Below are 57,671 nucleotides of genomic sequence, written 5' to 3'. Positions count from 1 at the left end.
AATCGGATAAAGTCCAATAATAACTAAATAATAACCAGAGGTCATAAAAGAAGCAGATATGATTAAAATAATACTTTGCAATATAAAATAAACCCATGTTTTATTCTCAATAAAACGCGGAAGATGCCAATTCACAACGATAAAACATAAAATACCTATATGACTAATAACGATATGAAGAATACGATTATGGGCTAATACTTCCATTAGTGTAATTCCTATATATGCAATAATGACCCATATAATTACAGGCTTACGCAACTCCATAGCAATCTCGATTAAATGCTTTTTTTGCATAATGCCCTCCTTTCACAAGCTTCTTATAGTATACCAGTTGCTTGTGAAAGGATATTGTACTTTCGGGCATGTACGTTTCAAAATATATCTAATCTACAATAAACAAAGACTGCACTCCCATATCAATTCGACGATCGGATATGATCAACAAGAATCTGCTTCGCCGATGTCCACTGTATTCCAGAATAGCGATCATTATGAATCTGTTCTAACTTTCCTAACCCACTGAACATACCATGAACATATTGCATACCTTGCCATGCAGGGTACAAATCATTGGTTGATTTCGAGAACATACGTGCAATCTTAATTAATGTTGATAAAAAGTTACGACTTCCTGCTTGGAGCAGACGGAATCGCTGACCAGTCAATGAGCTCATCAGTACAGATAGTTGACGTGCACTAATCTGATCTCCTGCTATAGATAGAAAGCGAGGAGTATGATCATCAAGAGCTACTTTGGCTGTAAATGTAGCAACATTGTCTTTGGTCGTAAAATCCATCGGTTGATCTGCATCGTCCCAGTACAGGATGCGTTGATGGGAGAACAAAACAATCGGTGCCATCCCGGTCAACATATCTGCAAATGCTCCATTTAAAATCGATGTTGCTGTGATCGGAGCTTGATCTAGTATTTTCATAAAATCACGACGTAATTCTAAGTTGCGATTCGATCCTACAGGCAACTTGGTATAATCCATCGAATAATCAGAAGGAATAAAGCGAGGAACACCTGCTGATACAGCCGCTTGCAATAACAAAGTCTGTGTTTCTATAATCACTTCGTCCAATCCACTAAGAGCCGATACTACACAAGATACATCCAGACATGCTTCCTTCATTTCAGTGGCGTTATGATAATCGACTTCTACTATAGTTATCCCTAACTGTTCTAACGAGACGATTTTGTCTAATGGTGTACCGCGACGGATCAAAGCTCGTACATTTGCGCCTTCATCTACAAGTGCTCTAGCGATTCGTCCACCTAGATCACCTGTACTACCGGCAATAAGAACAGTTTTGTGTTGTGATATCAATGAAATAGCCCCCTTTTCATATCGTTGCATAGTCTAAGACTCTATTATCTATAACACCAAATCGCTTAAATGATACATGACAAAAAAAGCTTATGCAGATAGATCGCATAAGCTTTGACGAATTGACGATACTATTTAACTATTCCATTCATCTCCAGAAAAACGTTCTGTTGCTCTAACATGTTCTTGTTTGGCTTGTTCACTAAGGCGATAACGAATTTCTTGCAGCATAATCGACATGATTTCTCTACGTTCTCCCAGATCGATCAAAGCTTTGCGCAATCCATCTCGCACCATTCCTTGTTGTTCACCTTGCTGATAACTGGCTAACGCATTCGCGCCTTTTTCTATTTCTAGTTGTAAATCTTTCACATACGAAGTAATTAGCATAAGTGATTCTTCATATACGTCACTAGAAAATCCTTTCAGTGGAGAACGAATAAATCGCTCATGAACAGTATCTTGAACATTCACCAATACAAAAGCAGGATTGCTTAATAGCAAATGCATACTTTGCATTTGTAAATCTTCAGGCATCCGATCAATTAAAATAGCTTCGTTTTGTTCTAACAACTGTTTTAGGCAATAGTTCAGTTCGGCATCACCTTCTGGTAATTTCTCTACTTGGTTTTTTCTCACGAAATAGATCATTGTTGTCTCCTTTAGGTTACTGAATACGTTTACTAAAATAGCTAAACAAAGTATATCGTGAATAACATAATAATAAACAAGAGTCTTTAGGAAGATACACAGTATTTTAAGTATTTTTTATAATTTAACCAATTTAAGTACATTGTTAGCATATTCCACTCAAAAATAGACTCTTATTTACAATAATCGGCTTAAAACAAAGAAATTGTTATGTATAAATGCGAATATTAGACAAATTATGCGATAAAATCTAGAATTGAAAAAAGAACAAAGAAATTTTATTTTTCCTTGTTCTTACTATATCTAGAAAATCAGTCACACTTCAACTAATAATAATACACTTGCTATCACTTTGATGACCGATTCCTTTGGATGTTACGACAGGAATAGGATGCTGTGCAGTAAGTTGTAATAGATGTTGCTGAATCTGATTCCATTCCCCATGCTGTTCTATTTCTGTAAATGTTCCTAGCAGTATACCGGAACATGCATTAAATACACCGATTTGATGCAGTTGATCCAGCATAGATAGAATTCGCGGTGCACGTCCACTCCATGCTTCTAACAACAGCACTTTACCGGCTACATTAGGAAAATAGGGAGTACCGACTAATTTTAAAAAGCAACGAATATTGCCTCCAATCACATCACCATGCAGATTTTCTCCTTGCATAAAATCAAAATCAAAGTCATACAAATCCGAACCTCCTTCAAAAAAGGTACGATAAAATTGTTGTCGTTGCTCTGCTCCATGCTCTTTTATCATATTCATAATCTGGTAATGATACGTCTGAATCTGCGATTGTTGCACGATTGCATTTAACACTACTGTTAGATCACTCATACCGAAAAAAGCTGTTCCGGCTGTACGAATCTGCTCATAATTTAGATAAGGAAGTATCCCATTTGCCAGATCGCCACCTGAAATATCAAAAATAGCTTTTATTTGTGGATTAGCAAACAATCGATTCAATTCGTTTGCTTTTTCTTGTGAGGTATGTGAATCCATCAATGTACTCGCTTCTACTATTTGAAGCCCCCACTGTTGTAAATGCGCACTAAGCTCATTAATCTGTACTCGCCGCTCCTGTGGAATAGGGTCTGAGCAAGCAATTAGTGCTACTGTATCTCCTGATTTTAGTTGCAGTGTCATTTATGTATTACTCCTCTCTGATGAGTGTGACAACCTTATGAATCCAGTGTAACGGATAATTGGTAAAACTTTTTATCAACTTGCATCACTGGAAAAGAAGCAGGTAGCTGTGTTACTTCTATCTCCTGAAAACCATGCTTCTCATAAAAGCGATGAGCGGCGATAAATTGTAACGTTGTTCCTAAATATATTTGAGTCACTTGTTGCTGCTGTGCCCACGAAATTGACTTTTGTAATAAAAGTGTAGCTGTATTCCACACTTTCCCTCGATACTCAGCTTGTACAAACATCTTTCGTAAAGCGACCTGTTGATTCCCGATATCTAACAAAGCAATCGTGCCCACTACCTGATCGCCATCACAAGCTACCCAGAAATTACCGTTGCCTTGTTGATAAAAAGAATCAATCGTTAGCAAGTCAGGCTGATCTTCTTTTGTAATCGGTATATGGTATTCCTGTTGTTGAATATTCAAGATCAATTGAAGTACTTGCTCTTGATCACTGGGTTGATACTCGCGGATGTTTAGTAATGTATTCATCTATAGATGCTCCTTTATAAACGTATTCCATTTCTTTTTTGAAAAAGGCTTATAAAATAACTGTTCTAGCTTCTCATATTGTTCTTCATTAAGTTGTAAAAACATCGCTTTTTTTGCAATTTTGGCGCAAGGTTGCGAAGAGTATTGGGTGCTACCTGCTTTGCGCCTAACCGGAATATGGAATTGCAATAGATCAGATAGCTGATTCCAACCTTCCCAGCTTAATCGTGCTCTGCGCTTATGATCGATCGCATATAAAGCGTAAGATGAATGGTATGTAGTTTGTTTTTCTACAATAATCCATTGCGATAAAATGATTTTTTGGAGTTGTCGTCGATTCATATCTATGCCCCACTATATTAGATTCGTTACTATCTATTTTCATATGAATAGCTGTAAAATTCAACTACTATCAAGTAGATGACAAAATAAAAAGCCATTCGCCGGAAATCTTTCAGCGAACGACTTTGATTTAAAATTTATTTTAAAATTAAAATGTATGGTCTGCGGAAATACATTTTACAATAAAATCGAGATTAAGATCGGTAAAGATATCAAAGATAATACAGAGCTAATAACAAAAGATGAAGCAGTTTCGACTTCTAACGTTTCAAAGCGAGAAGCAATCATAGCGGCAACTGCTGATCCGGGGAAAGATACCAACAATACAGCCATTGTAATATCTGTAGACGATAGTCCAAATGCCAAAGCTAATACATACGTTAAAATAGGCAATCCTACTACTTTTAATACTGAGATACTAATTGCATTTGCACTGAATTGAATCCGATTCAAACCAATGGTTACCCCAATAGCAAATAGCGCTGCACCGGATGTAATACTACCGATTTGATCAAGTGAACTTTGCAGCAATTCAGGAGAATGGAATCCAAACATCGTCAGCACAACCCCTAATAAAGGAACACACGCTAACGGTTCTCTTAGACCATGTAAAATAGAATGAATCGTTAGTTTGAGTAAGTTTTCTGGATGTCCATCTTTTTGCCCTGCTTGTGTTTTTTTACCGACTGAACTGACGATAGTTGCAATTGGATCAAGTAAAGCATTGACAACTATACCTGTAATCGCAATCGGAATAGCGACTTCAGCAGCCCCAAACAAACTTCCAAGTACAGGAATACCCATAAAAGCAAAAGAAGGTTGAGTTGCATTTAAAGAGAAAATAGATGATCTATTTAAATCCTTTTTAAATACGAGTCTTAGGATTAACAGCAAAATCACATAAAACCCGATAATCCCCAAAAACATAGTAATAAAAAAAGGCCATTTATCGATTAACGTTTGTTTACTTGTGGTCGTGATTCCAATAAAAAGGTGAGCAGGTAATGCAAATTTGGTGACTAATGTATTTAAACCTTTGGACGATGCTGAATTAAATACTTTAAAATGACCGCCCAAAAAGCCAAGAATAATAACAAAGAAAATAGGAATTAAAATAATAAAAATATGACCGACTGACATGATGTAGGACCTCCATTATATTTTCAAATCTACCCTTTACAGGGCAGACTGCCTATCTTCTTATAGATAGACAATCTGAGAGTGATGCTATTAGTAACAAAGCAATATTTAGTTTGCTGGCGTCATCTCTGTAGATTTAACAGTTCTATATACGGGATGCCACATTGCGTCTTTGACAGCTTGTTCGATATCGGTTGGAGTATTTTGAGCAACACCGTCTTGAATAGCAGCTTTGGCTACAGCCACAGCAACATCGAACGATACAGATTGTAGATTTTTGACTCTAGGCAATAGCAGAGCACCTAGATCCGAAGAGTCTACAGCATGAGCCACAGCATCTGCTGCCGCTGTAAACATTCCTTTTGTAAATACATTAGCTTTGGCAACAATCGCGCCAAGACCAAGTCCAGGGAAAACAAAAGCGTTATTGGATTGACCAAATTCAAATGTTGTTCCTTTATATTCAATCGCTTCAAACGGACTACCTGTAGCAATAAGTGCTTTGCCATCTGTCCATTTGATCAAGTCAGCCGGTACAGCTTCAGCAAGTGATGTTGGATTAGACATTGGCATAATCATTGGACGTTCTACATGTTTAGCCATTTCTTTAATAATTTCTTCTGTAAATGCACCTGTTACACCAGAAGTACCGATTATAATCGTAGGTTTTACTTGTTTAACGACTTCAAGCAAGCTGACTTTGCCATTTTCATCGGTTGCCCAATCTGCAATTTCAGACATTTGACGAAGATATGGTTTTTGGAAAGCAAACACATTTTCTGTTTCTTCTGTTAATAGACCGCGATAATCGTATGCCCAGAAGCGATCTTCTGCTTCTTCTTGTGACATGCCTTCTTTCATCATCGCATCACGAATTTGATCGGCATTACCGATACCGGCTGCCCCCGGTCCAAATACCAATACACGTTGATCTTTCAGTGATGTACCACTTACTTGTAGACCGGACATTACTGCTGCTAAAGTCACTGCACCTGTACCTTGAATATCATCATTGAATGTCAAAATTTGATCACCGTATTTTTCAATGATATTACGTGCATTTACATTTCCAAGATCTTCCCAGTGTAATAATACATTTGGGAACAATTTCATCGCTGTTTGTACATAACGATCGACGAACTCATCGTATTTGTCTCCACGTACTCTTTCATGACGGTTACCGATATATAATGGATCATTCAATAATTTCTGATTGTTCGTTCCTGCATCCAATACAACAGCAAGTACACGACTAGGATCAATACCTACAGCAGCAGTATATACAGCTAATTTACCGATAGCGATATTAATACCACCTACACCCCAGTCACCAATCCCTAGAATACTTTCAGAATCGGTAGCAACGATCAGGTCAATATCTCCAGGTTGTACACCTGTATTACGGAAAGCTTCTTCAATACCGTCCATGTTATCGATCGAAAGATATACACCGCCTGGTTTGTGGTATTGCTGACTGTATTCTTGAATTGCTTGTCCTACGGTAGGTGTATATACAATAGGAAGTAATTCACTTAAATGCTCGCTCAGTAGACGGTAATAAAGCACAACATTGCGGTTATATAAATCGTTTAACATTGTATTTTTGCGAAGGTTATTCGGTTCACTGCTGATCTGGTCGTATACACGATTCACTTGTTCTTCAATTGTTAAGATCATAGGAGGCAAAATTCCGTTCAGTTCCAAATCTTTTCTTTCTTCTGCTGTAAAAGCGACTCCTTTATTCAAAATAGGATTTGCTAAAATTTCTTTTCCTTTAAGAATTGTTTTAATAGAGCCATCATTATCAAGGTAAAATGCGTTCATGTGTAATTCCTTCTCTCTTAAAATTGTCATATATGTGTTTTTTCTGTGTCTAAATAGTGATTACCTTATTAATAATAGTATCATATTGACATATTGTAAAGGTCAATTTCTATGATAATTAATTTAATCATTGGTAAAAACTATGATAAATCTATTTATTACATATTTTATGATCATTTTCATAAATATTTTATATCTATAAATACGTTTTCATTGTTGTCTGTTATGATAAATTTGATATGTTATGTACATAACCAATAATAATGGTAGAATGATTTATCATAGTTAAAAACAATGATAAAAAGAAAAATAAATTCAACAATCTACTATCAATCATAAGATTTATGAAAGGAATACTTATGGAAATTAGACAACTTGAATATTTTGTAGCCGTTTGTGAGGAATTACATTTTACCAAAGCCGCAGAACGATTGGGAATTACTCAACCTACACTCAGTATACAAATTCGCACGATGGAAGAAGAAGTAGGTACACTCCTTTTTGATCGGATCGGCAAAAAGATTACACTTACTGAAGCAGGATTTATTTTATTGCGTCAAGCACGAAGTATTTTGTTAAAGTTACAAGATGCTTTTGATGAGATTAATGGATTACGCGAATATACAGGTGGCAATCTGGTCGTAGGGGTAATGGCAGCAGAGTTGGATTATCGGATCACACCGATTTTAATCGATTTTCATCATCAATTTCCGAATATTCATCTTAAAATCTCTTCCGCGATTGAAGTAGCTGAGATGGTGATTAATAATGTAGTGGATATTGGGATTACATTAATTGAATTTACAGACCCTCGATTAGTGACGACTCCACTGTATACAGAAGAATTTGTTCTGGTCGTCTCAGAAAATCATGAGCTGGCAGATCAAGAGTCGATTTCACTTGCAACTTTACCTTCTATTCCGTTAGTGCTTTATCCCAAAGGGTTCAAAGGTAGAGAATTGATCGAACGTCATTGCAAAGAACATGGATTGAATTTGAATATTATTATCGAGACTTCTACAGCTTCTTCATTGTATGGCTTTGTCAAATCGAATGTAGCCGCATGTATCCAGCCGTATTCATTATCATCATCTCTTAATGATCCCACATTACGGTTAATTAAAATAGCAGACTTCCCGCCTACCCGTCAGATTGGTATTATGCATCGTACCGATAAGTATCTTGGTGTAGCGGCTTTAGAATTTATGAGAATGATTGAGAAGCATTTAAAAATGTAATGCCATAGACGATGTGATAAGTATACTTACTTCTATAGAAGAATATAATATGAAGCAACCACAACAAAAAAAGGAGAAGCATAAGGATATGCTCTCCTTTTTTGTTATTCCTGAGTTACTTTTATTCAAGTTATTTCAAGGATAGGTTAGCTTTACTTTGCCATGCTTCTTCTAATAGTTCACTATTAATGCTAACTCCAGCCATCGAGCCTAATGATGCAGCCGCTACTACCTGATATTTGCGTGAAGCCGAATCGCCTGCGCTGTATACACCAGGTATAATCGTTTTGCCAAATTCATCGACGATCATCATTCCTGTGTCAGCAGATTCGCATCCCAACATTCGTGGAACATCTGATCCAGCGATCAATTCAGGAGTGAAAAAAATACCTGTACATGCAATCAAAGTTCCATCTTCACATTCAATCTTTTGTACCATTCCTTCTACAGAATGAATATGCTGAATCGGTGAATAGATGATCGGAATCTGATGTTGTGCCAATTCTGCTTGTTCTTCTATCGTTAATTCCTCTGCTCCTTGCATAAAAATAGTAAACTGATCACTCCAACCGGAGATCGTTTTAGCTAAATGAAGTGCTGTTGTAGAGTTAACGATCAATGCTAACGTCTGATCTCGTAGTTCCCAACCATCACAGTATGGACAGACAAAAGCGCTTTTTCCATACACTTCTTGTAGACCGGATATAGTAAGAGGGCGATCTTTCATTCCAACAGCAAATAGTATTTTTTTGCCCGTATACGTCTGTCCTTGTGCGGTTACAATTTCAAAATTTCCATCACTACCGGAAGCACTAATTACAGTATCCTTTACAAACTGTACTGAAGGATAGACACTAATCTGTTCTCTAGCAATCTGGCGAAATTGTGCAGGTGTAACTCCATCTCTAGTCAAGAATCCATGCGACTCTTTAGTCACTCGATTACGGGGAAGTTCTTCATCAATCACCAGTACATTTTTTCGTGATCTTCCCAAAATAAGGGCTGCATTCAATCCCGCCGGTCCACCACCAATAATAATTACATCTACTAATTGTTCCATATTAATAAGCTCCTTTATGATTGGTTTTAAGATTAATTTCTGTATTGTTATATGTTCGCTTATATAGCTAGCATTTTAAGCGTAGAGATTTTATTTGAATAAGTGCGTATAGATTCTATATTATTGGACAAATTGAGCAATCCAAGCTGGCATCGATATGCCTTGTGGGTTCCAACCTAGTAGATGACGAGCATGTATAGCTCTAACCCGACTATTAAGCGAAAAAGAAACGTACCATTAATCCTAATTCTTGTGTTGCATCTTCTAGCTTCCAGCTTTGGATATGATTCGGATTCCCTATGCTTGTACTCATCGCTGTAGCTAATTCTATAAAAGTATTTTCTCCAACTTGTACAAGGAAGATCAAAAGCATCACCATAGATCAGTGAAGGCGCAATAACGATAGTACAAACTCTACGTATAATCCCTGCTTGCCGAACATGTTGATGAAGAAGTACTCGATCTTGTTGTGGAGCTGAGGGAGTATATATCGTTTCTTTATCATACATATAAGGACTTTAATGCTCTACCAAACCATGATCACTGACTACACCTGAACCCGATGTATGTATAAATGGTTCGCCACTTCCCTCTAAAAATCTTCATTTATTCTCCCTCATTTCTAATAAAACAATTATTTATAATAAAAGACTTTAAAGACTTATATTGTCTCTAATTCATATAAAAAAATAAATAGAAATACATGTAAAATCTTATCTTTAGCCTATATTGTCTTTTATTTTCCAATCAGAGACTTTATTTATCTATAATATACTTTATATATTTTATAAGTCAAGTTATAATCTTTTTTTGCACTTTTTATCAGATAAAGAAATGTAGATCTACAGCAGTTTACTAGATTATTTTATGCTATTATTTAAAAATACATATTCTTCTATAATTTTATATAAATTCCTATTTCTTTTTTGTAAGCGCTATCATATAATAAGTTGCGTAAACGTTTGCACAAATTATATGTACAGGAGGAATGGTTATATTGGTATCGGGTAAACCGCATTTCAAAAAGGTTATTTTGATTTTATTCGGGGTATTACTTTTATTTCCTTTGTTGTTCAGTGGTTCGTATACAACTACTCATGCAGCAGACAATTCAGTCACAGTGTATTACAAAAAAGGGTTTACTACTCCTTATATTCATTACCGTCAAGCAGATGGCAATTGGACTACTGCTCCAGGTACTAAAATGGCTGATTCTGAAGTCAGTGGTTATACCAAAATTACAGTGAATATCGGTTCTGCTGCTCAATTAGAAGCCGTATTCAACAACGGTAATGGAACTTGGGATAATAACAATTCCAAAAATTACTTATTTAATCCAGGTACATCAACGTTTACGCCTAATTCTACCAATACGGTAGGTACGATTACGACAGGTGCACCAGGTGGAACAACACCTACCACTCCTACACCGTCTCCAGATAATTTCGGCCCAGTGGATTGGAGTAAGCGCAGTATCTACTTTATTATGACCGATCGATTCAGTGATGGAGATACTACCAACAATAATTATGGTGGCTTCGCTTCTAACAAAAGCAATCCTTCGCAATGGCATGGTGGAGATTTTCAAGGGATTATCAACAACCTTGATTATATCAAAAACCTTGGATTTACAGCAATCTGGATTACGCCTGTAACGATGCAAAAAAGTGTAAATGCGTATCATGGTTATCATACGTATGACTTTTATTCTGTAGACGGTCATTTGGGAACGATGGCTAAATTTCAAGAATTGGTGAAAACAGCACATAGCAAAAACATCGCAGTGATGCTAGATGTTGTTGTCAACCATACCGGTGACTTCCGTCCGAACAATGGAACCGCCAAGGCTCCTTTTGATAATCCAGATTGGTATCATAATGTTGGTGATATTACGCAAAATGATTACAACACCAACAATCAGTCGCGTATTGAAAATGGCGACGTTGCTAGTCTAGATGATCTAAAACAAGAAAATACAGCAGTTGCTACAGAGTTAAAAAACTGGGGAAAATGGATTATCGCTCAATCTGGTGTAGATGGTCTACGTGTAGATACAGCGAAGCATGTCCCTAAATGGTTTTTGAAAGATTTCGATACTGCTGTGAATACATTTACTATCGGTGAAGTATTTAACGGTGATCCTGCTTATGTTGCAGATTATTCTAATTATTCAGATGCAGTGCTTGATTTCCCAATGTACTATACGATTCAAAATGTGTTTGGACATGACGGTTCGATGAACCAGATCAAAGATCGCTATAGTCAAGATTACCGTTACAAAAATGCGAACTTCAACGGAACTTTTTTAGACAATCATGATGTAAAACGTTTCTTGAATGATGCTTCTGGCAAGCCTGGAAATGCATCAGACAAATGGCCACAATTGAAAGCAGCACTTGGCTTTATGCTGACTTCTCGTGGTATTCCGATTGTGTATCAAGGAACAGAGCAAGGATTCAGTGGCGGCGATGATCCTGCCAATCGTGAAGATATGACTTTCAATACGAACAATGAACTGTACAAATATATCGCCAAATTGAACGCTATTCGTAACAGTCACCCGGCATTACAAAATGGAACTCAAAAAGAGAAATGGGTCGATAACAATTTCTATGGATTCCAACGTTCAAATAGTGGTGATGAAGCAGTAGTATTAATTAACAACTCGTGGGATAGCCAGACTCGCACGATTCCGAACTTAGATAATTTCTCAAATGGTACAGTGTTACGTAACCAGATGGGCACAGATTCGGTAACTGTTAATAGCGGATCAATTACGATCACACTAGCTCCAAAAGAAGTGAAAATTTTGACCAAATAAAGATAAACTTTATTTACCAACTTCTTCTAAGGAAATTCTTTACTAGATTAAATCTTTAATGGATTAAAATATTCGTGGTTTTTAAGTAAAATATGCTCACAGAATTTAACTGTTAGCTCTATAGTCATCTAGCACTCTAACGTTAGAAATTCTCTAGCTTTATAATCATAAAGCGATCTTCTACTTTTCTTTATGTAGTGAGATCGCTTGTGGTTATACATATTTGCCTATCGTTATATCTATATAATTATATATCTACAGAGCATATTTACTTCTGTTCTGTTAGTAGCTCGTTCTATATCATTGATTTAATTTTTCTCGTGATACTGAGCCATAAAAGGTTCAGCTAGACGTGAAGGTTGTAACTTTGCACCTAATCCAAAAAACTCACAGTAATTCATAATCAATGGATGCCATTTTTCAGGATCAATATAATCTTGATCAGGATGCAGTAAAATATGTTCTTCGACATGTACTCGTATCATACGTAACTCAATAGCTGCAATCGTACCTGTTTCACTAAAAGGAGTAATCTGTTCTACAGTAGCTTCCAATTGAATAGGACATTCTTGTACCAGCGGTGCTCTGACAAGATCTGCGGGAATAGCAGTTAGACCTGCCAATTGAAATTTATCAGGTTCATACGTATAACCTATATTCGCTTTATATACAGGTACATCTTTTTTTCCTGTATACAGAGCCAATCGATCAACATGATGTACTAACTCCGCAGAAGGAAGGTTTAATACACAGCTTTTTTCTCTGATTAGATTTTCAACCGTCTGTGATTGATAGCTCATGCCTAACATACACGATTGATTGACCCACCAGGCAGAAGACATAGGAGCTAGATTGTTAGAGCCATCTGGATTAATAGTACTGATTAATACAACAGGTGTGCCAAAGTAAAATACTTTGGGGTGTACGACTTTATGCATAAGTCACTTCCTTTGTTTGATTTTAAAATGGATAATTCAAAAAATAATATGGATGCTCAGCGATGTCTTTACTATAAAGTAAGACAGGATATAAAACTTTCAATTTATTGCGCTCTTATTCGAGTCGTGGTGATGTAGAAGTCAAAAAGAAATAGCCTGCATTTATCGCAGACTATTTCTTTTATATATTATTTTGTTATTTTACTGATAAATATTGTATCTGTTGAAGCTTGATCACATATGTTAAATTCATCAATCACTTATCTTCAAAGCAACATTTTATTGGTATACCACCTTATGAATGTAGACTTTGAGAGATTTCTGTGAAAATAACACCCAGTGCATGTGCACCGGCATCAGGATAACCGATACTTCGTTCACCTACGGCACCTGCGCGTCCCATTCGAGCCACAATATTTTTTGTAGTTTCTGCACCTTGTACTGCGGCTTCTGCTCCTTTAGTAAAAGCAGTTAACAAATCATTTCCTGATTGAGCACTTTCTGTCCAAGCATCTGCGCAAGGAACAAGCGCATCAATTAACGTCTTGTCTCCAACCACAGCGCCACGTCCGAATGATCGCTCGCCTGTTGCTTGAATCCCTTTGACTGCGGCTTGCATCATATCTGCAAATTCTGCTACAGTGATCTCTGTTTTATCTCCTACACTTTTTCCTGCCGCCCGAAAAGCTGAACCCCAGATCGGGCCGGATGCTCCACCACAAGATTCCATAATCACTAGAGACGAATGATCTAGAAAGCTACCAATCGTAAGATCTGGTTCTGCCAGAATCCTACTCCATTCATGTTTTAGTTCGCGGAACCCTTTGGCAATACTCATTCCGAAGTCACCATCACCTGCATGAGAATCAAGATCACAGAAAGGAACTTCATTATCGATAATAATTTCGCTCATTTTATCAATTATATAAATCAAATTATGCAGTGTTAAGGTATCGCCTTGAATCTGTGCATACTTAGAATCTGTTTCTACTTTAAAAGATACAGGCGTATCTGGAACTTCTTCTATTGCTGCTGCTTCATAATGCACAGGTGCTACTGCTCCAGAGACTTTAAAAGCAGGTGTATCACTTTCTTGAGACAATAATGTTTTGAGTTCTTCGTCTAATTTCATAATTGTTACTGAAATACCATCCATATCGATACTGGTCATATAATTACCAACAAACTCACGATTGAGCTGTATACGACGATTAGACAGTTCACGTGTAACCGCATGGTTAAATAAATATAACTCTTGTAATGGAGTTCCTCCAAATCCATTGATCAATAATGCAATCTCGTCGGTATGTCCATCTTCTATTTTCATATCTCGCAAAAGATCATCGACCATACGTTTGGCAAGGGTATCTGCTGATGCCATCTCCTCACGCTTAATACCAGGTTCGCCATGAATCCCTACTCCGTATTCAATCTCATTGTCACCTAATTCAAATGTAGGGCTTCCTTTGGCTGGAACTGTACAAGAAGTTAAAGCAAATCCGAGACTACGTACATTATCAGCCGCTTTTTGTGCAGCAGCTTTGACACCTGCTAGATCACGTCCTTCTTCTGCCGCGGCACCTGCAATTTTGTGTACCAAGACAGTACCTGCTACTCCGCGTCGCCCTACCGTATACAGACTATCTTCAACAGCAATATCATCTTCCACACGTACATAATCAACTTGAATTCCATCTTCTTCACAGAGATACGCCGCATTTTTGAAATTCATCATATCGCCACTATAATTTTTGATAATCATCAATGTGCCTTTTTCACTGGCAGTTGCTTTGATAGCTTGATAGACCTGTATTTGAGAAGGTGATGCAAAAATATCTCCACATACGGCCGCATCTAGCATACCTTTTCCTATGTATCCTGCATGAGCCGGTTCATGACCGCTACCCCCACCACTGATCAAAGATACCTTTTGTGGATTCAATTCTTTCTTTTTAATGACTTTATATTTAGAAATAAGTTCAAGCTCAGGATGTGCAAGCACCATTCCTTTTGCCATTTCCAGTACCATATCTTCTGCTTTGTTCATGACTTTTTTCATATTATGATCCTCCTCAACTTTTTACGGTTCAGTGTAACTTCTCATCTATTATTACCCGAAACCTTACATTTCAAAAAAAAGCCATACAGATGACTACCTCTGCATGGCTTTTGATCACTTGAATAATCGCTGAATTAATGATTTTTTGGCAAGGATAGGAGTACCTTTCAAAGTACCACTTAACCAGAAAGAACCTTTTACAACACTTCCCACTTCTATCGGCTGTAGGATAAGCTGTTCATCTGTTACCATATCAATCGTTCCACCTAACGTTTCGACCAATGACCAGTTAAAAAATTCACCTGTCGTTGCATTTTGCAATCGTTTCGTCTCTAATACGTTGCCTGTGAACATCGCTGTAGCTTGTGAAGCTCCACTTTCTCCAAAAAGACCTGTTGGAATAAATGATTGAGCAGCGAACTTCATTTCTCCTTCTTGCTGTGCAAAATACTCCTCTTCATTTTTGTAAACGTCCAGCTCATGTGTAAAAGCAGCCAATTGTATATGTAGCAGTTGCGGTAGAACGATATGAGGATACATATTACTATTGGGTAGATCAAATACAAAAGGGAATAAACCTGCCTGTTCTACTGTTCCTTCTGGCTCTGCCCACGCATGTAGCGCTCCATCCAAAATACTGTCTGGACGATCTACAGATTCATTTAGTAGAGTATACATATTTGATTTTCCGCTAAAATGGGGATTCATCCCGATACATTCATTATTCTTATTTACCTGTGCCCACAGTTGACTACCACTTACATCTTTTAATGCAAAATAATAACCATCTTGTACTTTAATCCGATTATCTTCTGTACAAGCGAGTTGCATCACTTCATCAAAGTCTTGCTCATTTGAAACGTTAAATCCAATCGACGTCATATGATTTACCATCGTATTGTCCCTCTACTTTCTCAAAAATTCTATCTTTATACTGACAGATCTAACGATAGAGTAACAGGGCAAAAGTATTACGAACTGCTTGTCTACTCGGTGTCTTCCTCTTGTAAAGCGATCTCTATAAATTCAAAAAGACTAAACGCTTCTACAGAACGATATTCCCAATCATGCCAGAAATATAAGACTTGTCCTACAGTGCCTTCTTCCGTCGGATCCGTATCTATACACAGATAATCACCTCCACCATTAGCAGCAATCGGAATCCATTTGGAACTCCACGCGAAAGGTTTGATTCCTTGCTGTGCATCTACTTCCCAATCGTCAGGATCAAACTCTTCTTGTAAAAAAGTCCACTGTTCGATGATTTCATGAATAGGTAATAAAGTTAGATTTCGCAAAAAGCATGTTGTCTCTGTCTGTTCTTCCTGACCATTATGTATACGATAAAAAGCTTTGAGTTGTTCAGGAATCTGTACACCAAGAGCATCTTCTACATGAGCAAAATCCTGATCTGTAGCACCAGACTGTACATGCAGTTTAGTTTCAAATTGAGGATCACTAGCCGATCCTTTCGCAATAATCTGATCCCATAATTTTTGTGCTTGAGTCTCCATCATATTCTCCTATCTGTAAGGTGATTTATCTTTGCCAATCTTCCGGTACATATAACCACAAAGCAGGTACAAGGCAGGGTTCATCATTTGCAGTTTGTCTGAGTTTATACAAAATATAATTTTTTATTTCTGTATTCAAATGTTGACTATATTCAGACAGATTTGTTGAAGAGAGCTTATCCAGTTCTGTCGTTCTAATTTCATGAAAGGGTAACATCGTTTCGCTAAACCATCCATTTCTATACTTACTTTGAGGGCCACCCATACCATAAGAACATTTGCTTTCTTGAAGGGTATCGACTGTGTCGCAATAATACCACCATGTTACACCATACACAACTATGGTATGTGTAGTCAGTTCTTCTATAAAGTCACTCACAGAGGACAATGGTGTAATACAGTCTATATACCCTGTACCAACAGGTTCCACTTGATATTTTTCTAATAATTTATTTAATAGAGGTTGTATCTTTGCTTGATTGCATTGTAATAGGCGCAGATATTCTAATGACATTTGAGTTCTCCGATTTCTGATCAAGTATGAATTAATATTCAATCTCTGCATTTAAGTTGAGGTAGCCAAATAAATACGATCTAATTCATTATAATAACTGTGCTTTTCAAATTTAAGTAGAGGTATATGTTCTAACCATTCTACTGAATGACCAAGATTATGATAACTGGATAAAATATCACTTGTGTCTATACCTATACGATTCCACCAAATTTCATTTTCTTGTATGATTACTTCTGCTACAACAACCGTACACCAGAGATCACAGTCATCTGGACACATCAATATTGGCAATATCACTATTTCTTGCTTTTTTAGATATCGTTGAAGGACTAATTGTTGTTCAGCTTCTGTACTGATCCAATCATAGATAAAAGGAATAAGTCCAAGATAATTTTGGTCAGGATAAAGTCGATCTAACCATATATCTAGTTCTAATCCATCAATTAAAATACATGGAGGAGGCGGGTTAATATATGGACTTTCTTGTATTTTGATTTGTAATCTATTTATATAGAACGATCTCCTTTCGTTTACAAAATAATACATTTTATAGTAGACTAGAAAACTGGTATTACTATTATACAAGAAAGGAGCAACACATGAAGAAATGGGAAAAGTATTTGTTTTTATCAATATTAACAGCGCTTGTTGTTATCCCTTTGATTGTATATTTAGCTAATCGTAATCATACATTTGCAGAATTAGTAACTGAACGGATTATAGCTAGCGAACCTGTTGTATCCCTCTCTCTTACAAAATCATCAAGTGAGAAGCAGATAAAAATCAAAGACCCTAGTCAGATTCATCAGCTTATGGATAACTTATCTACAACGCAATTAGTCAAAGTAAAGTTTCCCCATCTACAGGGTGCCTATTCTTATTATATTCGTATTAAAGTAGGAAATACCCAACATAGTCGCGCGCGGTACGGTCTTATTTTGTATAGTAACAATTATATCAGTATTTACGATTTTGAGCGCAATGATAAGTATAATGGACTAACCTATCAGATTACGTCTCCTTATTCTATACAACTGATTAATGATTTGTATGAAGCTTCAGCACATAATACATAGCAAAAAAGAAGCCAACACAGCAATAAATCCCCTGTATTGGCTTCTTTTTTTATAGAAACGATATCCTTTTTCACCTAAATACTAAATATTTCATACACAACACCATCACCGATACCAAGCATATTCAGATAATTTTCACCGATATAAGACCATATTTCTATCGTATGTCCATTATCTTTGGTGACAGTCTTTTTGTCAGGATTGCCCCATGATAATAATACTTGTCTGCTCGTCATTCCCTCTACCACTTCTGCATTAATAATTCGATTCCATGTTGCTTGTGACCAGTTATATTTACTGCGAATATCGTAATTGAAAAATTGCTCTGTATCAGATAATAAGCTAGTAATTTCTTCACCTGTTAATCGTTCAGATAAGTACTTTTTACCTTTACGATCGACAAATTGGATGACGAAGCGTGTTTTGTTATAAGCATCTTTCTCTGCATTAATATCTTTGATTGTAACTTTGCTAAATCGTTCACCGGCTTTAAGATAATAATTTACCCAATACGATTTACCAAGTAGTCTTGTTAAATTACCAATCTCTTCTTGCTTGATTAACTTTAATGTTTTGTCAGATTGAATAGTAATAGTTGAGCCGTTCACTTGTAAAAGAGCTTGTTGATATTTAGTATCCCAATTGACTTTAGAATCTTTGGAAATACTTGCCAACAAGGTAGCCGGGAATACAGTCTGACTTCCAGAAGTTTGAACTTTACCTTTCATCTGGACTGCTTGATTATTGATTTGAGCTACTGCACTATTTTTATTTAATACAATAGTATTGGTTCCCCAATTGACTTTAAATTGATTGCCATTGACTAGAATCGTACCACCTATCGCTTTGAATACAGTCTGTAAAGGGAGATAGACTGAACCATTAATCATGACTGCACCTGTTAAAGCTTCTTCTGTTGTTCCATTCAATGGAGATTGAGCTGTTAATGTGTCTGTTGTTAAAGTAATCGTAGCATTGCCAATAGCTTTCACCTTGATCGTACCATCACTTAGCACTTCCGCAATTGGAGACGGAGCTACACTTAATTCATTTGCACTCGCCGGACGAATATTGATAGAACCATTAGAATAGACTTCTTGAATCTGCGCATTTATTTTATCGCCTACCGAAGCATTGGTTTTGGATAACACCAACTTCAAATCGCTAATATATGGTGCTTGAAGTGGAGTTACTGTTTTGTTGGTATCTTCTACCCAATCTCCATTTTTAGTTTGCGCATAAATTCCTTTAGGCGAATAGACGACTTGTGCAATATTTGTAAGTTCACTTACCTGTTGCGGTGCAAATCCATTAGAACGACTATATGACCATACAGATCCATCTTTTTTCACTACCAACAATGAACGTGTAGATCCTTGCCATTCTATAGATACTGCATCATTCGCAATAACTTGAGGAGCATCACCAGACAACAAATCAAGCAAAGTCACGCTACCATCACTACGTAAAACAGCTATTGCAATTTCATCTTGTTTTATCGATACAGCATCAGGATAAGATCCGATTTTACGTCCCAGACCACTTTTATCATCTTTGTAATATAAAATATCTCCTGATTGCTTGAGTGTGGCATACGAATCATTAAAAGCATCAAGTAATTTTACACTGTTTGGTAAAGTATCTGGCTTGCCTGATCCAATCATGTTCACTTTACCATCTTTATGTAATACAATTCCGTTCCCTGAGATTTGAGCTACATTGTTCATTCCTGCAATCACTTCAATTTCTTGAGTGATATCGTCCCATTTCATTGCTTGTCCGCTCGTCGTCCAACCATAATATTCATTATTCATCCCTGCGGTAATCCCCTGAAATTGATATTCAGAATGCCAAGGGCCTTTCATAGACATCGACCACATTGAACCATCAGATAACAAATAATGATCTTTATCGATAACGCTTACGATCTGAAGATTAGAATGATTGGTGTCTGCTGCTGATACTGTTAATACAGGTGAAAAAAGCGATGCACTACTTCCTAAAGATAGTGCTACTACTAACGTGGATGATATTACTAATTTGCTCAGTGATATCTTTTGCTCAATCATGTGATAACCCCTTTTATATGTATTGTAGGTGCTGTATAAAGCTTATATCTAATGTAAGCCCTTCTTTATATCGGCATATGAGTTCATAATTTGTAATCGAATTTTAAATATACGTGCTATATTTTGTTTGACAAACGGTTTGATATTTTTATAATTTCTTTTTTCATGATTTTGATTTTATTATTATGAATTTTTCATATGTTGAAATTTTAATTTTAATAGTAGTAGGGTTATAAAAATATAAACTCATTACCGTTGCTTCCTCTTGTGCTTTATTATCGATTTTGGGTATAAAAAAAGGATCAATATGATGATCCTTTTCGTCGTTACTGCTTATTCTGTTACAAAAACACCTTGTTGATGGTACACAGAGGTATTTAATTGATCAATCATAAAATCAGCCAAGTTGGCACGAGATAGCTTTTTCTTACTAGAAATTCCCTTATTAATATGTGGTTCATGTATATACGTTCCTGTTTTGGCTCCTGAAGTCAAAATTGGTGGTTGAACCGATATCCAATCCAGTCCACTGCTTGCTAAAAAGGCTTCTTTTTCCCGGTGGTCTGCGATTAAGTTCTTCATCGCTAGTGGAACAATATATTTGTATAATGCTCCTAGTTGAGATGATTCTTTGCGAACACCTATAAATGAAACATGAATAAATTTATTAATCTGATGGGTTTGAGCTGCTTTGATAATATTTTTGGTCGCTTCAGTAAGTATAGGATCTCTTTGAAAAGGTGTCTTTGCCCCTAATGCTGAGAAAACAGCGTCGTATTGACGGGCTTTGATGATTCGATCAATATCATCATAATGGGATAAATCCCCTTTTTCTATGATCAAATTAGGATTGGTAATAGTTAGCTTTTCCGGGTTGCGTACCAGTGCAGTTACTTGATGCCCCTGCTCTAGTGACTGCTTCACCAATTCAAGACCTGTTTTGCCTGTTGCTCCGAAAATGATAATATTCATCGATCTCACTCCTTTAGGATTGTATTAGTCTTTTATGATTATATTAGTAGGGTACTTATTTTTTGGTTTTCCTTTTGTGAATTTTTCATATGTTGAAATTTTTAAATTTGTAATAGCGTTCGTCGATAATGAGTTCTACTTTTTTGTAATTTTCTAAAGAATCCTGCACATGATATTCACTAGGCAACGAACCAGCCAAGCAATCAATATAATCTGTTAAATATACATTATCATCTTTATTTAGATATTGACGTGCAAATGCATTACCCTCTTCTGATAAATCGTTTGAGCTTAATGAACCATCAAGATGTTTCTCAAAAAAACGTGCTCCACTCATTTTACCCTGCTTCACTAGATGTATGCTCTCCTGATACTCATCTGCAATTTTATAAAACAGTAGATTATTTATTATCAGCCAGGTGACAAACATTCCAGTATGTACATAAGCTTGGAAAGGCAATAATATTTTGGGATAATCATCATTATAGTGCCATTTTGCTTTGTCATATACATAAGCTTTTTCTCTTGTTCTCAAATTGGCATATTTTATATCTGCATCTTGTAGAATTTTCACATCTTGTGGCGTGAATCCTTCTTTCAATAGCTGTTTAATTAGTCCTGTCACACGAGCTTGAGCTTCTTCAAAATTAGTATACTGTTCAATACTGTCTCTATTTGTTCTTATTCGTTCAAGCATGCGTCCTTTTACAATATGGAGAATACTTTGATAAGACAATCTTTCTAATCTCAAATGTATATATTGTTTAGATTTTTCACCGCTTTTAGTAAGAAAATGTTCAAGTTCTATTTCGTATTCCATCACTTTAATCACTCCGTAATACGTTTTTTATAGCATACTCTTTTTTATTTATTTTTGATATCTCTGCTTTTCCATATTCCCTCTTTCTTTTTCTATCACTATTCGCAAATAAAAAAACCTAGACCAACTACCAGTGAAATATACACTCATAGCAACTCTAGGCTTTCCCATCGATTGGATAACAGACCTTTTTAGCAATAATAACATGTCAAATAAAAAATCATATCAATCCCAAGCTGTAGCGATTTCTTGTTTTCTTTCTTCTAACAGCTTCTCTTTATCATCACGATAAAACAGATTGTACGTATCAAAAGGAATAATGCGTCCATCTGGATGGACAATATGCACACAAGATTTTTTGACAGAACGCACATCAAAGTTATACGCATCTAAAAACTGCATAATAATCACGCGGAATACATTATCATAGTTAATTTCTTTCGGTACGGCGGCAAGAGGTAGACAGCATAACAAGCTTTTGAGCGATAATGCAGAAGAAATAGGAGAATGTCCAGTCGATAAAAGCTCAAATAATTTACCACGAATTACCGGATCTTGTTCAAAGACGATGGTATTGCTATCTCCTTCTAGTAAGATCGAAGGCTCAATCATACGTGTTAATGGTAATACTTCACGTCCTAACTTGAGAGCATAGCCCATTGCCAGACAATCAGGATGACACGGAACCGGTAAAATATCATCTTCTTGAAACACTTCCGATTGATCGATAATCATCTGTCTGACTTCACTTACGGTTAAACGATCTGTCGCTGGATCATATCCTTCCAATCGTCCTGCTGCTTGAATCGGTTGGATCGTAACACCACGCACCGCTTTTTGTTTGAGTCCATATTGAATAATTTTGCCGATTTCTGTATCATTTAATCCTTTTTTCAGTGTCACTACAAGGGTAGTCGATAAATTATATTTATTCAGATGGCGGATCGCATCTTCTCGTATACGTCTAAGATCAGCACCTCGCAATTCTTTTAGTACATCTGCTTCAAAGCTATCAAATTGCAAATAGATTTCAAAACCTGGCATATACGAAGCTAATCGTTTGGTAAACTCACGATCTTGCGCGATCCGAATCCCATTTGTATTAAGCATAATATGCTGAATGGGACGGCTTTTGCACATATCTAAAATTTCAAAAAATTGCGGATGGGTTGTAGGCTCTCCTCCACTAATCTGTACGATATCCGGTTCGCCTTCATTTTCTACGATTCGGTCTAACATAAATGCAATCTGTTCTAGTGAGCGATAAGAAGTACGATGAGGGGAAGATTCAGCAAAGCAGATAGGACATTGCAGATTACAATGATCGGTAATTTCTAATAACGTCAGACAACTGTGTTGCTCATGATCCGGGCATAATCCACAATCATATGGACAACCGTACTTAATCGGTGTGTTCCATACTAAAGGCATTTCTGAAGGCTTAATAAATTCTCGTGTGCGATGATAATATTCCACATCTGTAGAGATCAATACTTTTTCAGGACCATGTACAAGACAACGCTTGAGCATGTAGATACGTCCATCTTCTTCAATAATTTTGGCTTCCACTTTGCGATAACACGTGGTACAGATACTATTCGTTAATTCATGATATAGATACGGTCGATTTTTAGGCATAGTATATCACTCCTTTTATTGTATAGATCCTAACCTATATGCATGTAGCAGATATAAATGGCATAGTCTGATTAGTTGGGTATAACCATCATTTGAGGTGATCATAATTGATGTACTGATAATATGTAGAGCTTGGTTAGACTGTAAGTGTGGTGAGAATTACTTTCCGTTTCTCATATGCTGATAAAATAGTACATTATATTGCTTTTATAGAGCGTGAAGCTTTTTTACCTTTGCCCCAGATCAGCCAGCTATAATAAACGAGTCCCGCCAGACAAGCCAACTGAATATTATTATGCCCCCAGTACGGATGCAAAGTAGGCTTGATATATTCAATCAGAAAGCGAAATAGCAGATAACTTGCCATAAACCATTGGAACATTCGACCTGATACATAAGAAGTGTATGCTGTAGATGTCTGACCTTCAGGTGATAAGACAGACAATAGACGGCTTTGGCGATATAACGGAATCAAGCCAACTGCCAGTACAATCAGAAAAGCAATCTCATATAATTGAGTCGGATGACGCATAATCCCATCACCAAAATCTACACCGGTTATCCATGTTGTAGCGATCCCATACGTATGATCATCCAATCCAGTCAAAAAGCATCCTATTCGCCCTAATGCCAGACCGAGTATTAGCGGGTAGACAAAATCGTCTCCTGTAGAGCTTTTCCAACCGATCCAGCGCTTGGTCAATTCTACACCGATCAGTCCACCTAACAATCCACCAACAATCGTCTTCCCACCCCACAATAAGTGAAACTGACGTAATTGCTCCCATGTTGCTACTGGATTTTCAAACCAGAATAACAATTTAGCGCCTAAGGCTGCTCCTAGAATCGTCCCTGCTAATATTTGTAGACTCATAAGTTTGGACATTTCACTAGGTCGACGTGTCCACAAATAAAGACGAAATCCCAAAAAGTAACCTAAAGATTCAAACAATACATGCGGATGAATACGCCACGATCCTAAATAAAAATAGACAGGAAACTCCATTCAAGCACTCCTTTAGTAAGAATAAATCATCGCTCCACAGATTGCTGCTAACAATAAAGCCAATGCTCCTACAATCGCTAGTAAAGCAACAACAATTTGCCAGAATGTATTTTTAGGTTGAGGTGCTGTAGTCGTTGTGGTAGAAAGACTATTGCAATACATACGACAGGTCTGCATCTCAGGGTTATAACACTCATCACATAATGGCTTACCACACCGACTGCATTGATGAACTGCTGCACGATCTGGATGATTCATACAATGAAATTCTTCCATTAAAGAACCTCCTTTGTCATTTATTTCTATTGTAAGCGTTGATACTTAATTGAGCCACCAAAAACCTTATAGACTCGCTAGATTTCTAATTTTTATAAATTTGGTGTAGTATTAAATAGTATTAGTATGTATTTAGCTTCTATAATAAATGATTCATTCCTAACAAAATGATTGCCTATACGGTTGATAGGGTAAAATGGTAATGAGACTATTTCAAGGAGGAACCATCGTTATGTCTATTTCACTTAAAAAATTAAAAGATCAAGTTATCGTTATTACAGGTGCTTCAAGCAAAGTTGGTATTGCTACAGCTAAAATGGCAGCAGCTAAAGGTGCAAAAGTTCTACTTACTTCTAAAAATGAAGATGCGCTCCTCCAATTAGCTACAGAACTTCGTGCCAAAGGATATCCAGCAACATGGGTTCCCGCAGATATTGGAAGAGAAGAAGATGTTCATAAGATTGCCGATGCCGCTATTCGTACATTTGGACGGTTCGATACTTGGGTAAATAGCTCTGATGTATCGTTACTGGGTGAATCTACAGAAGCGACTCAAGATGATATCAAGCGTATGTTCAATATGAATTATCGCGGAATCATTTATAGCTCAAAAATTGCGATCAATCATTTCAAAGAACGCGGCGTTCCTGGCGCATTGATCAATATGAGTGCTGTATGGAGTGATCGTGGTACAGTGATTCCTGTTCCTTCTTCCGCTTCTAATTTTTCAGTGAAAGAATGGACAGATAATCTACGAGCAGAAATTGCTAAAGATAAAGCTCCTGTATCGATTACACTTCTTCATCCGGGTAAAGCCGTAACTCCATATAACGAAACAATGAAAAAACATAAAGTTATGGTCTACCCGGCAGGTTCTGTGGCTGAAAATATTATCTATGCAGCTCAACATCCTAAAGAAGATATTCCTGTGTATGTAAAAGAAAGCAAACACCCTATTTTATCTTCTCTTGCTGTTGCAGGTCTGGGTGTTATTGTCTATGCTTCTATCAAGCAAAAAGACCAGCCTTATAAATCTAAAGATCAAGTGTAATTGATAAATACTTACTGTTTTCTATAAAGTGTAATACAGGTACTTATATTATCCAAAAAGACGATCTTCTGCATATAGAAGATCGCTTTTTTTGGATTGAAGTCATCCTGTAGAATAGCTATAGTAGATGTAAGATACAGACCATTTTACCTAGAAAGGATCCTATGATGACTACGAATAATATCAAATTGTACAAACAAAAACTTAAAATTCTTCAAAAGTTATATCATTATCAAAATGGTGAGTATGATGCTACACGTCAGGTAACTATATATCATGAAGAAGCATTAACAACTGATGAACATGAACGATTACAACAAGATCATTGGAAGATCAACGATATTATATTGATCGATCATAATACGCTTATCCAATCGATTAGAGTCTGGGGACAAGATGAACAGTTATCGCTCGAACGGGCTAGCGCTGAATTTATAGCTGCTGTTGGTGGCAGTTATCCTCGCGGAATGACAACTTTACATAGTACACTTTTTGCAAAAACCGTACCTGAGCATGATTATCAACCAGCACGTCGCCTGATTGCATGTGGTGTGTGTGGATTTTCAACTTCAAATGCAACAGCGAATCATGGACATTGGAATAATATTGCTTCTATCCGTAACTCATTGTATACAGGTAGATTGTATCATTCGGTAATCGGTGTTTATACTGATCTACAAGAAAGGCTTACGTTACCTGCTATTTCTCCTACAGAAGAAGATATCAGTGTTTTTCGCAATCTACTGCATCATTTGGATCAAGCTCATAAAGATGACACTCCTGGTTCATATGAGAAGCGTCTTACTGCTGCCAAATTAATCAAAGGAAATGCAGGTTCCCGGCGCGATATTTTACAAACATTAGCGATTGCAGGGATTCTGCCTAATTTGCAGATATCCCTTGACCCATTAACATGGACTTCATTTGAAGATATTGTAGATCCTGAGGTCAATCTCAATAATACTAAAGGTCGTTCCGATATGGAGATGCCCTGGGCAGCATGGCAAGGCGAATTAGGAGTCAATTGGGATCGAGCACGCCAATTGTTTGGAGCTTATTTATAAAAGGCATATATACAAAGAATAGATACAGAAAAAACCTGCCACTATTAAAAGTGAGCAGGTTCTTTTGTTAACTATTAGAATATTGATAATGCATAAAGCCAATCCTATACTATTGACGTTTACCTTGTTCTTTTTCCATACGAATTTTATCGGGTGTAACATCATTTCCTAATTCATCCACAACAGTCAAACCTGAGAAAGTACTCAGTACCTGTCCACGGATTTCACTTAAATATTCTTTACGCAAGACTTGCTGTTCCGCTTTCTCTTCAGCAGTCAGACCTTCTTCACGTTGCTTTTTAGCCAATTCATTTATACGATTCAAACTTACTATCATTTGTACTCTCTCCTTTCACTTCCCTGTTCCTATTATACACAAACACACCTTATTAGCGAAATTGGATGTCTATTGGAAGTATCTAATTCTCTTAATAATAAACATAAAGTTAATTATCTTAATATTAAGATAGTTATAATATACTACAGATTTACCACTAATACAAGTTTTTGCTGCTCTTCTAACATATTATTACTCTCCTTTGTATTTCCAAAGCAAAAAAAGCACGAGCTACCCTGTTAAGGATGGCGCGTGCTTCGCGTTTGGTATATTGAATTTTTCTTATTTTACCATGTCTGCATCTATGGTACAAATATTATTAATATTTTGAATCTAAGGCTGTCTGCTCTACTTGGATAACTTTTTCCTGTTCTTGTAATTCAGACTTCTTGAATGCTAACGGATAAGCAATAAGTGCAATCAATAAGCTAATCAATCCGATAAGGCTAAGTGCTAGTAGATCGTGCACAATCGCAGATATCCCTTGCCCTTTTAACGTAATCGCCCGCACTGCATCCAGATAATACGTTAGTGGTAACGCTTTGGCAACCATTTGCAAAAATGCAGGCATTGCTTCTAATGGCCATGTATACCCCGACAACATAAAAGAAGGCACAGCAATCAGCATCAATGTCTGGGTAGCATCTACTTTGGTACGTGAGAACAGACTGAACAAAAATCCTAATCCACATAATGCCAGATTAAAAGCAATCGCAATCAGAAGAAACGGAAATAACTGTCCTTTGAAAGGAATATGAAATGCAAAAGCCGCTATGCTAAACACTGTAATCACATTAACCATTCCTGCTAGAAAATAAGGCGTCAGCTTCGCAATCGCCAGTCTCCATGGCGTATGTCGCCACTGATAAAACCGACTCCATGTTCCAAGTTCTTTATCCCTTGTACAAGACAAAGCAATGCCGAGCAATAAACATTGCTGAAGCGCTGTTGAGATCACACCAATCGGCATAAATAATTTGTAATTATACACCGGATTGTATAAGACGCGTGAGCGAAACGGAATCGTGCTAAAAACAGAATTCGCTTGATCGCTATTCATTCCTTTTTGCTCCAATGCTTTCATCGATGCACCTGCACTAACACTACTAATGACCTGATTTGCAATCCGGCTAGCACTGTTGGAGTACATAAGATTACTACCATCAATCACTGTCAGGATCGGAACATTTTCACCATGCTTGAGTGAAGCTGAAAAGTCATTAGGTATAATCAATCCTACTTTAAATTGCCCCTCTTCTACTTGTTGAACAATATCGTCTTGATTCCAGCTTTGCTTGGTAACAGCAAATGTATCGGTAGCATCGAATGCTTGAATAATTTGCCGGCTCAATTGCGAATTGTCGCCATCATAAACAACGATCGGAATTTCTGTGATTCGTTCATGTGAATACAAAAATCCAAATAAGACAGAATACAGAATCGGTGTAATCAACAAAATAATAATTAGCTTTTTGTCTTTTAGCATTAAGCCCAGTTCTTCGCGGAATACTTTCCCTATCGTAAGTCGTTCCATATTACTGAACCCCTTTACCATGGAAAATAACCGTTGAACCTGTCGGTACTGTAGCGGGTAGGTTCAGCAATGCTACTTTGACTCCGAAGGAACGGATATCTGTATCGCCAGAAGTTTGACTCGGCTTTTGAATAGCAAAGTCAGCGGCGGCATCAATTACACTTACTTTTCCTTTCACAACCGTATTGTCAGAAAGTAAAGTCACTTGAACAGGATCACCGACTCGGAGTCCATTCAGATCTGTTTCTGTTACATAAAATTTCGCCCAGCGCTGGCTCGTAGTCTCTAGTGCGTAGACAGGGAAGCCTGCACTCGCCATCTCACCTACATTTAAAGACTTAGACTGTATGATTCCATCAACAGAAGCACGTAGTACCGTATAGCTAAAATACGTTTGTGCTTCTTGTAAAGCAGCTTTCGCTTGACTCACTTGCGAACGGGCTGCTTTAACTTTGGATTTGGCTTGTGTGAGTGTAGCTGTTGCTTGTTCGATCGCTCCTTGAGCTTGAGCAACAGCACCTTGAGCTTGGGCTACAGCTCCCTGTGCTTGATCAATACCTGCTGTTGCCGCTTTAACTCCTTCTTGTTGCAAAGACACTTGCCCTTGTTCGGCTTCCGCTTCTTTAATACTTGCTAATGCTTGTTCATATTGGGCTTGTGCCGCAGCAATTTCTTGTGGACGACTTCCTTTTTGTACTAATTGTAGTTGTTGAACTGCTGCATCGTATTTCGCCTGTGCCTGTTTTTGTTCAATAGTAGCTTGATCGAGTGCGGCTTCGGTCGCTAACCCGTTGGTATGCAATTGCTGTACCCGTTTGAGACTTTTATTTACTGTTGCAAGTGCTTCTTTTGCTATTTGCATATTCACTTTGGCTTGTTGAATCTCTTCAGGTCTGGCTCCACTTTGAAGTGCTTCCCATTTGGATTTAGCCGCTTTGGCAGCAGCTTGAGCTTCTTGGATTTTGCTAGAAGCGGTATTCGCTGTAACATCGACTGTCATTTCGCTTTGACTTTTTTTCACCTGCGCAGCATTTACTGCCGCCTGGGCTTCTGTCACGCTTGCACTAGCTTGTACTTTGCCTGCTTGCGCTTGAGTTACTCCTGCTTGCGCTTGTTCAACACCCGCTTGGGCTTGTGCTACATTAGCGTTTGCAGTCTCGACCGCCGCTTGAGCTTGCGCTACTTTATTTTGTAATTCTTTGCTCTCCAGACGAGCAATAATCTGCCCTTTTTTCACTTGCTGTCCTTCTTTGACAAGCAATTGATCGACTCTACCGGCGACTTTGAAGCTAGCATTGATTATATCTGATTCAACGTAAGCAGTCGGTATAGAAGTTGATGCTTCTGCATTCAATAAATGACCTTGTTTTCCCCATGCCAATACCGCATAAAAGCAAAGCAAAATAGCTAATGCAATCACACTATAAACAACGTATTTTTTAAATTTCATGTAAAACTCCTCCTGTAGATTGTAGTCGTAAAATGGAATGAACTCGTAAATAAACCAACCTGTGTACGCATAGGTTGGTTAGAATAATTCGCTTGTATGCACATCTAGATTCAAGCGAATTATGAAAAGAATAGCTATGTAGTCTCAATATAACATATACTTGTAGTACACTATATGTACCAGAAGTAGACTTATGTAACCTTTTAGTTCACTAAGAGATAATGATTTTTACTATTACGTATTGATAATGATCCACTATATTGATTCAGATAGAAAGAGGACACCTATGAATATAGAGCAAATGGAATATATTATTGAAGTAGCCAAATGCGGATCATTAACTAAAGCCGCTGAAAATTGTCATATTACAGTAACCGGAGTCAGTCGAGCTATCTCTTTATTTGAACAAGAGATTGGAATACGAATATTTACCCGTTCTCGTGCAGGAACTATAGTCACTCCTGAAGGACAAAGCATTATAGCCAAAGCCAATCGGATTCTCCAACAAATCGAAGAACTCAAATCAGAAGCACAAAGTTATCGGGAAATGAATAATGCCAAATTACGCATTTCTACGATTCCAGGGCCGATTTCACTATTAATTGATGTCATTACCGAACTCAAAAAAGAATTTCCAAATAGCCGCATCGAAATTAAAGAAAACAGTACCGATGCTGTGATCGATGATGTAAAGAATGAACGTAGCGATATCGGCTTTTTTCTTTTAAAAGAAAATCATTTGCCTGCTACACCTGATCTCATATTTGAACCGTTGATGAAAGATAATATGGTTTTGGGTGTTAGTGTACATTGCCCTCTCGCCAATCAGACATCGGTCACTTTGCAAGATTTGCAAAACTATCCGTTTGTACTATATAACGATCCTTATATCATCGCTTTTGTTAACACATTAGATAAACCGGATATTTTATTTCAAAGTAATAATGTAGAAGCTATTCTCAAAGCAGTGAAAGAAGATATAGCAGTAACAATCGGTACGGACTACTCATTTCGCGGTTATACAATGTCTCAGAATCGGGGCATTGTAACAATCCCTTTTGAAATATCAGTAGAAGAACCTTCTTATCTATGGTCTGTCACTTCGCGTAATAACACTGTATCTGAAGCCGAGCACCTTTTTGTAAAAAGAGTCAAAAACCTATTATTAGTTTGAATAGCAATTCGACCGGATAGTGACCTGTCCAACAGATACTTTTCAACCAAAAAGAATGATCCCTCTACCCATGAAGGATCATTCTTGTTAAGGTGTTATTAAGCAGTTGTGCTTGCTGACACTTCCATTGTATACATACTTTGATCTTGCAGTCGTATTAATACTTTGCCAAATCGTCCACCTTCTTGAATAGATACCATACCCGAAGGATATTGCCGATCTAAATAATCAGAGATCACTTGCTTGGCATCTGTACGTATATTTGTCTGATGTAACTGAAGTATCATCATCACATGTTGTAATGCATTTTGTTTGGACATTTCGACTGTTTTCATTTCATGCGTAACAATCGACTCATATGCATACCCTTTGAGATACAATAAATGAAGTAAATAACCCATATCTGAACTCTGATGTTGGATAGGTTGGTTATCTGTACTTACAAGCGGTAGCACTTCATTCACTAGGCTATTTTCACGTGGGCCTGCTGTTGAACTAATATAACAGAACTGGCTAGCACAACTTAGTACCTTCTCCACACTTGCCCAATCATAGATTACCGGACACATCGAGACGAATACCAGATCAAAAGCTTGCTTCCACCCTTTGGCTTCAACATCAATATCTTGAAATTCTTCTGGCACAATAGTGACTTTACCTGAAGCCATATTATTTGCATTTTCTTGTAATAACTCTTGTAAAGGAACACAAGGTTCAACCGATGTTACGTTTCCACCGCGCTGTGCAAAAGGAATCGAAAATCCACCAGAAGCTGCTCCAATATCGAGAATAGAAGCATTTTCAAATGGAACCCCTTGTCCTTGAATCCAATTTAAAATTCGTTTAGTTCTTTGTTGACCTTCTGCTGAAAATACCTCTTTGTTGAATTTGACTGCTTTTGTATCAAAGGAATGAGCAGGATCTATACCTGCTGCTCTCATTTGCTTTACTGCCGTAAACGAATCATTTGCCCATGCTTCTTCCCATACTAACGGATGAAATAAATCATTTAAAATTTCGTTTGTCATTGTATCCCTCTTTTCATTTTATAAGTCTATTACAGATATATAATATCTATAATGTATGTAATCATTGCCTTTGTCAAATATTATTATGATTTCAATCTAAAATTATGAGTTTATTGGGGATGTTGCAAACCTTTTTTAGCCCGGAACCGTCTAACTTTCATCAAATTTCCACACGTTTTATCTTCACAGTAACGCTTGGTACGACTACGTGTATCATCATAAAATACCCAGCGACAATCTGGATTATCGCAGATACGAATACGATGAATATCTTGATCTAGCACTGTATAAACAAAATCAGAAACAATACTAGCCATTACGCTAGTCCAATCTTGAGTTAATGGTAAATATACTAATTGTCTGCTTCCCTCATGATGATTCCACTGCTTAATCACAGGGACTTGTGCCATAATTTTATTTAATTCATCCCAGTCAATCTGATCTGCTGACGAACCGTTCACAAATGTTATTGCATAATTATGCAGTAATTTTCGCAATGATTGTAATCGCTGTAGTTCGATTTCTGTGGCTGGAACAGATGCTGTTAATTTCCAATCTTTTAGAAAACGGTGTTGCCATGAAGTTAGTACCAAGCGGTCTTCGTGCTTGCCACTGTCCCGAAAATCATGCCAATCACTATTGATAAAGTCTGTCCATAATGTATCCATTCATCTGTACTCCTTTTGCAATCTTCTTGATGTTTTTATCACTTGTAACGATCTTTATTATAAAAAGATGGTTACAATATTTCGTTTTGTGGTATATGTATTGTAACGCTTTAGTATATCATTAGCCAGTTACATCTACTGGTACTCAGGAGGATCTTATGACAAATACGAACATGTTAGACATACTTCTTTTGCAGAAAAAAGATATTTGGGATCATGAAGATTGGATTGTACCTTTATCTGTAGCGTTAGAAGGTCTTACAAGTGAACAAGCCGCATGGATTCCACCGGGTGGCGGTAATAGCATCTGGCAATTAGTTCACCATATTAATTACTATAATCACGAATTGCTCTGTCATATGCAACATATTGACCCTGGCCCTCGTGCTGAAAATAACAATCAGACTTTTGAATATACTGATAATGCAGACAATGAAGAACAATGGCAACAAGCTCTTCAAGAGACCAGACGCCTTGCCAGAGCGATTGAGTTAGAACTTGCCAAATGGGATGAAGTAAAGCTACAAGAGATGCGTCCTACTGGTGACCAGACGTGGGGACAAGCTATTGCGCGTTGGCTTCCTCATGATGCTTATCATGCAGGTCAGATTGTATTGATTCGTAGACTGCAAGGAAGCTGGAGAATCTAAAATTAGGCAAAATAAAAATCCCTTATATCAACCAAGGGATTTGGAATATTCATAACGTATAAGATGAATAAATATGGAGTTAAAAAGGATTGCGATCATCATCGTGATCTTTTTTTATTTTTCTTCCATCATGCTTTGATATGCCCATTGACTCACTACATGTCTTGCAGTCACATAACGATTTTGGAAATAAGCTTCAGATAAACTGCTAATCGTTACACCATGACTGGTTGAAGCATGCGCAAAATTTCTGCTATCTACCATAACTCCTACATGAGATATTCCACGTCCACTTGTATTGAAAAAAACAAGATCACCAGCACTCAAATTACTTTTTGACACGTATGTACCCATTTTCGCTTGCACATTAGCTGTGCGCGGTAAGTCTATGTTGAATTTATTAAAAACGTAACGTGTAAAACCGGAACAATCGAACCCGTTGGTAGTTGTACCTCCCCAAACGTAAGGCGTTCCCATTACACCGCTAACGGCTTGATCAAGATTAGATGTGCTAGCAAAAGTATTTGTTGGCTGAGCTGAGAAAATGATTGCAGCTCCAAGTAGCGATAATACGACTTTCTTCACTAAAAAAATTCTCCCTTCGATGCCTGTAGAGTAAATCAATTTGGAATTCAAATTTGAAACTCGGCAAATATTAATATTTTGTAACTATTGACCACTTTAAGGCATAAGGATATGTCTTGTCAAACTTTACAACAAACTTTTTTGCTTGTTTTTCGCTCAAAATGTGTATATTTCGTGATTTTCGGCAGTTTTCAAGGCGACAGTCTGAACGTAAAAAAGATGACAATAGTAAATATATTGTCATCAATTATTTTACAAAAAACTGTTTCAAAATCAGAAACCCTTCATCTAACTTCGGAGGCTCTTCTTGTTTTTACTTACTTTTGAGTACTTTTAAACCCTTTTAAATAAGTAAAAATATCACTCTTCTATTACGCTATCAAATAACTTTTATGATGTAGAAAATCTATAATTAAAATCATAAATATTATGCTATTCGTAATCTCAACGATCTTTGGTATACTGTATGTAGATATTTTGTCGCACTACCGCATTTATTTGTGTAATGATGTAACTTCTATTAATTCGTGTTAGGAAGGTGAGCATATTGGAGTCGGATGCTATCATAGACGAGTGTAACCATAGCAGTGAAGCTTCACAACAGATGCTTGCACAGATAAAAAATGAGCTTATAGACGGTACAACTGCTACCGATATGGCTGAATTGTTCAAAGCATTAGGAGATCCAACACGCATTAGATTAATCTATGCTCTGTCGCAAAAAGAGCTATGTGTACATGATCTATGCAGTGTATTAGATATGACTCAATCTGCAATCTCGCATCAACTGCGTTATTTACGTAATATGCGTATTGTAAAGCGACGCAAAGTCGGCAAAACCGTTTTTTATTCGTTAGATGACTATCATGTCGAAGAAATCTTTTTACAGACTCATGAACATCTAACCCATAAATAAAAGAAATTCGATGTATGCACAAGCTAATGTAGTACGATTAAGATAGAAGTTTTGATATTTTGTCTTACTTTATAGCTTATGATCGTCACTATATAAAAAGGGATCTACACCATGACAGTGTAGATCCCTTTTTATTTTCATCTGCTATTGATGCGCAATATTACATGGAATACCCGGTGTATCCATTTGAATCGTAATATGCTTGATATCATAGTCCTCTTTAATTAATTTCTGTGCTTGCTCCATAACGGCACCATGATAAGCTTGATCTTCAGTAACGATATGACAGCTTAATAGTATAATATCTGAAGATAACGCCCATACATGCAGATCATGTACTTCTACAACATGATCTATACGAAGCAAAGACTGTTCTAACTCATCTGTATTGATACTCACAGGTGTACCTTCCATAAGGATATGGATCGAATCGCGGGTTACACGGTAAGCACTCAGAACAACCAGTACAGCTACAATCACACTTGCAATCGGATCGGCTAGATTCCAACCAAAAAACATAATCAATAGTGCAGCTACAATAGCACCGACTGAACCTAACAGATCACCTAATACATGTAGAAAAGCACTACGAATATTCAGATTCTCTGACGTATCGCCTTTCATTAATATAAATGCCGCCGCAATATTAACAAGCAATCCAATCACAGCAATCGTCAACATCCCTGCACTCATAACACCGGGAGGATTAGCAAACCGCTGAAAAGCTTCCCAGAAAATATAAATAGAGATCACTGACAAAGCTAGACCGTTAATAAAAGCAGCTAACACTTCAAATCGTTTGTAACCAAACGTTTTGGATTTACTGGCTTGTTTCTGTCCCCATGTCATCGCTAAATAACTGAGTCCAAGAGCCGCCGCATCACTTAGCATATGCCCTGCATCAGATAACAAAGCTAGACTGTTGGTCATTAATCCACCGATCACTTCGACAATCATATAACTGGCAATCAGGAAAAAAGATAATTTCAACGCATTTTTGTTAGCTCCATGTCCATGGGAGTGTGAATGTCCGTGTCCATGAGAATGTCCATGACTGTGTGAATGACTGTGCTTTTTCCCTTTAGAATGTTGATGATCTTCATGAGTATGATTGCATGCAGTATGTTCATCATGGGTATGACTTTTATTACTCATTGACCTGCACCTCTATTCTTTTCAATAAGTATAATAATAATTAAAAATAACATATGAGCACTTATTCATATATTATAGTTTAACCACACCTAATCTGCAAGTTCTTAAAATCAACAGAGTATCTTGTACCCAAATTATCTATTAATGTTCACTATTAATTAGCAGATTAATAAATGCAGACAATATTGTAGATGGTGGATTCTGCTTCGCAACCACAAATTGAATACGCGCTTGTTGTAACGGTATTGGCAATGTATGGCTATGAAGCTGTGAATAAGACCGAACGATACGTTCAGGTAATAAGGATATGCCTAGTCCTGTAGTGACTCCACGAATAATAGCTTCTACTGTATCTACTTCTATTACACGAGGTAATTGTTGAAGGGAATGACTTTTACTTTTGCTGTGATACCACTCTTCTAGATATCTTCGATACGGGCAATCAGGAAACGTATTAACGATTAATCGTTGTTGGAGTAGTTCTGATTCAGTATGAATATGATCAGCAGATAAAATCACTAATTGTTCAGTGTATTCAAATACAGACTGAATATCTTGATGATGGTATTGACTACTAATAAAAGCGCCATCCAACTTTTGATTGACAACTTGATTCATTAATTCAATCTGTCCATGCGTTTGAATCGATACGTCTACATCCCTATTTTCATCGTAATAAGCAAGTAACCACTGAGGTAATCTAGAAGCGGCTACAGTCGGTGTAGCTCCTAATTGTAATTGATATGATGGTAACTTTACTTTCAAAATGCGGGTAGCTTCATCTAATAAATCGACAATCTGATCTGCATAATTCCACAATTGTCGCCCTGCTTCTGTAATCGTTATGCCTTTATTACTGCGATCAAATAGAGATTGACCCAGTTCTTTTTCCAACTTCTGAATACGTAATGTAACATTTGACTGTACATATCCCATTTTCAGTGCTGCTTTGGAAATAGACTGCTCTTGAGCCACTATTCGAAAAATACGCAAATCACTACTTTCCACATTCACCGCGACCTTTCTTTACTCGTTTTCTTATATGTAGATAACAGCTCATTTGGATATCATTATTTTTAATATCCAATATCATTTCTAACTATTATACAGACCCTTTATCTTCTTTTACACTACAAATAGAAACAACCAACGACTATGAAGCTAAAGGAGCACTAAACATGGAATGGATAAACAAAGTCGTCATCGTTACAGGTGGAGGTACAGGAATAGGACAGGCAACTTGCTTACAACTTGCTGAACAAGGAGTAAAAGTAGTCATCAATTACTCCCGTTCACAGTTAGAAGCAGAAGAGACTGCTCTACAAATTATACAAAATGGCGGACAAGCTATCACAATTCAAGCTGATGTATCTAGGCAGCATCAAGTACAAAACATGATTACAGAAGTCATCAATAAGTATGGTAGAATCGATGGCTTAGTGAATAATGCTAGTATAACCAGACAACTGCCTTTTGCTGATTTGGAACAGATCACTGATGATATCTGGGATGAGCTATATAATACTAATGTCAAAGGAATGTTTTATTGCGCTCAAGCTGTAGCCCCTTGGATGAAACAAGCACATCAAGGATCTATTATCAATCTAGGCAGTATTGCAGGCAGTACAGGCTACGGTTCTTCACTACCCTATGCTGTCTCCAAAGGTGCTGTGCATACATTAACCAAATCGTTAGCAAGAGCACTTTCTCCGCATATACGTGTCAATTGTATTATTCCAGGAGCAGTAGATACACGTTGGTGGACTGGAAATGAAGAGAAAATGAACCGTTTAACAACACATTCATTGTTAGAGCGAATATCGACTCCTGCTGATATCGCTTCGTTAATCTGTGCTATTTTGCAACAAGAATCGATGACTGGTCAGCTAGTGACTGTCGATAATGGACAGACATTATAAGAAGTCGATCATTACAAAATAACTATTATTTAAAAAATGCTATCAACTGTTGCCCTACTTCTACTGGCTTATCATGCTGTATCCAGTGTGTCGCATCATCATAATGATGAATCTCTGTATTGGGTACCCATTCTGGTAGTGGATCAGCAAGGTCTTTGGATAAATGCGGATCAAGATCACCAAATAAAATAAGTACAGGTTGCTCAATTTTGCGCATCTGTGCTTTTTTGGTTTCGGTGGAACGGCGGAACATCGCACGATAATAATTGATCGCCGCACTGAGCGTTTCCTTTTGCTCAAAAGCTTTGAGATACACTTGCACTTCTTGATCGGAAAACGGCTCTTTCGGTTCTTTTTTGAAAATAGTACGAATCATATGGTTGTTATCTCTTGCTAACGCTTTTTCCGGTAACTTGGGAATCTGGAAAAAGAACATATACCAGCTTCTACGCAGTTGCGGTAATGTACGCAATCCTGTCTGCAAACGTTCAGGATGGAGCATATTAAGTATCGCTAATCGGCGAACACGATGTGGATACATCATTGTAAAATACCATGAAATATTTCCACCCCAATCATGCCCTGTTAAATAGACGTGTTCTTCGCCTAAGTGCTCTATTAATCCATTGACATCCGCACATAAGGTATCGATACTATAATAATCTATACCTTCTGGTTTGGAAGACAGATTATATCCTCGTAGATCAGGAGCCACTACACGATAACCAGCTTCAATCAACATCGGAATCTGTTCTTTCCATGTATACCAGAAGTCCGGGAATCCATGCAGTAATATAACCGTAGGTCCTTCTCCACCGATCACATAATGCAATTTCACTCCATTGATTTCAGCAAATCGATGTTCAATAACAGTTTCTACTTTATGAGCCATTTCTAATTTGCCTCCTTATCCGTATACGTTACTGTGATGTTTGCTAATATATCTTTTTCAACATATCTCTTTAAGCATTACCCAATAATGAGATACTTTCTACAATACATAGCAAAAAGACTGTTTACCGAGAATAACAGTAAACAGTCTTTGCTGATAATATGATCGAACTAGATTTAATGGTAAATAGCCACTAATATTAATGGGCCGATAAACGAAGAAACGATAGCGCTAATCGTTAACGCCAGTGATCCCATTGAAACTGCGATTTCTCCATGTTCCAACGCTTTGGCGGTTCCAAGTGCATGTGACGATACCCCCAACGCTATCCCTACACTGATTGCATTTTTAACGCGAAATAACTTAAGACAACCAAGCCCCAAAATAACACCTGTAAACCCGGCAATCATTACAAATACAGAAGTAAGCGAAGCTTCTCCACCTAAATTATTGGAAATTTGAAGAGCGACAGGTGTTGTAACAGACTTAGGAATCACCGAAATAATATAAGGTTCACTGAATCCTAACAACAAAGCCATACCTACTCCACTCAGCATTCCTACAATAACACCGATCAATGAACTTCCCAAAATAGGTAGACCGTATTGCTTGAACAAATGTCGTTGGCGATAAAGCGGATAAGCTAATGCTACAACAGCAGGCCCCATTAATTTGCTGATCCATTCTCCACCGATCATATACGTGTGATATGAAGTATTCGTTAACAATAAAATAACAACAATCATAAACGTAGTCGTTAACACAGGAATTAGAATCGATATCCGTACCCGTTTGTATAACAGACTAGCTACGATATACAACACCAACGTCATTACAATCATGAATAAAGCTATCCCTATATTCATTTGTGTTGATCTCTACTTTCATAGATCAGTTGGTGTTCAGGTATAGTAGTCGGCGATTGTACATTAGATTTGGATCGATCAGCAAGTGAAATAAACCACTGCGCTACAAAACCTGTAATGCCAATCGTAACCAATGTACTCATGACTACAATCAGAATCAACCATAATCCTTTACCTGCAAATAAATCGAGGTGCTCTATGACTCCTACCGTTGCTGGTATAAAAAACAATGGTAGATAAAATAGTAACGTGTTGGCTCCAGTCTGTATCCACTTTTCAGGAAAAATATTTAACATCAATAAAGCAAATAATAACAACATTCCTAGTACACTACCCGGTATAAACAAATGAAAATATTGCTGAATCATTGTTCCAATGATGTAAAAAAGGTATAAAACAGCAATTTGAAGCACCATTTTAACTATCTTCATACGTATAGCTCTCCTTTGTCTTCCACTCTCTATCTATATATATTTTGGTGTAAAACCTCTCCAAGTTTTACCCTTATAGCAAGATCACATCAAAAAGATCATCCTCTTCTTTATAAGAGTGATGATCTTTTTGATGTAAATCTTATCTTACCTAGTAGATATGAACGTTATGCTTTTGCTGACTTATTTTTATTTTGATTTGCTTGTCGAGCCAGCTTTTTGGCTTTGGTGTTACTGACAGCAACAGGTTCTAGTTTTTCCGGTTCAGGTTCCACTTCAATTTCAAGTGCTGTCTGAACAGGAATACTATTAGGATACATTTTGCGGAACAGTAAAGTCTGTACTAATAAGAATGATCCACTAACCATCCAATATAAAGGCATTGCTGCCGGTGCACTAAATGAGAAGAATGCCATCATAATCGGAGACAAATACCCCATGATTGCAAATTGCTTTTGTTGCTCAGGTGTCATATTGTATTGTGATACTTTGGCTTGCAGCATATAAAGTAATGCTACAATAATCGCCATAATCCAGTTAGGCTCTCCTAATTTGAACCAAAGAAACGAATGAGAAGCCAGTTCCGGTGTAGCACGAATCGCTGTATACATCCCTGATAGAATAGGCAATTGAATCAAGATCGGCAGACAACCGATATTTAATGGATTAAAGCTATGCTTTTTGTAGATTTCCATCATTTCTTGTTGTTGCTTTTGTTTGTCTTCAGTAGTGGTTTTATTTTCATATTTCTTTTTAAGCTGATCGAGTTCCGGTTGCATAATGCTCATTTTGCGCTTCATGCCTTGTTGACCTTTAGCTTGACGCATCATTAGTGGGAATAAGGCAAACCGTACTGCCAGTGTTAACGTAATAATAGCCAGTCCATAACTTCCACCGAACCAAGTTGCGATATGTTGCATACTATAGGTTAATGGAAAGACAACATAATGAGTAAAAAATCCAGGTGTAGACGAATTGACTTCTTGTACAGATGAGGTACCGCATCCTGCTAATAATACCATCATCATTAATCCTACTATTAAACCGTAAATACGACCTTGTGTGCCCGTAAGTGTGAATCCCTTGAATAATTGCATGTTTTTCCTCCTCGTTGATGTTGTTGCTTATGGCTCAACGAGGATAGGCAATCTCCTGCATCTTCATCAGGAGCTTCTTTACGGCGTATGATTCGCGCCAGTGTAATAGGTGTACGATGTATCGTTTTGAAAATAAGTAAAGGTAGAGCATAATGTCCACGAACTTGCCGGCTACTAATCCAAAATTCAGTAATCCCGCAATAGAGATGAGCTATATATCCGTAACTGACTGTAATTAATAGACCAATCGAAAATAAATACGGAATCCAATCATGCATTTCAAACAAGGTATTCACCCCCTCTGACTATCCTTAGATAGTTAATATGTTAATTATAACACTTCTTTATCTTTTTTACATAAGACAAATTACGACAATCATCGTATAATTTGACGAATAAAGTATCAACATTAGAAAAAATCTGCAAATCGCTCTTGTAATCGCTTTTATTATATACTACAATAAAGTTAGTTAAAGGATTGTGACCGGTTAAGCGGGCAATGCCTGAGATTATTGTAATATCATTTTGTAGAAAAATGGTATTGGAATGATTTCGGGCATTTTTTATATTTATATACATGTATTGCTTTGTATTTCCTATAAAATAAGCCCTGTTCATTTTAGAATTGTAGGTGGAAGATGATGATTATAGAGAAAATATTAAATAATAATGTACTACTGACCAAAAATCAAAAAGGTAAAGAAATTATTGTTATGGGTCGAGGTATTTCTTTTAATAAAGTCATTGGGGATTCGGTAGATGATAGCAAAATAGATAAAATCTTTATGTTAAATGAGAACGAATTCACAGCCAAATTAACCGAGTTGCTGAATGAGATCCCTGTCTCCCACTTAGAGCTGGTCAATCAAATTGTGAATCATGCTAATGCAGTTCTAGGTACAACGCTAAGTGATAATATTTATTTGACCCTTACAGACCATATTCATTTTGCATTAGAACGTCACGAAAAACAGCTTCATATCAAAAACGCATTACTATTTGAAATTCAACGCTTTTACAAAAAAGAATACAGTGTTGGTCAAGATGCGCTACAGATGATTAAAGACAGCACTGGTATTGCCCTGGGCGAAGACGAAGCTGGATTTATCACTCTTCACATTGTGAATGCACGTATGGATGGTAATGAAATGCAAGCTACGATCAAAATGACTGAAATTGTACAGCATGTCCTTAATATCGTAACTTATCATTATGGAATTGTACTGGATGAATCGTCACTCAACTATTCTCGCTTTGTTACTCATCTGCAATATTTTGCGATGCGATTATTGCGCAAAGAAATTCATTATAGCGGTGAAGAATTCCTTTATAATCAAGTCAAAACTGCGTATAGCAAAGCATTTGAATGTGTGACCAAAATTAATGACTATTTAGAAAAAACGTATGATCAATCGTTGAGTAAAGACGAATATGTTTATCTTACGATTCATATTCACCGGGTAACCGAACGTACAACGATTGAAGAAGAACAATCATAATTAAATACACTCCATCCATTAGGATTGTGACTGGTTATGCAGGCAAAACCTAAACTGATGGTGAAAAAGACGCGCTATATTCATGTCTATTTCACCACGAGTTTAGGTTTTTCTTGTTTATAAAAGAAAACAAAGAGCGCCGGCAATTTCTTTTTGTTTCTTTTATCTACAGTAAAGCTTTCCTTTCACCCATGTCGGCCAACATGTCGTGAGGATTTTGTACTAATCGATGTATTTATTACAAAGGAGCTATCAATCATGAGCAATCAAGATTCATCCAAACAAATTATTAAGCTGGTCGGCGGAGAATCGAATGTCAATTCGGTATTCCATTGTGCAACACGTTTACGCTTCAAATTAAAAGATTCCAGTAAAGCAGATAAAGCTACTCTCGAAAAAACACCGGGTATTATCACAGTGGTTGAAAATAGCGGACAATTCCAAGTCGTGATCGGCAACTCTGTCAGTCAGGTGTACGATAAAATTATGGCTGAAACCAATTTACAAGATGTAGAAAAATCGACTGAAGCACAACCAACTACAACAGATAAAGATACCAATATCTTAGGTAAAGCAGTCGATATTATTTCTAGTATCTTCTCTCCTCTGCTTGGAGCTTTAGCAGGTGCAGGGGTACTCAAAGGGTTAGTCGCTTTATTTTTAGCCCTTCACTGGTTAGATGACAAATCAGGTACTTATTTGGTGCTTAATGCAGCATCAGACAGTGTATTTTATTTCTTACCGATCTTCTTGGCGGTTACCTCTGCTCGTAAGTTCAAAACGAATCAGTTTGTATCAATTGCGATTGCAGGTGCATTGGTCTATCCTACAATTTTGACAGCATTAGATAGTGGTATAAGTCTAAGCTTTCTAAATATTCCAATTGTACTGGTTAACTATACATCCAGTGTAATTCCGATTATTTTGGCAGTATGGGTACAATCGTATGTAGAACGTTTTGCAAGCTCATTTATTCATGAATCGGTCAAAAATATTTTGGTACCGATGGTTGCTTTGTTAGTCGTGATTCCTTTAACATTCCTTGTATTTGGCCCTGTTGGTCATTTAGTCAGTCAAGGATTAGCATCCGGTTTCACATGGATTTATAATTTGAGCCCTATTCTAGCCGGTGGTATCGCAGGGGCATTCTGGCAAGTGTTTGTTATTTTCGGCGTACACTGGGGTTTTGTTCCGATTATGCTTGGAAATATTGCTGCTAATGGATTTGATCCTATGTTGCCAATGCTTACTGCTGCGGTTATGGCTCAAGCCGGTGCAACATTAGGTGTATTTTTCAAATCAAGAAATAAAGATACCAAAGCATTGGCGGGTTCTTCTACACTTGCAGCGATCTTCGGGATTACTGAACCGACGATTTACGGGATTACTTTGAAATTGAAAAAACCGTTTATTTATGCTTGTATCGCAGGTGCTGTAGGTGGCGCGATTATCGGTGCTGGTGGTTCTAGAGCGATTGCTTTTGCTCTCCCTGGTTTGCTTGCTTTGCCTACGTATATTGGTACTGGATTTGGTGCAGTTGTTATTGGACTTCTAGCTGCTTTTGTACTAGCTGGTCTATTGGTCTATATTCTTGGATTCAAAGAAGAAGCTACAGTTGTTACAGATGCTGTTGCTCCTGCTCCAACAGGCAGTTCAACAACTACTGCTCCGACGACTGCTTCTGTTATTGCTAAAGAAGTCATTATCAGTCCATTACAAGGAACAACGATGCCACTTGAATCGCTAGAAGATCCAGCCTTTTCTTCAGGTGCTATGGGTAAAGGGATTGCGATTGAACCTACTTCAGGTCTATTGACTTCACCTGTGAGTGGTACGGTGACGACTGTTTTCCCAACAGGACACGCTATAGGTATCACGTCTAACGATGGAGCTGAAATGTTGATTCATGTCGGTATGAATACCGTTCGTTTGAAAGGTCAATTTTTTGAGAAAATGGTTAAAGAAGGCGATATCGTGGAGCAAGGACAATTGTTGCTCAAATTTGATATTGAACAGATTCGCGCCGCTGGTTATGTTCTCTCTACACCTGTGATTGTAACCAATGCCGCTAGTTATCTGGATGTACTCAAAACATCTGAATCTGAAGTCAACAATCAAGATTATCTGTTAACCGCTGTCGTCTAAGATTCACGTTAGATTTATGGCAGGTGCTTGAAAACGCTATTCTTGTGTATTACAATAAAGAAAGATAAATAAATAACTCAGGATTGTGACTGGTCATGCAGGCAAAACCTAAATGGATCATGTAAAGGTACTCTTACGTAGAGACTTCCTTTCATTTTCTGTTTAGGTTTTTGTTATTTTATAGGATGTTTTTGCATAATCATCATGATCCTCAATTATATTTTTATACTCTATGACGAAAGAGGTAATGAACATGACGAATGTACAACAAGGATTTCCTAAAGACTTCTTATGGGGCGGAGCAACCGCGGCAAACCAGCTTGAAGGCGCATATAATGTAGATGGTAAAGGTCTTTCCAGTGCCGATATGATCGCTTATATTCCAAAAGAAGAACGCGGGATTACGAACCATGCAATGGAAGTTTCTTCAGAACGTATTGCACAAATTCTAAGTGGTGAATTTGAAGCACGCTTCCCTAAACGTGACGGGATCGACTTTTATCACCGTTACAAAGAAGATATTGCTTTATTTGCAGAAATGGGCTTCAAAGTGTTCCGCCTTTCGATTCATTGGTCACGTATTTTCCCAAATGGTTATGATGAGCAACCGAACGAAGCAGGTCTACAATTCTATGACAATGTATTCGATGAGTTGCGTAAATATAATATAGAACCTTTAGTTACTCTTTCTCACTATGAGACTCCACTCGGTCTGACTGAAAAGTATAACGGCTGGGTAAATCGTGAAGTCGTTGATCATTTTGCTCGTTATGCAGAGACAGTATTTACACGTTACAAAGACAAAGTAAAATACTGGTTAACGTTTAACGAAATCAACGTATTGACGATCAGTGCTTTTACAGGTGGCGGTGTTGTAATCGATCGCGAAGAAAACAAACTACAAGCGATGTATCAGGCGCTCCATCATCAATTTGTAGCTAGTTCGATCGCTACTAAATTGTGTCACGAAATTATTCCAGGTTCTCAAATCGGCTGTATGTTAGCTCGTATGGAAACATATCCGTTCAGCAGTAATCCAGCAGATATTCGTCAAGCGCAACATGATAACCAGATGAATCTATTCTTTACCGATGTTCATGCACGCGGTGAATATCCAAGATTTATGAACCGTTATTTTGCTGAAAACAATATCGTGATTCAAAAAGAAGCTGGCGATGACGAAATTCTTAAAAAATATACAGTTGATTATATTTCCTTTAGCTACTATATGTCGATCACTGTGACTACAGGAGCAGATGGTGACAAAGCGGCTGGTAACTTATTTGGCGGTGTAAAAAACCCTTATTTGGAAGCTTCTGACTGGGGATGGCAGATCGATCCTATCGGTCTACGTGTAACTTTGAACAACTTCTATGATCGTTACCAAAAACCATTATTTATCGTTGAAAATGGTCTGGGTGCATTCGACAAAGTAGAAGAAGATGGTTCGATCCATGATACGTATCGTATCGAATACTTGCGCAAACATATCGAGCAAATGCGCGAAGCGATTGCAGACGGGGTAGAATTGATGGGTTATACAAGCTGGGGCCCTATCGACCTTGTAAGTATGTCGACTTCTGAAATGTCTAAACGTTATGGATTTATCTATGTTGATCAAGATGATGATGGTAACGGTACACTCAAACGTTCTAAAAAAGATTCGTTTGAATGGTACAAAAATGTAATTGCTACTAATGGAGCAGAACTATAAAACAGCATCACCCTTAATGCGATACTATGATTGCACTCTTTCTGAGCGATTAGCTGACTAGATCATCAATCTTCAGGTAACTAACAAGAAAGAGTGTGACAAAGTAATAAAAAAGACGTATCTTCTCTGCAAAGAGGATACGTCTTTTTATATACAAATGAACTTTTACGTATGACGGGCTAACATTCTTTCACTGACTACCGCATCACATTCATGACTGTTACGATCTGGATTTTGGGCTGTTTCCATATAATGTTCAATCGTATATTCCAGAAAACGCTGTGTTTCTAACAGTTGTGCAATACTTTCCTGCACTTTAAGATGATGTTCTTTAAGTATCTGTAATCTTGTATCTAATGTACTGTCACCGGTAACTGCCAATTCCCGGTACTCCTTCATTTGCTCTAACGTCATCCCTGTCGCTTTCAATCGAGTCAAAAAGATAATGCCTTGAATTTGTTGCTTATTATAAGTTCGATGTCCATTCGGCTGACGATCTGCATAAGGCAATAACCCTAATTTTTCATAATACCGAATTGTATCTTCACTTAGACCTGTTAATTCAGAAGCCTGTTTAATCGTTGTATACGGTTCAGGAATATTAGTTATGCTCATAATTATGATCTCCTTGATTGAGATTGGATATCACCAAGGAACAATTCCATTTTCATCAAAAAATTGTCCTGTTGGCCCATCTTCATCTAATGTAGCGAGTTTTACAATAATAGTAGCTGCTTGTTCTACAGAACGAGGACCTGTATGACCATTAAAGTCAGTAGCAGTGTATCCTGGATCAGCAGCATTGATTTTGAGTGCTGTATCTTTAAATTCTTTGGCAAACATCACAGTTACCGCATTCAAACTTGCTTTGGAACTAGAGTAAGCCAGTCCGTTAAAAGCAGCATATTCGTAATTCGGATCGCTATTTTGAGTTATCGAACCGAGTCCACTCGATACATTGACGATACGTCCTGCTGAAGATTTTTGTAATAAAGGTAATAATTGTTGTGTTAATTCCACGACTGCAAATACATTAGTATCATATACCTTACGCATATTTTCTACTTTATATTGACTAGGCGGGGACATCTCGTCTATTGAAACACCTGCATTATTAATCAATACATCTAATGATCCTGATTGTTGTTCGATTTGATGAACAGCAGATTGAATTGTTGAAGAATTGGTAACATCCAGCAATACAAAATGAGCTTCTATTCCTTGTTGTAACAATTGCTCTACAGCCGTCTGTCCGCGAGACTCATCACGAGCTCCTATAAATACAATATATCCTTGACGACCTAATTGTTGTGCCGTCTCATAACCGATTCCTTTATTAGCGCCTGTAATTAAAACAGTTTTAGCTTGACTCATAAATGTAGCCTCTTTTCTGAAATAGATTAGTTGTGCTACATCTACTGTACAACTTGGAGTATACTCCAAGTCAATCATAAGATTTCAAACGTTGTTCTAATATAGCAGTAAGAGAGTAACTATGTTATACATCATTAGACGTGATTAGGGACAATGGATAATATAGAAATAACGAATTTACTTACTATAAAAGAAGATTCGTTATTTCTATATGCCTATTATTTTACTTTTCGCGAATGTACATGAGGTATCCGTTGAACAGGCAATTCTACCACTACAGTACGATGTCTGTATGCTTCGATAGATAGTACACATTGCCAGATTAATAATAACACTGTAATCCATGCTGTAATCATCACGATTCCACTTTGTAGAGGCGATACAGGTTGCTGAACAAGAGTACTCTGGTTAATTATGATCAGCCGCCATGTGAATAAATTAAATATACCCAGTGTAAATATTCGGCTCCATTGAGTCACATCATACGTACCGACCGCTGTTTTCCAGCCATGTCGTTTGATTCTCATCACTGCACGAATCATTTCAATACATTCCACAACAAGTAAAATGCCTAATGTTATCCACCATAATATAGATACTGCATCCAGCGTCCAGCTAGACGTTTCGATCACAGCTACACCTGTAATCGCTAGTGCTCCATACATCATTACATTGTTGCTTTGTGATTGATCTGCTGTATTCCACGCATATCGTATATAGCGATAGATCATTAAGCTGGCTAATCCTACATACAAGATCAATCCCCATCCAATCAGTAGACGGCAAATAATCAACATCGCTTCACTATGTCCAAAAATATCATACAGCAACATGGCTATCGATTGAGTGGCTACTGTGGCGAGCAAAATAATACCATGTACATGTCGTCCACCTTGCATTCTAGCGATATCGATCATACTTTTGCCAACCCAGTACATAAAGAAGATCCATAATCCGATCATCATTACCGCTACAATCAACACTGTCTCATATACCCATGAAGATGGAAACGAAGTATAGATCGTTATTAATAAAATAGATGTTCCTGCAATCCATGTTCCTATCGCAAAGCGTCCAACAGGATCAGCTAAATGTATAGCATAAAATTCATCTTTACGAATCGAAGTAATATAACCAAGAAGCAAATAAATCCAAATAGCAATCAATATGATTACAAATATAGAAGTCGCATACGAATACACAGATAATCCTGTGAGCTCACTCCATGCTCCTTGTATAAAAATCCCTCCAACCATCAGTATACTTCCCGCGGCTGTAGGCATATCAGATTTTCGCCTATACGTATGTGTAGTCATTAAGCCTACAATGATACAAGCGAGCATCAAAATAATTAGCATACTATTGATCTCCTTCTTTAAGATTTACTATCTTTCATGATCTACTACTAATGATTATACTTCATTTGATGTGAGAATTGTTTAGCAGCTAGAATTATATACTTTATACATATAATTCCCGTTACATACTCAATAGCTATTTTTTTAATATTTTTAATTATTCACCATTTTATATTTCCATTGTCATCAAAAAATCCACCTGTAGGTCCTGATTGATCAAGAGTTGCCAGATGAATAGCAATAGCAGCTCCTTCTTCAGGGGTACGCTTACCTTTAAAATCATTGAAATCGGTTGCTACATGACCTGGTGCTGCTGAATTTACTTTTATACCTACACTTGCTAATTCTTTAGCATAATGAACAGTCAGTGCATTGAGTGCAGTCTTTGAAGATGAATATGAAATTGAAGGTTGTCCAATAAATGCTCCTTCATCACCAAGTGATCCTCTTAAACTAGATACATTAACAATTCTTCCAGACGAAGATTTTCGAATTAAGGGTAACATCGAATTGATAACAGCAACGACTCCAAATACATTCGTTTCATAAACTTTTTTAAATTCAATTACATCTGCTTCTCCTGGCTTCGATCGTGAAGCAGCAACACCTGCATTATTAACTAAAATATCTAAATGTCCATAAGTGCTCTCAATTTTTTGATACGCTGCTTCAATAGAAGTTGGATTAGTAACATCAATTTCTAAAAAATAAATGTCGCCATCATTTTTTAGATCAGCTACAGCATTTAGACCACGTTCTGAATTTCTAGACCCTAGTAGTACCGTGATTCCCTGGTTCGCTAGACCTTTTACAATCGCTTTTCCGATTCCTTTATTAGCTCCTGTAACAAGTGCAATCGTTTTAGATTTCATTTTTATTCCTCCATTTTTTTTGTAACTTTCATTTTTTTGAGTTTGATATCGATTATTTTTTGTAACTCTGTCATTTGTTGCTCTAATGTGATTTTGTAGTTCTCAAGCATAGTATGTCTACCTTCAGATGTGCAGATTTGCATATAGACTTTTATATTTTCTAAGGACATTCCAGTCTTTTTGAGACAAGCTATTACATGAAGCTTGTCCACATCATCTGTACTATATATCCGATACCCTACTTCATTACGTAAAACAGGTGGAATCAGCCCGATTTTTTCATAATAGAGGATAGTATCTTTGCTTAACCCTGTTATGTCCGAAGTTTGTTTTAAGGCATTCACTTTATTCATATCATCACCACTTTCTTTTCTCTATAGATCCATATTACATCCCTGAGTTCACTCCGGGTCAAGAACATATTTTCGAAGATTTTATATGTAGTAGTTGCTTATTACACATTTCATATGAATTGATACAGCTTACTTAAAACCTATAATCATACAAAAAAAGGAGATCAATTTATAATTGATCTCCTTTGAGCTTATTCTTCTTATTTCACTTATTGATCTTCTTTTGTTACTAATTTCAAAGGAGCTGGAATCGATTTTTCAACCGTTTTACCTTGAAGAACATCGCGAGCAGCATCCACAGCCATTTGTCCGATCAGTTCAGGTTGTTGAGCGACTGTAGCCGTCAATTTTCCATCTTTGATCGAATTTAGTGCATCTTCATTACCATCGAAGCCGATCACAGGAATATCTTTGCCTGAACTTTGGATTGCTTCAATCGCACCAAGTGCCATTTCATCGTTATGAGCAAATACTGCTTGTACATCTGGATTGCCTTGAAGTAGATTTTCCATAACCGTTAGACCTTTTGTACGGTCAAAATCTGCTGCTTGGCTAGCGACTACATCCAATTCTTTATCTGCGATATCATGGAACCCTTTACCACGTTCACGAGTAGCCGATGCACCCGGTACACCTTGTAATTCGATCACTTTAGCATCTTTGCCTAATTCTTTGACAATATATTCAGCCGCCATTTTGCCACCTTTGACATTATCAGAAGCGACCAATGCTTTGACATCTCCTTTGTCCGCAGAACGATCTAACGTAACGACAGGAATATCTAATGTATTGGCAGATTGAACCGCGGCAGAGATCGCTGCTGAATCAGTCGGGTTAATTAACAATGCATCTACCCCTTGCTGAATCAGATCATCGACATCATTACTTTGCTTAGCTGAATCATTTTGCGCATCGACTACAATCACTTCAATGTTTAGCTTTTTGGCTTCTTTCACTACACCGTCTTTAAGTGATACAAAAAATGGATTATTTAAAGTAGATACAGACAGACCAATCTTAATTTCGCCTGCATTTGCTGATTTTTTTGATTTTGCCCATGCTGGAGGTTGAAGTGAACAACCTGCTAGTAAAATAACGGTCATAACTACAGCAAGCAACGATATAACTTTTTTCATACTGGATTCCTCTTTTCCTTTTAAAATCAACGGATTATGCAGATTTTTTGCGATCAATCAAGACGGCAATTACAATAACGATCCCTTTTACAACCATTTGATAGAACGAAGATACACCTAACAAATTCAGACCGTTATTCAATGTACCGATAATCAGCGCACCAATCAGTGTTCCTACGATTCGTCCACGTCCACCAGAAAGACTTGTTCCTCCTAGTACAACTGCTGCAATAGCATCCAACTCATAAGAGGTACCTGCTGTTGGTTGTGCTGAATTAAGACGGGAAGTTAAGATTGCTCCTGCTAATGCAGATAATGCACCTGCTAGGGAGTAAATCATAATTTTAACACGTGGTACTTTGATACCGGATACGATAGCTGCTTTTTCATTACCACCGATTGCATATGTTTTACGACCAAATGGAGTTTTGTGCAATATCACCCACAATACGATAAATGTGATTGCCATCGTAATTGCAGGTACAGGAATCCCTAAGAAATAGCCACGTCCGAATAATTGAAATGCCATACTATCGCCAAGTCCTGTGATAGGATTACCATTTGTATATACTAGAGTAAGTCCGCGGAATATCGTCATTGTTGCTAGTGTAGCGATAAATGGAGCCATTTTACCTTTGGTGATCATCAGTCCATTGACCATACCCATCACGCCACCTGCTGCGCATCCGATAATAATCGCTAAGATTGGATCAACGCCTGCTAACATCAGGTTCGCTACAAAAGCACTGGATAAAGCTAGAATCGAACCAACCGATAGATCAATACCGCCTGTCAAAATAACAAAAGTCATACCAAAAGCAATCAGCGCATTAATTGCAACCTGACGTAACAGATTCAAAATATTAAGCGGTTCCAAAAAGTCTGGATTCAATACCGATACAATAATGACTAGAATAATAAATCCAAGCAACGGCCCAAGCTTTTGGGTTACATTTGATAATTTGAAATTTTTCTCTGGTTTTTCTTTCGTTATTGTTGTCATATTACTGTCCTCCTGTAGCTAACGTCATAATATTTTCCTGTGTAGCTTCTTGACTGGATAGTTCGCCACTAATCTTGCCTTCATGGACGACTACAATGCGATCACTCATTCCAAGTACTTCTGGCAATTCAGAAGACACCATAATAATCGCTACACCACGATCTGTTAGTTCATTCATCAATTGATAAATTTCACGCTTTGCTCCTACATCGACTCCGCGGGTAGGTTCGTCCAAAATCAAAACACTTGGGCCGATACCAATCCATTTAGCGATAACGATTTTTTGCTGATTACCACCGGATAGACTACGTGCAGGTGTCTCCGCAGATTGTGTTTTTACTTGCAAGCGTTTGATCAATGTATCTACAAATTCGGCTTCTTTTTTACTGGAAATAAATCCTTTGGAAGAGAAACTAAATAAGTTAGGTAGCGCCATATTTTCACGAATAGAAAAATCAAGCACTAATCCTTCATCTTTACGATCTTCTGTAATAAAGCCTATACTATGCTTCACTGCATCATCAGGTCTGCGAATATTTACTTTTTTACCGCGTATCCAGATTTCTCCGCTATCTAGCTTATCAAGTCCAAACAACGTACGCATAATCTCTGTCCGTCCCGACCCCATTAAGCCGGAAAATCCTACAATTTCTCCTGCATGTACGGTGAAGCTTACGTTCTGGAATTGACCTTTTTTACTGGCGTTTTTCACTTCCAAAATCACTTCGCCACGTTGCGGTGTACGAGCAGGATACCGTTCTGTCAATTCACGACCTACCATTTTTTTAACGACTTCATCAAAATGAGTATGTGGAATTTCTTTGGTATCGACTGTTTTGCCATCGCGCATAATCGTAATTCGATCACAAATCGCAAATATTTCTTCCATTCTGTGCGAAATGTATACGATCGATACTCCCTCTTTTTTGAGCGCTACAATGACTTCGAATAGCTTTTGAATTTCACGCTCGGTTAATGCCGCAGTCGGTTCATCCATAACGATTACTTTCGCGTCTGTCATTAACGCTTTGGCGATCTCGATCATTTGTTGTTGTCCAACAGAACAATCTCCTGCTTCGCCTTGCAAAGGCAAATCGACGGCTAATTTACGAAATTGCTCTTTTGCTAGCGTTTTCATTTGTTTGGTATTCAGTAAACCCCATTTGGATGTCATCTCTTTACCGATAAATAAATTTTCAAGTACGGTCATATCACGCCAGATATTAAGCTCCTGATGAATAAAAGCGATCCCTTTTTGTTCAGCTACTTTGGGATTATCAAAATATGTCTCTTGTCCATCGATCACAATCGTACCTTGATCACGCTCATGCAGACCAATCAAAATATTCATTAATGTTGACTTGCCCGCTCCATTTTCACCCATCAGTGCATGAACTTCGCCTGTGCGGAGATCAAAATCGACTCCGCTCAAGACTTGGTTTGTACCGAAGGATTTGTAAATACCATTCATTTGAATCTGCATAGACAATGCCTCCTTTAAATCTGTTGTACTATTTATGCCCTATAATTAGCATGCTCTTCTACTACTCTGTTGCGCCAAAATAAACACCTGCATGCAAAATGCAATTCGCATACGGTCTGGATTCACCAGTACGAATAATCACTTTCGCTTTTTGACAGTATTGCTTGAATTGTTCATGACTGCATCTGGATAATGGAATAGTTGCGAACTTATCTTGCATATATAAAAAGGTATCTGGATTCTGTTCTACCATCTCTTCTGCGATTGTAATCTGTTCAATCTCCATATCTTCCGAGATCACATGAACAACATCCCGAAAGCTAGGCACTCCATACGTAAGAGCAAGATCAATCTTAGACACTCCATCCGGTACAGGTAATCCTATATCTGCAATCACAATATAATCGGTATGTCCAAGATCAGCTAATACTTTAGCAATATGACTATTCAAAATGCCGCTTTTCTTCATTACAGTTGTTCCTCTACTTCCTGACGTGTAGGCATACCGCCTTGTGCACCGAATTTAGTAACAGAAAGAGAAGCTGCACGATTGCCAAAACGTAATGCGTCTTGTAAAGACTGACCTTCTGCTAATGCCACACCAAAAGCCGCATTAAATGTATCTCCTGCGCCTGTAGTATCGATAGCATCTACTTTGTACGTCGGTACAACCACTTCTTGTTGACCATCATAATAACGAACACCTTTACTTCCTTCGGTTACAAACAACCGATTCGGATGTTCACGTAATGCTTCTTCTAACGTCTGCCCTTCAAAAACAATTCCTGCTTCATGTTCATTTGGCGTAATATAGGATAAATTCTGTATCACTGTCTTATTCACATGACGAGCCGGCGCTGGATTCAATAACAAAGGCACTTTAGCATCCGCACATACTTGGCTGACATAAGTTACCGTTTCTTCTGGAATTTCTTGCTGAATCATGACAAGATCAGAAGCTTGAATCACATCAATAGCTTGAGCAACATACTCTGGAGTGACATGATCATTGGCTGCTTTGACAACAATAATACTGTTATCTCCTTCTGCTAAAATAATATGTGCTGTTCCGCTCTCCATATCTGTAACCGGTTCCACATAATCTACATTAACGTGATTATCTTTAAAGTTTTGTAAAATCGTTGTACCTAAATGATCATCACCTACGCGACCAATCATCGTTACATGTGCTCCTAACCGCGCTGCTGCTACCGCTTGATTGGCTCCTTTTCCGCCGGGAACCGTTTTGAAGCTTTCTCCAAGAACAGTTTCGCCTGCTCCTGGACGCTTAGAAGAAGTAACCACCAAGTCCATCGAACAACTACCAATTACACAAATTTTAGCTTTAGAAGAATTTTGCTGAGATTGAGACATATTACAATTCCACCTTTCTGTTTCTTTTATTTGAAATCAAAACATATTATTTTAGATCAAGTCACTATGATAAATCATGATTTTAGACGAAAATATATCTACGATTATAGCTTACGAGTCGTCTCACGTTCTATAAATTGAACAGGCATCTGAATCGTTCGTTGTTCTCCTGCTGTGCCTTCGATCAATTGAATTAATAAATCTGCTGCCGCTCTGCCCATATCATAAGCTGGCTGACGAATTGTAGATAATGCTGGTGATAACAGACTGCTTAAAGGAATATCATCAAATCCAATAATCTGCACATCTTGTGGTACTTTTTTGCCTAGTCGATATGCTTCTTGGATCACTGCTGTAGCTACAATATCGTTACTTGCTATCACCCCGTCTGTATCAGGGTATTGTTCAAACAGCTCTTTTGCCCAGCGATCTGCATCGGTAAATGAAAAAGATGAGGTCTGCGTCGTATGGTAATCAATCCCCATATCTTGCAACACTTCTATTGCTCCTTGAAAACGATCTTGTGCGGGACGAATATGAATAGGCCCTTGCATCACTGTAATATGATGACTTCCACGCTGAATCATTTGCTGTGCTGCTAGTCGTCCACCTTCACGTCCATCTGCATAGACCGCAGGACGATCACTTGATATACGATCCAAAAACACAACCGGAATTTTCAATGAACGATATGAAGCTGTACCTGGATCATTTGTAGATGAGATCACACCGACTACATTATTTTGAACAAAAGTCTGTATGTAATCTTGCTCTTTCTTTTGACTCTCGTCACTATTGCCAAAAATTAAGCGGAATCCACTTTCCTGCATCCGATCTTCTACCCCGCGAGCGAGTTGGGGAAAGTAAGGGTTCGTAATATCAGGTAGTAACAGACCAATCAATCTGGATTTACGTTTATACAAAGAACGTGCTACTTCATTAGGGGTATAGTTCAATTGTTGTACAGATTCTTCTACTTTACGCCGCGTATCTTCATGTACATAACCTGTCTCATTAATCACTCGTGAAACGGTAGCTACAGATACACCTGCATGGCGTGCTACATCTTTTATCGTTGTCATTTTCTTTTCACCTCAATGTGTAACCGGTTACAGGTATAAATTATCATATCCTTTTCGTTTTGACAACTATTATTTTAAATTTTGTTTTTTTGTTTTTGAATTTAATATTGAATGTTTGCTACTTTTTACATTCTGGATGTAGATACGTAAAAAGTATGTATAATATGTGTGTGACAAAGTGTATTTCTTTTCTTCTTATTATGAATTTTTCATATATTGAATTTTTATAAAATAAGATTAAAAACGATAAAGAACACAAAAAAGCTACCTTCTATCATTTCTAAGAAGATAGCTTTTTTTGTTATTAAAATAGTTACACTTATTGTATCTGTAGGCTCTATGTTACGTCTGTCCTACCCATTCTGGTTCTGCAATTTCTTGCCAGCGACTGCGTATCGCTTCAAAATGTTCTTTTGATAATGCTCCTTCTTTTAATAAAGCAGCATTTTCTGTCCACCGACTTGGTTTTGTTGT

56 protein-coding genes and 2 pseudogenes (2 of these 58 only partly in view) are annotated in these 57,671 nt (G+C 37.4%); 12 read left to right on the top strand and 46 right to left on the bottom strand.

What is annotated here, in order from left to right; all coding sequences use genetic code 11:
• From ACFSGI_RS09905 to ACFSGI_RS09870, 8 genes are all read right to left on the bottom strand, one after another.
• A protein-coding gene (locus ACFSGI_RS09905; protein WP_204823969.1) for a sensor histidine kinase crosses the window boundary here: on the bottom strand, positions 1-297 show its 5' portion. It extends 897 nt beyond the left edge of the window; 297 of the gene's 1,194 nt are visible here — the first part of the coding sequence; it begins with the start codon at positions 295-297; the stop codon falls past the left edge of the window.
• 122 nt (positions 298-419) lie between these two features.
• Positions 420-1,334 (bottom strand): NmrA family NAD(P)-binding protein, encoded by a 915-nt coding sequence (locus tag ACFSGI_RS09900; protein ID WP_379283095.1) that lies wholly within the window; start codon positions 1,332-1,334, stop codon positions 420-422.
• Positions 1,335-1,469: 135 nt separating this feature from the next.
• Complete coding sequence (locus ACFSGI_RS09895; protein ID WP_379283093.1) at positions 1,470-1,973, bottom strand: hypothetical protein; 504 nt, start codon at positions 1,971-1,973, stop codon at positions 1,470-1,472.
• A gap of 334 nt (positions 1,974-2,307) precedes the next feature.
• Positions 2,308-3,138, bottom strand: a complete 831-nt coding sequence (locus ACFSGI_RS09890; RefSeq protein WP_204823965.1) for a S66 peptidase family protein — start codon at positions 3,136-3,138, stop codon at positions 2,308-2,310.
• 35 nt (positions 3,139-3,173) lie between these two features.
• Positions 3,174-3,677: a GNAT family N-acetyltransferase gene (locus ACFSGI_RS09885; RefSeq protein ID WP_204823964.1), complete on the bottom strand. Its 504-nt coding sequence runs from the start codon at positions 3,675-3,677 to the stop codon at positions 3,174-3,176.
• Positions 3,678-4,019, bottom strand: coding sequence for a hypothetical protein (locus ACFSGI_RS09880; protein WP_204823963.1), 342 nt, complete (start codon positions 4,017-4,019; stop codon positions 3,678-3,680).
• A 177-nt stretch (positions 4,020-4,196) separates the two neighbouring features.
• Positions 4,197-5,159 carry an AEC family transporter gene (locus tag ACFSGI_RS09875; RefSeq protein ID WP_204823962.1) on the bottom strand — a complete coding sequence of 321 codons (963 nt, stop codon included), beginning with the start codon at positions 5,157-5,159 and terminating at the stop codon, positions 4,197-4,199.
• A 108-nt stretch (positions 5,160-5,267) separates the two neighbouring features.
• The gene (locus ACFSGI_RS09870; protein WP_204823961.1) at positions 5,268-6,983 is read right to left on the bottom strand and encodes an NAD-dependent malic enzyme; all 1,716 of its coding nucleotides are present in this window, start codon (positions 6,981-6,983) and stop codon (positions 5,268-5,270) included.
• A gap of 359 nt (positions 6,984-7,342) precedes the next feature.
• Between ACFSGI_RS09870 and ACFSGI_RS09865 the strand changes: the two genes are divergently transcribed.
• Positions 7,343-8,221, top strand: a complete 879-nt coding sequence (locus ACFSGI_RS09865; protein ID WP_204823960.1) for a LysR family transcriptional regulator — start codon at positions 7,343-7,345, stop codon at positions 8,219-8,221.
• A 130-nt stretch (positions 8,222-8,351) separates the two neighbouring features.
• Here the strand turns inward: ACFSGI_RS09865 and ACFSGI_RS09860 are convergent, their stop codons facing one another.
• Positions 8,352-9,281, bottom strand: a complete 930-nt coding sequence (locus ACFSGI_RS09860) for an NAD(P)/FAD-dependent oxidoreductase (protein WP_204823959.1) — start codon at positions 9,279-9,281, stop codon at positions 8,352-8,354.
• Between the two features lie 1,108 nt (positions 9,282-10,389).
• On the opposite strand from ACFSGI_RS09860, the pseudogene ACFSGI_RS09855 reads away from it, so the two are divergent.
• Positions 10,390-12,102, top strand: a pseudogene (locus ACFSGI_RS09855) (alpha-amylase family glycosyl hydrolase); the annotation flags it as partial.
• Between the two features lie 308 nt (positions 12,103-12,410).
• Here the strand turns inward: ACFSGI_RS09855 and ACFSGI_RS09850 are convergent.
• The 6 genes from ACFSGI_RS09850 to ACFSGI_RS09825 all read right to left on the bottom strand — a co-directional run bounded on the left by ACFSGI_RS09850 (position 12,411) and on the right by ACFSGI_RS09825 (position 17,676).
• Complete coding sequence (locus ACFSGI_RS09850) at positions 12,411-13,040, bottom strand: flavin reductase family protein (RefSeq protein ID WP_204823956.1); 630 nt, start codon at positions 13,038-13,040, stop codon at positions 12,411-12,413.
• Positions 13,041-13,335: 295 nt separating this feature from the next.
• Positions 13,336-15,099, bottom strand: a complete 1,764-nt coding sequence (gene dhaK / locus ACFSGI_RS09845; protein WP_204823955.1) for a dihydroxyacetone kinase subunit DhaK — start codon at positions 15,097-15,099, stop codon at positions 13,336-13,338.
• Positions 15,100-15,213: 114 nt separating this feature from the next.
• On the bottom strand, positions 15,214-15,993 hold the full coding sequence (locus tag ACFSGI_RS09840) for a hypothetical protein (protein WP_204823954.1): 780 nt from the start codon (positions 15,991-15,993) through the stop codon (positions 15,214-15,216).
• Between the two features lie 92 nt (positions 15,994-16,085).
• Positions 16,086-16,613 (bottom strand): SMI1/KNR4 family protein, encoded by a 528-nt coding sequence (locus ACFSGI_RS09835; RefSeq protein WP_204823953.1) that lies wholly within the window; start codon positions 16,611-16,613, stop codon positions 16,086-16,088.
• A gap of 25 nt (positions 16,614-16,638) precedes the next feature.
• On the bottom strand, positions 16,639-17,127 hold the full coding sequence (locus tag ACFSGI_RS09830; RefSeq protein ID WP_204823952.1) for a hypothetical protein: 489 nt from the start codon (positions 17,125-17,127) through the stop codon (positions 16,639-16,641).
• 51 nt (positions 17,128-17,178) lie between these two features.
• Positions 17,179-17,676, bottom strand: coding sequence for a hypothetical protein (locus ACFSGI_RS09825; protein ID WP_379283086.1), 498 nt, complete (start codon positions 17,674-17,676; stop codon positions 17,179-17,181).
• 53 nt (positions 17,677-17,729) lie between these two features.
• Here ACFSGI_RS09825 and ACFSGI_RS09820 point away from each other — a divergent pair, with 53 nt between their 5' ends.
• Positions 17,730-18,206: a hypothetical protein gene (locus tag ACFSGI_RS09820; RefSeq protein WP_204823950.1), complete on the top strand. Its 477-nt coding sequence runs from the start codon at positions 17,730-17,732 to the stop codon at positions 18,204-18,206.
• A gap of 74 nt (positions 18,207-18,280) precedes the next feature.
• Here the strand turns inward: ACFSGI_RS09820 and ACFSGI_RS09815 are convergent, their stop codons facing one another.
• From ACFSGI_RS09815 to ACFSGI_RS09790, 6 genes are all read right to left on the bottom strand, one after another.
• Complete coding sequence (locus tag ACFSGI_RS09815; RefSeq protein WP_204823949.1) at positions 18,281-20,275, bottom strand: stalk domain-containing protein; 1,995 nt, start codon at positions 20,273-20,275, stop codon at positions 18,281-18,283.
• 333 nt (positions 20,276-20,608) lie between these two features.
• Entirely contained in the window at positions 20,609-21,247 is a 639-nt protein-coding gene (locus ACFSGI_RS09810) for an NAD(P)-dependent oxidoreductase (RefSeq protein ID WP_204823948.1), read from the bottom strand.
• Between the two features lie 85 nt (positions 21,248-21,332).
• Positions 21,333-22,067, bottom strand: coding sequence for a DUF7832 domain-containing protein (locus tag ACFSGI_RS09805; RefSeq protein WP_204823947.1), 735 nt, complete (start codon positions 22,065-22,067; stop codon positions 21,333-21,335).
• A gap of 225 nt (positions 22,068-22,292) precedes the next feature.
• Positions 22,293-23,705 carry a radical SAM protein gene (locus ACFSGI_RS09800; RefSeq protein WP_204823946.1) on the bottom strand — a complete coding sequence of 471 codons (1,413 nt, stop codon included), beginning with the start codon at positions 23,703-23,705 and terminating at the stop codon, positions 22,293-22,295.
• Positions 23,706-23,901: 196 nt separating this feature from the next.
• Positions 23,902-24,711, bottom strand: a complete 810-nt coding sequence (locus tag ACFSGI_RS09795) for a prolipoprotein diacylglyceryl transferase (protein ID WP_204823945.1) — start codon at positions 24,709-24,711, stop codon at positions 23,902-23,904.
• Positions 24,712-24,723: 12 nt separating this feature from the next.
• A complete protein-coding gene (locus ACFSGI_RS09790) occupies positions 24,724-24,987 on the bottom strand; it encodes a hypothetical protein (RefSeq protein WP_204823944.1) in 264 nt (87 codons plus the stop codon).
• A gap of 232 nt (positions 24,988-25,219) precedes the next feature.
• On the opposite strand from ACFSGI_RS09790, the gene ACFSGI_RS09785 reads away from it, so the two are divergent.
• Both ACFSGI_RS09785 and ACFSGI_RS09780 read left to right on the top strand, forming a co-directional pair.
• Complete coding sequence (locus tag ACFSGI_RS09785) at positions 25,220-26,038, top strand: SDR family NAD(P)-dependent oxidoreductase (RefSeq protein ID WP_379283082.1); 819 nt, start codon at positions 25,220-25,222, stop codon at positions 26,036-26,038.
• Between the two features lie 164 nt (positions 26,039-26,202).
• A complete protein-coding gene (locus ACFSGI_RS09780; RefSeq protein ID WP_379283080.1) occupies positions 26,203-27,102 on the top strand; it encodes a hypothetical protein in 900 nt (299 codons plus the stop codon).
• Between the two features lie 109 nt (positions 27,103-27,211).
• Here the strand turns inward: ACFSGI_RS09780 and ACFSGI_RS09775 are convergent, their stop codons facing one another.
• The 3 genes from ACFSGI_RS09775 to ACFSGI_RS09765 form a co-directional block, all read right to left on the bottom strand.
• The gene (locus ACFSGI_RS09775; protein WP_204823941.1) at positions 27,212-27,439 is read right to left on the bottom strand and encodes a DUF896 domain-containing protein; all 228 of its coding nucleotides are present in this window, start codon (positions 27,437-27,439) and stop codon (positions 27,212-27,214) included.
• Between the two features lie 319 nt (positions 27,440-27,758).
• Positions 27,759-28,973: an ABC transporter permease gene (locus ACFSGI_RS09770; protein WP_204823940.1), complete on the bottom strand. Its 1,215-nt coding sequence runs from the start codon at positions 28,971-28,973 to the stop codon at positions 27,759-27,761.
• A gap of 1 nt (position 28,974) precedes the next feature.
• Positions 28,975-30,423 (bottom strand): HlyD family secretion protein, encoded by a 1,449-nt coding sequence (locus tag ACFSGI_RS09765; protein ID WP_204823939.1) that lies wholly within the window; start codon positions 30,421-30,423, stop codon positions 28,975-28,977.
• 286 nt (positions 30,424-30,709) lie between these two features.
• Here ACFSGI_RS09765 and ACFSGI_RS09760 point away from each other — a divergent pair, with 286 nt between their 5' ends.
• Positions 30,710-31,597, top strand: coding sequence for a LysR family transcriptional regulator (locus ACFSGI_RS09760; RefSeq protein ID WP_204823938.1), 888 nt, complete (start codon positions 30,710-30,712; stop codon positions 31,595-31,597).
• Positions 31,598-31,695: 98 nt separating this feature from the next.
• Here the strand turns inward: ACFSGI_RS09760 and ACFSGI_RS09755 are convergent, their stop codons facing one another.
• Positions 31,696-32,625 carry a class I SAM-dependent methyltransferase gene (locus tag ACFSGI_RS09755; RefSeq protein ID WP_379283076.1) on the bottom strand — a complete coding sequence of 310 codons (930 nt, stop codon included), beginning with the start codon at positions 32,623-32,625 and terminating at the stop codon, positions 31,696-31,698.
• A gap of 110 nt (positions 32,626-32,735) precedes the next feature.
• Positions 32,736-33,293 carry a CGNR zinc finger domain-containing protein gene (locus ACFSGI_RS09750; RefSeq protein WP_204823937.1) on the bottom strand — a complete coding sequence of 186 codons (558 nt, stop codon included), beginning with the start codon at positions 33,291-33,293 and terminating at the stop codon, positions 32,736-32,738.
• Between the two features lie 158 nt (positions 33,294-33,451).
• Here ACFSGI_RS09750 and ACFSGI_RS09745 point away from each other — a divergent pair, with 158 nt between their 5' ends.
• Positions 33,452-33,943 (top strand): DinB family protein, encoded by a 492-nt coding sequence (locus tag ACFSGI_RS09745; protein ID WP_204823936.1) that lies wholly within the window; start codon positions 33,452-33,454, stop codon positions 33,941-33,943.
• Positions 33,944-34,057: 114 nt separating this feature from the next.
• Here ACFSGI_RS09745 and ACFSGI_RS09740 read toward each other — a convergent pair whose 3' ends face one another.
• On the bottom strand, positions 34,058-34,528 hold the full coding sequence (locus tag ACFSGI_RS09740) for a C40 family peptidase (RefSeq protein WP_204823935.1): 471 nt from the start codon (positions 34,526-34,528) through the stop codon (positions 34,058-34,060).
• 604 nt (positions 34,529-35,132) lie between these two features.
• On the opposite strand from ACFSGI_RS09740, the gene ACFSGI_RS09735 reads away from it, so the two are divergent.
• On the top strand, positions 35,133-35,444 hold the full coding sequence (locus ACFSGI_RS09735; protein WP_204824974.1) for an ArsR/SmtB family transcription factor: 312 nt from the start codon (positions 35,133-35,135) through the stop codon (positions 35,442-35,444).
• A 144-nt stretch (positions 35,445-35,588) separates the two neighbouring features.
• Here ACFSGI_RS09735 and ACFSGI_RS09730 read toward each other — a convergent pair whose 3' ends face one another.
• Together ACFSGI_RS09730 and ACFSGI_RS09725 are read right to left on the bottom strand one after the other, a co-directional pair.
• A complete protein-coding gene (locus ACFSGI_RS09730) occupies positions 35,589-36,599 on the bottom strand; it encodes a cation diffusion facilitator family transporter (protein WP_204823934.1) in 1,011 nt (336 codons plus the stop codon).
• Positions 36,600-36,740: 141 nt separating this feature from the next.
• Positions 36,741-37,613 carry a LysR family transcriptional regulator gene (locus ACFSGI_RS09725; RefSeq protein ID WP_379283072.1) on the bottom strand — a complete coding sequence of 291 codons (873 nt, stop codon included), beginning with the start codon at positions 37,611-37,613 and terminating at the stop codon, positions 36,741-36,743.
• A gap of 164 nt (positions 37,614-37,777) precedes the next feature.
• Between ACFSGI_RS09725 and ACFSGI_RS09720 the strand changes: the two genes are divergently transcribed.
• Complete coding sequence (locus ACFSGI_RS09720) at positions 37,778-38,518, top strand: SDR family NAD(P)-dependent oxidoreductase (RefSeq protein ID WP_204823932.1); 741 nt, start codon at positions 37,778-37,780, stop codon at positions 38,516-38,518.
• Positions 38,519-38,543: 25 nt separating this feature from the next.
• Here ACFSGI_RS09720 and ACFSGI_RS09715 read toward each other — a convergent pair whose 3' ends face one another.
• The 5 genes and pseudogenes from ACFSGI_RS09715 to ACFSGI_RS09695 form a co-directional block, all read right to left on the bottom strand.
• Positions 38,544-39,410: an alpha/beta fold hydrolase gene (locus tag ACFSGI_RS09715; RefSeq protein ID WP_204823931.1), complete on the bottom strand. Its 867-nt coding sequence runs from the start codon at positions 39,408-39,410 to the stop codon at positions 38,544-38,546.
• A 124-nt stretch (positions 39,411-39,534) separates the two neighbouring features.
• Positions 39,535-40,276 (bottom strand): annotated as a pseudogene (locus ACFSGI_RS09710) (LrgB family protein).
• On the bottom strand, positions 40,273-40,707 hold the full coding sequence (locus ACFSGI_RS09705) for a CidA/LrgA family protein (protein ID WP_204823929.1): 435 nt from the start codon (positions 40,705-40,707) through the stop codon (positions 40,273-40,275). The pseudogene ACFSGI_RS09710 and the gene ACFSGI_RS09705 overlap by 4 nt, the downstream one beginning before the upstream one ends.
• A 167-nt stretch (positions 40,708-40,874) precedes the next feature.
• Positions 40,875-41,804 carry a membrane protein insertase YidC gene (gene yidC, locus ACFSGI_RS09700; protein ID WP_204823928.1) on the bottom strand — a complete coding sequence of 310 codons (930 nt, stop codon included), beginning with the start codon at positions 41,802-41,804 and terminating at the stop codon, positions 40,875-40,877.
• Complete coding sequence (locus ACFSGI_RS09695; protein ID WP_379283068.1) at positions 41,747-42,091, bottom strand: hypothetical protein; 345 nt, start codon at positions 42,089-42,091, stop codon at positions 41,747-41,749. Before ACFSGI_RS09695 ends, yidC begins: the two co-directional genes overlap by 58 nt.
• A gap of 354 nt (positions 42,092-42,445) precedes the next feature.
• Between ACFSGI_RS09695 and licT the strand changes: the two genes are divergently transcribed.
• The 3 genes from licT to ACFSGI_RS09680 all read left to right on the top strand — a co-directional run bounded on the left by licT (position 42,446) and on the right by ACFSGI_RS09680 (position 47,162).
• Complete coding sequence (gene licT, locus ACFSGI_RS09690) at positions 42,446-43,303, top strand: BglG family transcription antiterminator LicT (protein ID WP_204823927.1); 858 nt, start codon at positions 42,446-42,448, stop codon at positions 43,301-43,303.
• A gap of 258 nt (positions 43,304-43,561) precedes the next feature.
• Positions 43,562-45,448, top strand: a complete 1,887-nt coding sequence (locus ACFSGI_RS09685) for a beta-glucoside-specific PTS transporter subunit IIABC (RefSeq protein WP_204823926.1) — start codon at positions 43,562-43,564, stop codon at positions 45,446-45,448.
• A 253-nt stretch (positions 45,449-45,701) separates the two neighbouring features.
• The gene (locus ACFSGI_RS09680; protein ID WP_204823925.1) at positions 45,702-47,162 is read left to right on the top strand and encodes a glycoside hydrolase family 1 protein; all 1,461 of its coding nucleotides are present in this window, start codon (positions 45,702-45,704) and stop codon (positions 47,160-47,162) included.
• 165 nt (positions 47,163-47,327) lie between these two features.
• Here ACFSGI_RS09680 and ACFSGI_RS09675 read toward each other — a convergent pair whose 3' ends face one another.
• From ACFSGI_RS09675 to ACFSGI_RS09620, 12 genes are all read right to left on the bottom strand, one after another.
• Positions 47,328-47,777 carry a MerR family transcriptional regulator gene (locus tag ACFSGI_RS09675; RefSeq protein ID WP_379283065.1) on the bottom strand — a complete coding sequence of 150 codons (450 nt, stop codon included), beginning with the start codon at positions 47,775-47,777 and terminating at the stop codon, positions 47,328-47,330.
• Between the two features lie 30 nt (positions 47,778-47,807).
• A complete protein-coding gene (locus tag ACFSGI_RS09670; protein WP_204823924.1) occupies positions 47,808-48,536 on the bottom strand; it encodes an SDR family oxidoreductase in 729 nt (242 codons plus the stop codon).
• Positions 48,537-48,754: 218 nt separating this feature from the next.
• A complete protein-coding gene (locus ACFSGI_RS09665) occupies positions 48,755-49,894 on the bottom strand; it encodes an SLAC1 family transporter (protein ID WP_204823923.1) in 1,140 nt (379 codons plus the stop codon).
• Between the two features lie 161 nt (positions 49,895-50,055).
• A complete protein-coding gene (locus ACFSGI_RS09660) occupies positions 50,056-50,766 on the bottom strand; it encodes an SDR family oxidoreductase (RefSeq protein WP_204823922.1) in 711 nt (236 codons plus the stop codon).
• A gap of 2 nt (positions 50,767-50,768) precedes the next feature.
• Positions 50,769-51,119, bottom strand: coding sequence for a MerR family transcriptional regulator (locus ACFSGI_RS09655; RefSeq protein WP_204823921.1), 351 nt, complete (start codon positions 51,117-51,119; stop codon positions 50,769-50,771).
• A 209-nt stretch (positions 51,120-51,328) separates the two neighbouring features.
• A complete protein-coding gene (gene rbsB, locus ACFSGI_RS09650) occupies positions 51,329-52,255 on the bottom strand; it encodes a ribose ABC transporter substrate-binding protein RbsB (RefSeq protein ID WP_204823920.1) in 927 nt (308 codons plus the stop codon).
• 34 nt (positions 52,256-52,289) lie between these two features.
• Positions 52,290-53,258, bottom strand: a complete 969-nt coding sequence (gene rbsC, locus ACFSGI_RS09645; RefSeq protein WP_204823919.1) for an ABC transporter permease subunit — start codon at positions 53,256-53,258, stop codon at positions 52,290-52,292.
• A gap of 1 nt (position 53,259) precedes the next feature.
• Entirely contained in the window at positions 53,260-54,741 is a 1,482-nt protein-coding gene (locus tag ACFSGI_RS09640) for a sugar ABC transporter ATP-binding protein (RefSeq protein WP_204823918.1), read from the bottom strand.
• A 61-nt stretch (positions 54,742-54,802) separates the two neighbouring features.
• Positions 54,803-55,210 (bottom strand): D-ribose pyranase, encoded by a 408-nt coding sequence (gene rbsD, locus ACFSGI_RS09635; RefSeq protein ID WP_204823917.1) that lies wholly within the window; start codon positions 55,208-55,210, stop codon positions 54,803-54,805.
• On the bottom strand, positions 55,210-56,115 hold the full coding sequence (gene rbsK / locus ACFSGI_RS09630; RefSeq protein WP_204823916.1) for a ribokinase: 906 nt from the start codon (positions 56,113-56,115) through the stop codon (positions 55,210-55,212). The genes rbsD and rbsK overlap by 1 nt, the downstream gene beginning before the upstream one ends.
• Positions 56,116-56,219: 104 nt before the next feature.
• A complete protein-coding gene (locus tag ACFSGI_RS09625) occupies positions 56,220-57,197 on the bottom strand; it encodes a LacI family DNA-binding transcriptional regulator (RefSeq protein ID WP_204823915.1) in 978 nt (325 codons plus the stop codon).
• A gap of 342 nt (positions 57,198-57,539) precedes the next feature.
• A protein-coding gene (locus ACFSGI_RS09620) for an aldo/keto reductase (protein WP_204823914.1) crosses the window boundary here: on the bottom strand, positions 57,540-57,671 show its end. The gene runs 765 nt beyond the window's last position; only the last 132 of its 897 coding nucleotides appear in the window; its start codon lies off the right edge, out of view; it ends in the stop codon at positions 57,540-57,542.

This window comes from Paenibacillus nicotianae, from assembly GCF_042681745.1.
GTDB classification, from domain to species: Bacteria; Bacillota; Bacilli; order Paenibacillales; family Paenibacillaceae; genus Saccharibacillus; species Saccharibacillus nicotianae.
This window is presented reverse-complemented; position numbering and strand designations above follow the sequence as displayed.

Excerpts from the sequence above, each read along its gene's own strand:
- ACFSGI_RS09890 (WP_204823965.1), bottom strand. The coding sequence starts at position 3,138 with ATGACACTGCAACTAAAATCAGGAGATACAGTAGCACTAATTGCTTGC.
- ACFSGI_RS09885 (WP_204823964.1), bottom strand. The coding sequence starts at position 3,677 with ATGAATACATTACTAAACATCCGCGAGTATCAACCCAGTGATCAAGAG.
- ACFSGI_RS09880 (WP_204823963.1), bottom strand. The coding sequence starts at position 4,019 with ATGAATCGACGACAACTCCAAAAAATCATTTTATCGCAATGGATTATT.
- ACFSGI_RS09875 (WP_204823962.1), bottom strand. The coding sequence starts at position 5,159 with ATGTCAGTCGGTCATATTTTTATTATTTTAATTCCTATTTTCTTTGTT.
- ACFSGI_RS09870 (WP_204823961.1), bottom strand. The coding sequence starts at position 6,983 with ATGAACGCATTTTACCTTGATAATGATGGCTCTATTAAAACAATTCTT.
- ACFSGI_RS09865 (WP_204823960.1), top strand. The coding sequence starts at position 7,343 with ATGGAAATTAGACAACTTGAATATTTTGTAGCCGTTTGTGAGGAATTA.
- ACFSGI_RS09860 (WP_204823959.1), bottom strand. The coding sequence starts at position 9,281 with ATGGAACAATTAGTAGATGTAATTATTATTGGTGGTGGACCGGCGGGA.
- ACFSGI_RS09850 (WP_204823956.1), bottom strand. The coding sequence starts at position 13,040 with ATGCATAAAGTCGTACACCCCAAAGTATTTTACTTTGGCACACCTGTT.
- dhaK (WP_204823955.1), bottom strand. The coding sequence starts at position 15,099 with ATGAAAAAAGTCATGAACAAAGCAGAAGATATGGTACTGGAAATGGCA.
- ACFSGI_RS09840 (WP_204823954.1), bottom strand. The coding sequence starts at position 15,993 with ATGGTAAATCATATGACGTCGATTGGATTTAACGTTTCAAATGAGCAA.
- ACFSGI_RS09835 (WP_204823953.1), bottom strand. The coding sequence starts at position 16,613 with ATGGAGACTCAAGCACAAAAATTATGGGATCAGATTATTGCGAAAGGA.
- ACFSGI_RS09830 (WP_204823952.1), bottom strand. The coding sequence starts at position 17,127 with ATGTCATTAGAATATCTGCGCCTATTACAATGCAATCAAGCAAAGATA.
- ACFSGI_RS09825 (WP_379283086.1), bottom strand. The coding sequence starts at position 17,676 with ATGTATTATTTTGTAAACGAAAGGAGATCGTTCTATATAAATAGATTA.
- ACFSGI_RS09820 (WP_204823950.1), top strand. The coding sequence starts at position 17,730 with ATGAAGAAATGGGAAAAGTATTTGTTTTTATCAATATTAACAGCGCTT.
- ACFSGI_RS09815 (WP_204823949.1), bottom strand. The coding sequence starts at position 20,275 with ATGATTGAGCAAAAGATATCACTGAGCAAATTAGTAATATCATCCACG.
- ACFSGI_RS09810 (WP_204823948.1), bottom strand. The coding sequence starts at position 21,247 with ATGAATATTATCATTTTCGGAGCAACAGGCAAAACAGGTCTTGAATTG.
- ACFSGI_RS09805 (WP_204823947.1), bottom strand. The coding sequence starts at position 22,067 with ATGGAATACGAAATAGAACTTGAACATTTTCTTACTAAAAGCGGTGAA.
- ACFSGI_RS09800 (WP_204823946.1), bottom strand. The coding sequence starts at position 23,705 with ATGCCTAAAAATCGACCGTATCTATATCATGAATTAACGAATAGTATC.
- ACFSGI_RS09795 (WP_204823945.1), bottom strand. The coding sequence starts at position 24,711 with ATGGAGTTTCCTGTCTATTTTTATTTAGGATCGTGGCGTATTCATCCG.
- ACFSGI_RS09790 (WP_204823944.1), bottom strand. The coding sequence starts at position 24,987 with ATGGAAGAATTTCATTGTATGAATCATCCAGATCGTGCAGCAGTTCAT.
- ACFSGI_RS09785 (WP_379283082.1), top strand. The coding sequence starts at position 25,220 with ATGTCTATTTCACTTAAAAAATTAAAAGATCAAGTTATCGTTATTACA.
- ACFSGI_RS09780 (WP_379283080.1), top strand. The coding sequence starts at position 26,203 with ATGATGACTACGAATAATATCAAATTGTACAAACAAAAACTTAAAATT.
- ACFSGI_RS09775 (WP_204823941.1), bottom strand. The coding sequence starts at position 27,439 with ATGATAGTAAGTTTGAATCGTATAAATGAATTGGCTAAAAAGCAACGT.
- ACFSGI_RS09770 (WP_204823940.1), bottom strand. The coding sequence starts at position 28,973 with ATGGAACGACTTACGATAGGGAAAGTATTCCGCGAAGAACTGGGCTTA.
- ACFSGI_RS09765 (WP_204823939.1), bottom strand. The coding sequence starts at position 30,423 with ATGAAATTTAAAAAATACGTTGTTTATAGTGTGATTGCATTAGCTATT.
- ACFSGI_RS09760 (WP_204823938.1), top strand. The coding sequence starts at position 30,710 with ATGAATATAGAGCAAATGGAATATATTATTGAAGTAGCCAAATGCGGA.
- ACFSGI_RS09755 (WP_379283076.1), bottom strand. The coding sequence starts at position 32,625 with ATGACAAACGAAATTTTAAATGATTTATTTCATCCGTTAGTATGGGAA.
- ACFSGI_RS09750 (WP_204823937.1), bottom strand. The coding sequence starts at position 33,293 with ATGGATACATTATGGACAGACTTTATCAATAGTGATTGGCATGATTTT.
- ACFSGI_RS09745 (WP_204823936.1), top strand. The coding sequence starts at position 33,452 with ATGACAAATACGAACATGTTAGACATACTTCTTTTGCAGAAAAAAGAT.
- ACFSGI_RS09735 (WP_204824974.1), top strand. The coding sequence starts at position 35,133 with ATGCTTGCACAGATAAAAAATGAGCTTATAGACGGTACAACTGCTACC.
- ACFSGI_RS09730 (WP_204823934.1), bottom strand. The coding sequence starts at position 36,599 with ATGAGTAATAAAAGTCATACCCATGATGAACATACTGCATGCAATCAT.
- ACFSGI_RS09720 (WP_204823932.1), top strand. The coding sequence starts at position 37,778 with ATGGAATGGATAAACAAAGTCGTCATCGTTACAGGTGGAGGTACAGGA.
- ACFSGI_RS09715 (WP_204823931.1), bottom strand. The coding sequence starts at position 39,410 with ATGGCTCATAAAGTAGAAACTGTTATTGAACATCGATTTGCTGAAATC.
- ACFSGI_RS09705 (WP_204823929.1), bottom strand. The coding sequence starts at position 40,707 with ATGAAGATAGTTAAAATGGTGCTTCAAATTGCTGTTTTATACCTTTTT.
- yidC (WP_204823928.1), bottom strand. The coding sequence starts at position 41,804 with ATGCAATTATTCAAGGGATTCACACTTACGGGCACACAAGGTCGTATT.
- licT (WP_204823927.1), top strand. The coding sequence starts at position 42,446 with ATGATTATAGAGAAAATATTAAATAATAATGTACTACTGACCAAAAAT.
- ACFSGI_RS09685 (WP_204823926.1), top strand. The coding sequence starts at position 43,562 with ATGAGCAATCAAGATTCATCCAAACAAATTATTAAGCTGGTCGGCGGA.
- ACFSGI_RS09680 (WP_204823925.1), top strand. The coding sequence starts at position 45,702 with ATGACGAATGTACAACAAGGATTTCCTAAAGACTTCTTATGGGGCGGA.
- ACFSGI_RS09675 (WP_379283065.1), bottom strand. The coding sequence starts at position 47,777 with ATGAGCATAACTAATATTCCTGAACCGTATACAACGATTAAACAGGCT.
- ACFSGI_RS09670 (WP_204823924.1), bottom strand. The coding sequence starts at position 48,536 with ATGAGTCAAGCTAAAACTGTTTTAATTACAGGCGCTAATAAAGGAATC.
- ACFSGI_RS09665 (WP_204823923.1), bottom strand. The coding sequence starts at position 49,894 with ATGCTAATTATTTTGATGCTCGCTTGTATCATTGTAGGCTTAATGACT.
- ACFSGI_RS09660 (WP_204823922.1), bottom strand. The coding sequence starts at position 50,766 with ATGAAATCTAAAACGATTGCACTTGTTACAGGAGCTAATAAAGGAATC.
- ACFSGI_RS09655 (WP_204823921.1), bottom strand. The coding sequence starts at position 51,119 with ATGAATAAAGTGAATGCCTTAAAACAAACTTCGGACATAACAGGGTTA.
- rbsB (WP_204823920.1), bottom strand. The coding sequence starts at position 52,255 with ATGAAAAAAGTTATATCGTTGCTTGCTGTAGTTATGACCGTTATTTTA.
- rbsC (WP_204823919.1), bottom strand. The coding sequence starts at position 53,258 with ATGACAACAATAACGAAAGAAAAACCAGAGAAAAATTTCAAATTATCA.
- ACFSGI_RS09640 (WP_204823918.1), bottom strand. The coding sequence starts at position 54,741 with ATGCAGATTCAAATGAATGGTATTTACAAATCCTTCGGTACAAACCAA.
- rbsD (WP_204823917.1), bottom strand. The coding sequence starts at position 55,210 with ATGAAGAAAAGCGGCATTTTGAATAGTCATATTGCTAAAGTATTAGCT.
- rbsK (WP_204823916.1), bottom strand. The coding sequence starts at position 56,115 with ATGTCTCAATCTCAGCAAAATTCTTCTAAAGCTAAAATTTGTGTAATT.
- ACFSGI_RS09625 (WP_204823915.1), bottom strand. The coding sequence starts at position 57,197 with ATGACAACGATAAAAGATGTAGCACGCCATGCAGGTGTATCTGTAGCT.